Below are 41,969 nucleotides of genomic sequence, written 5' to 3'. Positions count from 1 at the left end.
AGCAGCAGGTCGGAGACGGCATCCGAGGCGAGCACAGCCGCCATGACGCCTCCGAAGGCGGCAGCGGCCAGCAGGATGATCGCGTACTCGACCGTGGAGGCTCCGAGATCCGGGTCCTGAGCGCTCAGCTCGTGGCCGGGCTCGACGATCCCGGAAGGCTCTAGAGCCGTAGCGATCTCCTCCGTCGGTTCGACCGATGCGGGGGCGGTGGTGCGGGTGGTGACGGACATGGCGTCCCTCTCTCTCATTCGGGCCCCGTGAGGGGGGCTCCTGGACCGGGCGGGCGGTCGCCCGCCCGGGGCTTGTGGGGCCGTCGCGGTGCGCGACGGCGATCGCTCATCCGAGCAGGTCGGGCACGAGCCCGATGAGCACCGGGACGATGCCCCAGCAGACGAAGGCGGGCAGGGAGCACAGCCCCAGGGGGACCATGAGGTGCACGGACAGCCGTTCCGCCGCCGCCTCCGCCCGGCGGTGCTCGGCGCGCCGCACCTGGGCCGAGGCCGCCCGCAGGGCCGAGGCCGACGGCGCCCCGGAGACGGCCGCGAAGGTCAGCGCCGAGCGCAGGTCCTGGACCTGGGGCGGGACGTCTCCTGCGGCCGACCAGGCCTGCTGCCAGGGCAGCCCCAGCCCGAGAGCGGTGGCCACGCAGCGAAGCGCCTGCCCGACGGCTCCGGAGTCGGTGCCGGCCAGCACCTCCAGGGCCCTCGAGATGGGGACTCCGGAGGCGAGCATCGAGGCGACGAGCTCGATCAGCACTCCGGCGGAGATGCCTGCGCCAGATTCGCTCCCACCCGACTGCTCCGCCGAGGCGCCCGTCCCGGAAGGACCGGCCGGATCGTCGGCGAGCCGGTCCCGACCGGGCAGCGCAGCGAGCCCGACGGCGGCCATGGCGCCCAGCAGCAGCAGCGCGATCAGCACCGCGGCGCGCCAGGTCTGCGGATCGGTCATGACGGCCGCCTCCCCTGTGCGGCAGGAGGCACTGCCCGGTGCCCGGTGACGGTCTCGGCCTGATGGACCATCCGGCGGGTCCACGCCCGAGCCAGGATCGTCAGCACCGCGCCGAGCACTCCGGCGGCGATGCCCCACGGTGTGGTCAGCAGGGTGCGCACCGGGTCGGCGCCGATCAGCATCCCGAGCCCCAGGGCGAGCACCGGCAGCCAGGACAGGATCCGCACGGTGGCCCGCGCCCCGGCCAGGGCCGTCTCGCGGGCGGCATCGGCGTCGAGATCGGCCTCGGCGGCCTCGGCCACGCCGTCCAGCAGCGCAGCCAGGGGCGCACCGGTGCGTTCGGAGACCTCCCAGCACCGGGCCAGGTCCCGCAGGACGGAGGCACGAGTGCGTTCGAGGCGGCTGCACCGGGAGCCTGCACCGCCGGCCTGCGCCCGCAGCGTCTCGGCGGGACCCCGTCCCAGGGCGGCGGCCGCAGCGACGGCGCGGCTGATCTGCTCCTGGTCGCGGATCGACCGGCTGGGCGCCACAGCCTGAGCCGCCGTCTGCGCGCTGACAGCGAAGATCGCCGTGGACGACTGCCCCGCCCGGACCAGGGCGGCCAGCTGCCGGATCCAGTCCACCCACTCCCCCGCTTCGGCTGCGCCATGGCGTGGTCGCAGCCTCCGCAGCAGGGCCTTCACCCCGGAGGTCTGCGCCGAGGCCGAGTCCACCGGTGCGGCGCCTAGGAGACCGCCGGCGTGCGCCGGCAGCTGTCGCGGCAGCCACAGGACCGTCGCGGCCCCGAGCACCAGGATGCTGATCGCCACGAGCGCGCTCATGAGCCCACACGCCCGTGACGGCGCGCGGCAAGGGCCGCGAACTCGGACCAGCCTGGGCCGAGGGACGGACCCTGCGGCGTCTGCTCGAAAGCCGTGACCATGCGCAGCGCACCATCGCGCTCCTGCAGCAGGGACACGGTGCGCAGCACGCGCCGGCCGCCCTCGCGGTCCAGGTGGATCACCAGATCCAGCGCCGAGCCGGCCTGCAGTGCCACGGCCTCCGGCGACATCCCGCCGAGTGCGCCGAGCGCCGCCAGGCGGGCCGGCACGGCGTCGGCGGAGTTCGCGTGGACGGTCCCGGCACCACTGTGCCCGGTGTTCAGCGCCGTGAGCAGCTCTCGGACCTCGGCTCCGCGGCACTCGCCGATCACGATCCGGTCCGGTCGCATCCGCAGCGACTGGCGCACGAGCTCCACCAGGTCCACAGCGCCGGCGCCCTCGACGTTCGCGTGCCGGGACTGCATCCCGATCACGTGCGGGTGCTCGGGTCGCAGCTCAGCGGCGTCCTCGATCAGCACGATCCGCTCGTGGACCGGGCACGCCGACAGCAGCGCGTTGAGGACCGTGGTCTTGCCGGAGCCGGTCGAGCCGGTGACCAGCAGGTTCGCCCCGCCGGCAACGGCACCCAGCAGCAGGTCCAGGATCTCGGGGCTGAGGGTCCCGGAGGCCACCAGATCCTCGACGCCGAGCACGGCCCGGTGCCGGAAGCGCACCGACAGCAGCGTGCCTCCTGTGGAGATCGGGGGCAGCACCGCGTGGACGCGGATGCCGTCGTCGGTCTGGACATCGGCGCAGGGGTGGGCGTCGTCCAGCCGGCGCCCGGCCGAGGCGATCAGGCGCACGGCCAGGGCGCGCACCTCCTCCTCGCTGCGGAACGGGGAGTCGACCCGCACGGGCCCGGACCCGGCCTCCCACCAGACCTCGCGGTGGCCGTTGATCCAGACGTCGGTCAGCCCCGCACCGGGCAGCAAGGCCTGCAGCGCGCCCAGCCCGGTGAGTTCGGCGCGGATCCTGCGCACGGCATGCAGGGTCCCGGCGGCGCTGAGGGCGTGACCCGACTCGCGCACGGCGCGCGCGATCCGCTCGTCGTCCACGCGGCCGCCGTCGCTGAGCAGGGCCTCTCGGACCTCCTGCAGCAGCTGCGGATCCAGATCTGCCGGCCCCGCGCTCCGGGGACTCGACGACGCCATGGTCTGCGTGCTCATGCTCCCCGCCCCCGATCGGAGCCGGTCGCGGCGACGAGGTCCTCGGCCAGCAGGCCGTAATGCTCATCGAGCTGCTCCCACAGGCCGGCCACGGCCTCGGCATGCCGTCGCCTGCGCCCGCGGGGCAGCAGGTCGCGGGCTTCGCAGGCCTCGGGCACACGGGTGTCGAAGGGCAGGTCCCCGAGCGGGCGCGAGCCCAGGTGCTCGGCGGCCCCGTCGGCAGTGACGTCGCAGATGGCGGGCCCGGCCAGGACGTACTCCGCAGGGACCCCGTCCAGCTGCTGACCGGCGCGGACGGCGCAGATCAGCCCCCTCACGGTTCGCGGGACGACCACCAGCACGGCGTCGCACTGACCGGCCATCCGGAACGTTCGTTCGCTACCGCGGCCGAGATCGAGCACCACCGCGTCGCAGGCCCGACGCAGGGTGCGCACCACCGCGGCGACGGGCGCCTGCACGGGGTCGCGCCGGTCCCAGGACAGCCAGCGCAGAGAAGGCAGTCCCTCGATGTCCGGGAGCACCTCCCACAGCCGCTGCGAGCTCAGCGCCCCGTGCGAACCCACCAGATCCGGCCAGCGCAGCCCGCTGAGCATCTCGGTGCCCAGCAGCAGGTCGATGCCGCAGCTGTCGGGGTCGCCGTCCACCAGCACGACGTCGCGCTCCTGGGCCGCCGAAGCCGCCAGCCAGCAGGACAGGGTCGAGGCCCCCGTGCCTCCGGTCGCGCCGATGACGCCCAGGACCCCCGCACTCGTCCGAGCCGACCCCGCGCGCGCATCGGCCAGACGGTCGGCCAGCCAGGGCTCAGCCGCCGGCAGCACGGCCACGGTGCAGTCGCCCACGCGGGCCGCCAGCTCCCACAGGTCCTCGTCCTCGGCCTTCCCGAGCAGCACCGCCGGGGCGTGGAGGGCCCCCGGGCGCACCTCGACGGCGCGGACGCTGCGAGCATCCAGCAGGATCAGCTCGGCCGCCTCCGCCGCCGATTCCAGCTCTCCGGGCTCCATCCCGCGAGCGCAGCTCAGTCGGGCCTCGGCCGCCGCGCAGACCGCCGTCATCTCCTGGACCAGGCCGGCGTCTGCGCTGACCAGCAGCACCCGGCGACCGGGGCCGTCGAGCAGAAGGCTCTGCGCGGCGAGCTCGTCGGGATCCGTGCGCTGCCCGACCTCGCGGGCAGGACTCGGCGTCATCTCCAGGGCGGCGGCGCGGCGTCCGGAAGGTCGTCGCAGCCGCTGGGTCCCCGTCTCCTCGGGCAGGTGCTGTGCTGTCATGCCCGAACGATGCGCCGCTGAGATCCACCCCGGGGCCACCCGGGCGGATTCGAGGATGCTCGCTCGGGGCGGTGTCGCGGACCCGGGGCCTGTGGAGGCTCTGCCGCACGGGCGGCGGCGTGCGGGAAGGCGCACACGCTGTGCTGTCGGTGCCGACGGCGAGAATGCGGGAGTGCTGATCGTCGTGACTGCCCCGGATCCGCGCACCGCGCCAGCACCGGCCGGTGCGGGTGCCCCGGCCGTGCACTGGGCGCAGGTCCTCGACGACCGCGCCCGGCCCGTCGGCGCCCCGCAGCAGCTGGACTCCGCAGGGCTTGCCACCTTCATCCACGACCAGGACGCTCGGTGCCGTGCGCAGACCGGGCGCAGCCCCCGCTGGGTGCTCGAGCGCGGCCCGCTGATCCTGCCCGGGCTGTTGGCCGCCGATCCCTCCGTCCCGCTGCCGCACCTTCACGACCTCCGCCTGGTCTCGGCGATCCTCTCGAACGCGGGCAGCGCCCCGGCCGCGCAGGTGGACTACTCACCGGTGCTCGAGCCGCTGCCTGCCCACGAGCACCCGGGGATCGCCCCCGAGCCGCCACCGCGCTCGGTGTGGAACGGCCCGGGCGAAGGCCAGATGGGACTGTTCGACGACATCCCCGATGCCCTCGCGGGCCCACGCGGCGCCGCTGATGATGCTGAGCGCCTGTCGGCGGTGCTCGAGGAGCTGCGCGTCCAGCTGACGGCGATCGAGGGCTCCCGCTCCCCCAGCAAGCTGCGTCTGCTGTGCGCACTGGAGTCCGCCGGGGCCCTGCTGGCAGCGGACATGCACCGGATCGGGATCCCCTGGGATGCCGAGGTCCACCGGCGCCTGCTGGTCGAGGCCCTGGGCCCGCAGCCCGCGCTCGGGCACCGGCCGGCCCGCATGGAGGCCGCCGCCCAGCGGGTCCGCGAGGTGCTGGGCGCCGCCGAGCTGAACCCTGATTCTCCCCAGTCCCTGCTGCGCGCGCTGCGCGGGGCGGGCCTGAACGTCGGCTCCACGAGCCAGTGGGAGCTCAGCGGCTGGGTCCAGGCCGCCCCGGCCTCCTCCCCCGGGGAGCGCGAGCGCCGGGAGCAGCTGGTCGCCCCGGTCCTGGAGTACAAGAAGCTCTCCCGGCTGCTCACCGCCAGCGGCTGGCAGTGGCTGGAGTCCTGGGTGCGCGATGACCGCTTCCGCGCCGAGTACGTGGTCGGCGGCGTGGTCACCGGGCGCTGGGCGGCTCGAGGCGGCGGGGCGCTGCAGATCCCCAAGGTGATCCGCTCGGCCGTGCGACCGGGTCCGGATCGTCGCCTGGTGGTGGCCGACGCCGCCCAGCTCGAGCCCCGTGTCCTTGCGGTGCTCGCCCGTGACGACGCCCTGGCCGATGCCTCCAGAGGCCGGGACCTCTATCTCTCGATCGCCGAGCGAGGCCGGGCCTCCGGGACAGGGCTCACGCAGCGCGACCACGCCAAGGTCGCCCTGCTCGGGGCCATGTACGGAGCAACCACCGGCGAGTCCGGGCGGCTCATGCCCCAGCTGGCCCGGCTCTTCCCGCAGGCCGTGGCCTTCGTGGAGCACGCCGCCCGCGTGGGCGAGGACGGCACCCAGGTCTGCACCTGGCTCGGTCGCTGGTCGCCGCAGCCGGATCAGCGCTGGCAGGAGGCCGTGTCCCGCACCGCCAGCGCCGAGGACGAGCGCCGCGCCGGGCAGCTGCGCCGCTCGCAGGGGAGGTTCACGCGCAACTTCGTGGTCCAGGGCTCGGCCGCCGAGTGGGCCATGGCCTGGATGGGCTGCGTTCGGGCGCAGCTGCGCAGACGCGGGCTGGATGCCGCTCTGGTCTTCTTCCTGCACGACGAGATCATGGTGGACACCTCCGCCGAGCACGCCGAGGAGGTCGCAGCACTGGTGCGCCGGTGCGCCGAGCAGGCCACCGAGATCGTCTTCGGCCGGGTGCCGGTGGAGTTCCCGGTGTCCGTGGCGATCGTGGAGAGCTACGACCAGGCCAAGTGAACCGGCGGCAGGCTCAGCCCAGCGGCGCAGGGCGCACGTCGTCGCGGTCCCAGGGCAGGGCCCAGCCGGTCTCCTCGAGCACCCTGTCCAGCAGGATCCCGGTAAAGCCCCACATGACCACTTCCCGGCTGCCGCCCATGGGATCCGTGATCCCCCGCGGGATGCGGAAGGCCGGCGAGCGGTGGCGCAGAGTGGGACGATCCTGGCCGTCGCGCGTGACCTCTGCGGTGTGGCGGCGGTCGGGATCCACGAGATCCAGCACCGGCACGCGGAAGACCAGCGAGGACTCCGCGTGATCCACCACATCCACCGGGGTGGGCCTCGACCACCAGCCGACCACGGGGGTGACGTCGTGCCCGGAGACCGGCACGGGAGCCTTGGGCAGCGCCCCCAGGACCTCGATCCCGGACGGATCCAGACCGGTCTCCTCCTGTGCCTCGCGCAGCGCGGCGCGCACGTGCGCGGCTGCCGCCGTTCCGCCGGGCAGCTCCAGGACGTCGCGGGGGTCCTGGGGGTCGCCGTCCTCCGGATCCAGCCGCCCTCCGGGGAAGGCCACCTGCCCCGGATGCGCGCGCAGGGTCGAGGCCCGCTGGGTGAGCAGCAGGTCCAGGTCGGCGGCGGGACCGCCGGTGCGGGTGGAGTCGGCCTCGATGTCGTCGAGCACGCCCACCAGGATCAGCACGGCCGATTCGCGCGGGGGACGCCGGTGCTTGAGGGCGTCGATGCGCAGCGGCCCCTTCTGCCGCTGGGCGACGACTGCCTGCACGAGCCGGTCGCGAGCCGTTACCGTCTCGGTGCTCATGCGCTCAGTCCGTGTCCGGCGGCGCGCAGCTCGCGCCGGGTGCGGCCCCGGAGGTAGCCCTCGAGCAGCTGCTCGCGCCCGGGCTTGAGCTCATAGGACAGCAGCTGGGCGGCCGCCTCCTGCTCGACCGGTCCCGTCCCGTACGACGGGCACAGATCCGCCACCGGGCACACCCCGCAGGCCGGACGCTTGGCATGGCAGATCCGGCGCCCGTGGTAGACGAGCCGGTGGGACAGATCGGTCCAGTCGGAGGGCTCGAACAGCTCGGCGACCGCGTGCTCGACCCTGACCGGGTCCTCCTCCTCGGTCCAGCCGAATCGGCGGGCCAGGCGTCCGAAGTGCGTGTCCACCGTGATGCCGGGCTGCCCGAACGCGTTGCCGAGCACCACGAAGGCCGTCTTGCGCCCCACGCCGGGAAGCCGCACGAGCTTCTCGAGCTCGTCGGGCACGTGGCCGTCGTGCTCGTCCTCGACGGCCTGCGCCAGCCCCTGGACCGACCGGGCCTTGGAGCGGTAGAAGCCCAGCGGTCGCAGCATCTCCTCGAGATCGACCCGCTCGGCCTCGGCCAGCGCACGCGGATCGGGCCAGCGCTCGAACAGCGCCGGAGTGGTCGCGTTGACACGGACGTCTGTGGTCTGGGCGGAGAGCACCGTGGCGACCAGAAGCTGCCAGGGGCTCTCGAAATCGAGCTCGGGCACCGCGTAGGGATAGGCCCGCCCCAGCTCGGCGTTGATCCTGCGGGCACGGCGCTTGCGCCCCAGCGCAGTCTCCTGACGGCCCGTGCGGGCGCGGCGTGCAGCCCCGGCACGGGCCTTGGCGGGATCCACGATGCGCAGGTGGTCCGGCACCGGGCCGCCCTGGGACCTATGCAGGGGGTGCGGCTCGTCCGCAGCGGCGCCCTCGCGGGTCTCGGGATCGATCATGGCCCCGATGCTACGTCCGCCCGCCGACGTCACCGCTGCCCCGCGCCTCGCATTGGAGCCCGTCGCAGCCGTGAACTATCCTCGAGGGTAGATTCCGTGATCCAGCGCACACGCGCCCCCTGGGCGCGCGGCGCGTCTCGAGAGGAGCCACCGCACATGAGCGATCAGTCCCAGCAGAAGCAGCCCGTTGTCCCGCCGGAGGAGTTCGCCGCCCAGGCGAACGTCGGGGCGGAGATCTACGACCGCGCGGCCGAGCAGGGCCAGGAGTTCTGGGCCGAGCAGGCCCGCGAGCTGCTGAGCTGGTCCCAGGAGTTCACCGAGACCCTGGACTGGTCGAACCCGCCGTTCGCCAAGTGGTTCGCCGACGGCACCCTCAACGCCGCCTATAACGCCGTGGACCGCCATGTGGAGGCCGGCAACGGCGATCGCAAGGCCCTGCTCTTCGAGGGAGAGCCCGGCGACGAGCGCTCCTACACCTACGCCGAGCTCAAGGACGAGGTCTCCAAGGCCGCCAACGCGCTGGTCTCGCTGGGCATCGCCAAGGGCGATCGCGTGGGCATCTACATGCCCATGGTCCCGGAGGCCGTGATCTCCATGCTGGCCTGCGCCCGCGTGGGCGCGATCCACTCGGTGGTCTTCGGCGGCTTCTCCGCCGATGCCGTGCGCTCGCGCATGGAGGACGGAGAGGCCAAGCTCGTGATCACCGTGGACGGCTCCTACCGCCGCGGCAAGCCCTCGCAGATCAAATCGGTCGTCGACCAGGCCCTGGCCGACGGCGCCCCCACGGTCGAGAACGTGCTGGTGGTCAAGCGCAACGGCGAGGACGTCGAGTGGAGCGAGGGCCGTGACCACTGGTGGCACGAACTCGTCGACGACCAGTCCACCGAGCACGAGCCCGAGCCCATGAACGCGGAGGATCCGCTGTTCATCCTCTACACCTCTGGCACCACGGGCAAGCCCAAGGGCGTGCTGCACACGACCGGCGGCTACCTGACCCAGGGTGCGTTCTCCATGAAGGCGACCTTCGACCTCAAGCCGGAGACCGACGTCTTCTGGTGCACCGCCGACATCGGCTGGGTCACCGGGCACTCCTACGTGGCCTACGGCCCGCTGGTCATGGGCGCCACCCAGGTCATCTACGAGGGCACCCCGGACTCCCCGCACCGCGGCCGCTTCTGGGAGATCGTGCAGAAGTACGCAGTCACCACCCTGTACACCTCCCCCACCGCGATCCGCACCATGATGAAGTGGGGCGAGGACATCCCGGCCGAGTACGACCTCTCCTCGCTGCGCCTGCTGGGCACCGTCGGCGAGGCCATCAACCCGGAGGCCTGGGCATGGTTCCACGAGCACATCGGCGGCGGCCGCTGCCCGATCGTGGACACCTGGTGGCAGACCGAGACCGGTGCGCACATGATGACGCCGATGCCCGGTGTCACCGCCGCCAAGCCGGGTTCGGCGCAGAGTCCGCTGCCGGGCATCAGCCTGGACGTGGTCGACGAGTCGGGGAAGACCGTCGGCAACGGCGAGCAGGGCTTCCTGGTCGTGCGCGAGCCGTGGCCGTCCATGATGCGCACTATCTGGGGCGATGATCAGCGCTTCATCGACACCTACTGGTCGCGCTTCGAAGGCATGTACTTCGCCGGCGACGGCGCCCGCTTCGACGAGGACGGCGACTTCTGGGTCCTGGGCCGCGTCGACGACGTCATGAACGTCTCCGGGCACCGGCTGTCCACCGCCGAGATCGAGTCCGCGCTCGTGTCGCACCCGTCGGTGGCCGAGGCCGCCGTGGTGGGTGCTGCGGATGAGACCACCGGGCAGGCAGTGGTCGCCTTCGCGATCCTCACCGACGACGCCGTGGACGAGGACCGCCCCAAGGACGAGCTCTCCGAGGAGCTGCGGGCGCACGTGGGCAAGGAGATCTCCCCGATCGCCAAGCCCAAGCGCGTGCTGATCGTCCCCGAGCTGCCCAAGACGCGCTCCGGCAAGATCATGCGCCGTCTGCTCAAGGACGTGGCCGAGGACCGCCCGGTCGGCGACGTCACGACCCTGGCCGATCAGACGGTCATGGACCAGATCGTGGACTCGCTGGGCAAGTGAGCCCGGCACGGGCCTGAACCCGCCGGCACAGGAGGCCGGGAGGATCTGCCGAGATCCTCCCGGCCTCCTGCCGCGCCTTCCGGACGGACGGACGCGCTCAGCCGGCGTGGGCGGGCTCGCAGTCCTGCGTGGAGACGGCCTGATCGGCGCCATCGGCCGCGGACAGCGCGGAGCGCAGCTGCTCGGTGCTCACCGCGAAGCCGGCCGGCCCGGATGACGAGCGGGCGAACACCACGCCGAGCACCGCACCGTCGCCGTCCACCAGAGGACCGCCCGAATTGCCCTGCTGGACGTCTCCGGCGAACTGCAGGACCTCGACGGGCGCGGCAGAGGCATCGGCGTCGATCGAGGTCATGGAGGTCAGCGCCGTGCCCTGGACCTCGGCCGGGCCGATGCTCAGCGCACCGCCGCCCGGGTAGCCGATGAAGGCGCCCTCCGCACCCAGGGTCGCGGCGTCGGCGATCGGGAGCACCGGGACGCCGAGGCTCGGCACGTCCAGCACCGCCAGATCCGACTGGGGGTCGAAGATGACCACCCGGGCCTCGTGCCGGCGGCCCTGAGCGTCGTGGACGAACACGGATCCGGTGCCGGCGACCACGTGGGCATTGGTGACCACCTGGCCGTCGGCGGCCGCGAAGCCCGAGCCGCTCAGGCGCGCCGAGCACTGCGGGGCGAAGCCGACGATCTGCACCACCGACTCGGCCGCCGCGAGTATCTCCGGGTCCTCAACATCCCCCTCCGGCGGCGCGGCCGGGGCGAAGAGCAGCGTGTCCAGCTCGCGGGCCGCTGCGCTTCCGGCCACCCGCTGCTGCGTCCGCTCGAGCAGACCGGTGAGGCTCGAGGGCACGACGTCGTCGATCGCGCGCATCATGGGCGATCGCTCCGCGTGGGCACCCAGGGCCGGGGCCGGACCGCTGGCCAGGGTCGATACCGCCGCGAGCACCACGAGACCCGAGGCCGCGGTGCTGAGCACCGCCCCGCCGAGGGCGTCGAGTGCAGCGACGGCGCGCGAGGAGCGCTGGGCAGGCATGCCGGCGATCCGCCCGAGCAGGGCCTCGCCCAGTGCGTGGCCGCCGAGCATCCCGAGCACGACCAGCCCGCCCAGCATCAGCAGCCGCACACCGACCCCGCCGCCGTCCACCGGGATCAACGGGATCAGCCACAGGGCCGCAGCACCGCCCAGCAGCAGCCCGAAGATGCCGCCGAGGGTGCGCCCGATGCCGCGCACCAGGCCGTGGAGCATGCCCAGCACGAGCACCAGCACGATGATCAGATCCATCAGGCTCCAGGTCATCGTCTCCTCCTCGATGCTTGCGACGGCCCACCGGCAGGGGCGGCTCTCGCCGGTGGTCCGACGCGCCAGAACGGCCCGGTCCTGACCGGTCCGTTGGGAATCGGAGTATCTCGCATTACAGTGGGGACAGCAGTGTCGAATGCGTCACAGCATGTCGGCACCGAGATCAGCCACCACCTTCCGAGGAGCACCATGGATACCGAGGTCCTGCGCCGGGCCCCCCTCTTCGCGTCACTCGACGACGAGGCCTTCGCCGCGCTCACCGACGAGATCACCGAGGTCGATCTCCCGCGCGGGGCCACCCTGTTCCACGAGGGCGATCAGGGCGATCGCCTGTACTTCATCATCTCCGGCAAGGTGAAGCTGGGCCGCACGGCCAGCGACGGTCGCGAGAACCTGGTCGCGGTCATGGGCCCCGGCGAGGTCTTCGGCGAGATGGCCCTGTTCGACCCCTCCCCCCGCTCCACCGCCGCCACCGCGGTCTCGGAGACCCAGCTGGCCGGGCTGAACCACGAGAACCTCATGAAGGTCCTCGAGCGCAACCCTGCGGTCTCGCAGCAGCTGCTGCAGGCCCTGGCCCGCCGCCTGCGCCGCACCAACGAGAACCTGGCCGACCTGGTCTTCTCGGACGTCCCCGGCCGAGTGGCCAAGGCGCTGCTGGACCTGGCTGATCGCTTCGGGCGCCAGACCCCGGACGGAGTGCTCGTGGCCCACGAGCTCACCCAGGAGGAGCTGGCCCAGCTGGTCGGCGCCTCGCGCGAGACCGTGAACAAGGCCCTGGCCGAGTTCGTGCAGCGCGGCTGGATCCGTCTGGAGGCCCGTGCGGTCGTCATCCTGGACACCCCCCGCCTTCAGCAGCGCTCCCGCTGATCACTGCCGCGGCTCGGCGAGCGTCGAACCGACGAGCCGCTCTGTCGAGCCCGGCAGCTGAGGCCGCGACCCCCTTCGGGTCCCGGCCTCAGCGTCGGCGCCTTCCACCGCTGCGACGATCGACGGCGAAGCACAGCTGTCCGTCATCGTCGCGGTCGAGGCGGGCCATGCGCGGAACCAGGTGGGGCCGGTGGGCGGCGGCTGCGATCGCGGAGCCGGCGCCGGCCAGATCCTCGAGCAGCAGCAGGGTGAACGGCGTCAGCAGCCGATGCAGATCGGGGTGCGGCTCGGCACCTCCAAGCGCCTCCCGGGCCGTGAGCCCGGGATCGCCGGAGCGCGCGGCCGCCGCGAACCCGGTGTCGTCGCGTCGGGCGCGCAGGACCTGCTCCGGGGAGACCCAGGCGCCGGGACGGTCACGGGACCGCAGCGGCGAGGGCTCCTGCCGCTCGGGCAGGATCACCAGGAAGCAGCGCAGGTCAAAGCGGCGATGCACGAACTGCGCGGTCACCCAACGGGCCATGGGCCGCAGCAGCTCCGTGCGCAGCAGCAGCCTGCGCTCGACCATCAGCTCGGCCATGCTGCGCTCCCCGGCGGCGACCTCCTCCCGCACGGACATCCAGTCGTGCCCCCCGCTCGTGGCGATCGTGGAGTCGCTGCGCCGACCGGCCAGCAGCACGCCGGTGGTCACGAACAGGGTCCGCGCCGCGGCCATCACTGCACGGCGGGCATCTCCGACGTCCTCCTGCAGCAGGCTCGCCCACTGCTTGCCGGTGGGACCGGACCAGGGAATGGGATCGTCGTCGGCGCCGATCACCCGTCCGCCGGGGAAGGCCACCGAGCCGAACGGCGAGCGCAGCTCGTGGGTGCAGAGGTAGGTCTCCACGCCCTGCGGGCTGTCGCGCAGCAGCACGGTGCAGGCCGCGTCCTGTGCGGTGACCGGTGCGGTGTCCTGCTCGGGGTCCAGCCACAGCTCGGCCGCCGCCCGGTACTCGGGCAGGAGCGGGAAGCGCCGCACCGCAGCGATCGTCTCCGAGCGCCGCTGCTCGACGGCAGTTGCGGACGACGAAGGCCGTCCGGCCTGCTCCTGTCCAGGAGCGCAGCCGGACGGCCCCGAGGGACCCGCAGCGGGGTCAGGCGAATTCGACAACGAGCTCGAGCTCGACCGGGGAGTCCTTGGGCAGGACCGCCACGCCGACGGCCGAGCGGGCGTGCACGCCGGCTTGGCCGAGCAGCTCGCCCAGCAGGTCCGAGGCGCCGTTGATCACACCGGGCTGCTCGGTGAAGGACGGGTCGGAGGACACGAATCCCACGAGCTTCACCACGCGGGTGATGCGATCGAGGTCGCCGATCTGGCCCTTGATCGCGGCCAGGGCGTTGAGCACGCAGGTCGCGGCCAGCTGCTGGGCCAGCTCCGGGGAGACCAGGCCCTCACCGAGTCCGACCTTGCCGGTGGTCGGCAGAGCGCCGTCGACGAACGGCAGCTGCCCGGAGGTCCAGACGTGGGTGCCGTCGATCAGGGCCGGGACATAGGTGCCGGCCGGGGCGGGGACCTCGGGCAGCGCCAGGGCGAGCTCGGCCATGCGCGTCTCGACGCGTCCTGCAGATGCCGCTGCGGACATGATCAGGCCTCCTTGGGTCGCTTGAAGTAGGCGATCGGGTTGGTCTGCTGCGGGGCGTTCACCGCGGCGTCCGGGGTGGAGGCCTGCTGCTGGCCGGGCAGGATCGCGACCAGCTCCCAGCCCTCCGAGCCGAAGTTGTCGAGGATCTGCTTGGTCGCGTGGATCATGATGGGCGCGGTCATGTATTCCCAAGTGGTCATGGCCCCGATCCTAGTGCCTTCGCACCGTGGCACAGGCCTCATCGCGCGCCGCCGCGTGCTCCCAGCCTCGACTTGTACCATGACCGAATGGCTTCATCTCCGAGCTCCCCCGGTGCCCCGCAGGGGACGTCTGCAGTCGGTCGCGTCATCGCCTTCCTCCTCGCCAGCATCCTGGCCGGAGGCGTTGTGGCGGCCCTCGTGCTCCCCTCGGCCACCGCGGCGGGGCTCGCGGCCAACGGCTCGGTCGCCTGGATGAAGGATCTCCCCGAGGATCTCTCCAACGGCCCCATCTCCCGCTCCTCGACCGCGTACGCGCGTGACGGCGAGACCGAGCTGGCCACGTTCTACGCGGAGAACCGCACACCGGTCGCGTTGGAGGACATCTCCCCGTACATGCGCGATGCGATCGTCTCGGTCGAGGATCGCGACTTCTACACGCACGGCGGCGTCTCGATCACGGGCATCATGCGCGCGGTGGTCAACAACCTGACCAATTCGGAGGGCCGCCAAGGCGCGTCCACGCTGACCCAGCAGTACGTCAACAACCTCATCATCGACCGCGACGTCCGCGCCGGCGACGAAGCCTCCACCCTCGGTGCGAACAAGGGCTACGTGGACAAGCTCCAGGAGATGAAGCTCGCCGTCTCCATGGAGAACGAGGTACCCAAGGAAGAGATCCTCGAGGGCTACCTCAACATGGTGCTGTTCGGTCCGCGCAACTACGGCGTCGAGACCGCGGCCAACTACTACTGGGGCATCCCGGCCTCCGAGCTGAACCTCCAGCAGGCCGCCACCCTGGCAGGGCTCGTGCAGTCGCCGGAGTACTACAACCCTGCGACCAACCCGGAGCAGTCCCTCGACCGCCGCAACACGGTGCTGTGGACCATGCTCGACGAGGGGAAGATCACCCAGGAGCAGTACGACAACGCCACGGCGGCCCCGCTGGATCTTGACCTGCACCCGGAGAACCAGGGCTGCACGGCCGCCGAGATCGCTCCGTACTTCTGCACCTACGTGGAGAACGAGATCCTCACCTCCTCCGAGTTCGGGCAGACCCCGGACGACCGCCTGAACAACCTCCAGCGCGGCGGGCTCAAGATCGTGACCACCCTGGACCCGGAGGCCCAGTCGGTGGCCCAGGAGCAGGTCGAGGCCACCCAGCCTGCCGATGACAACCCTGATTCCGTGGGCTCCTCGATCGTCTCTGTCGAGCCGGACTCCGGGGACATCGTGGCCATGGCCCAGAACTCGAACTACTCCTCCGCTCAGGAGGAGAACAAGCAGAACACGGTCTACAACTTCAACACGGACACCCTGCAGGCAGGCACCGGCGGCTACCAGGTGGGCTCGACCTTCAAGCCCATGGTGCTGCTGGCCTGGATCGATGCCGGCAAGTCGGTGGGCGAGCAGATCGACGCCTCCCGCACCAGCTATCCGGCGGACCACGCCTGGGAGGCCTCCTGCGTGGAGGGCGGGTCGATCTTCGAGCCCGGCAATGACGGAGAGGGCTTCTCGTTCCAGAACGCCACCGAGGGCTACGAGCGGAAGATGTCCGTGGAGTTCGGGCTCTACAACTCGATCAACACGGCGCTCTATGCCATGGCCGATGAGCTGGATCTGTGCCGCATCGGAGAGCTCACCGCCGACGTGGGCCTGCACAACGGCCAGACCGGGCTGCCGATCGACACCACGAAGCTGTCGGCGCTGCTGGGCGGCTCCGCGGACAACATCTCCCCGCTGACCATGGCCACCACCTACGCGACCTTCGCCAACGACGGCGTGCGCTGCGAGCCCCGGGCGCTGAACAGCGTCACCGGTGCCGACGGCACGGAATACGCGGTCCCGGAGAGCACCTGTCAGCGCCAGATCAGCGAGGACGAGGCGCGGACGGTGAACTACGTGCTCAAGCAGGTCCTCGTGCGCGGCTCGGGCTACCAGCTGGGCATCGACCTGCCGGACGCCTCGGCGGCCAAGACCGGCACCACGGACAACTCCACGCAGACGTGGCTGCTGGGCTATACGCAGGGCCTGTCCACGGCCTCGTGGGTCGGCAGCTACGCCGAGGGCAGCCGTTCCCTCAACGACGTCTCGATCGGCGGCGAGACACCCGCCTCCGAGACCTCGGATCCCGACGACTGGGTCGACGGCGCCTCCTACGCCGGTGAGCAGTGGCAGAACTACATGCGGGAGATCGCGCCCAACTACAGCACGGAGGAGTTCCCGTCCGCTCCGTCGGACCTGACCAGAGGCAGCGACTCCGACTCGAGCAGCGACTCCGACTCGAGCAGCGACTCCGACTCGAGCAGCGACTCCGGCTCGAGCAGCGGCGGTACGGCGACCGGCGACAGCGGCGGCACGGCGACGGGCGACAGCGGAGGGACTGCCAGCGGGACCGCAGGCGGCGGCACCGCCACCACCGCCCCGGCTGCGTGATCCCTTGAGCGCTTCCTGGGTGAGGACCTTCGGCCAGACCGGTGCCGCTGTCGCGGCCTCCGGCCTGGCCGTCGGCGCTTGGGCCGTGCTCGGCGAGCGCCGCCGCTTCCGCGTCCGCCACGAGACCCTGCCAGTGCTGGCACCCGGCTCGCGGGATCTGCGCCTGCTGCACATCTCGGACCTGCACACGGTTCCGGGCCAGGAGGCCAAGAAGCGCTTCGTGCACGGTCTGGCCGAGCTCGAGCCGGATCTCGTGATCGACACCGGCGACAACCTCTCGCACATGCAGGCGCTGCCGTACCTGCTCGAGATCCTCGAGCCCCTGCTGCACCTGCCCGGCCTCTTCGTCCCGGGCTCCAACTGCTACTTCGCCCCGGCCTTCAAGAATCCCGCGCGCTACCTCTGGAAGCGCACCTCGCAGGACGACGACCGCACCCAGCTGCAGCTGCTGCCCTGGCAGCAGATGCACCGGGCCTTCGAGGACGCCGGCTGGCTCGGGATGGTCAACCGCTCCCGCACGGTGCGCATCGGCGGGCAGCTGCTCGACGTCTCGGGCGTCGACGACCCCCACCTGGAATTCGACCGCCACCCGGGCTTCAGCCTGCCGGCCGGCGCCGCACATGCCTCCGGATCGGCTCGGACCGCAGACGCGGTTCCGGCCGAGGAGCCCGTGCTGCGCCTGGGCCTGGCCCACGCCCCCTACATCCGCACCCTCGAGCGCTTCGCCGACGACGGCGCGGACCTGATCCTGGCCGGACACACCCACGGCGGGCAGGTCTGCCTGCCCGGCGGCCGGGCACTGGTCTCCAACTGCGATATCGAGCCCGAGCGCTGCAAGGGCATGACGGAACAGAAGGGCGTGCCCGTGGGGATCTCGGTCGGACTCGGCGAATCTCGCTTCGCTCCGGTGCGGCTGTTCTGCCGCCCCGAGGCCGTCCTCATGACCCTGACGGCGCGCGCCTGAGCGAACGTCGTCCCGCAACGCCCGACGGCCCCGGGTCGCGATCCTTCGGGAATCGCGGCCCGGGGCCGTCGTCTCGGGGTGGCCGCCCCGAAAGGTGCCGTGCCTCAGCGCGGGATGCCGCGTGCTGCATCGCGCAGCCGCCGGTACTGGGCGGCCAGACGCACGGGAGCATCTGCCGCTCCGTAGCCCCGGTAGCCGTCGAGGCGCTCAAGCACCTCGAAGAAGACGCCCCCGAGGGTTCCGGTGTAGAAGTGCAGCAGCTCGCCGTGCTCGTCGCGGTCGTAGAGCAGGCCGAGCTCGCGCAGCTCGCCCACGCGCTCGTCGTCCAGCCCGAAGCGCGCCTGGAGGTCGGCGTAGTAGTTCGCCGGCACAGGCAGCATGTCCAGCCCGCGCTGGGCGGCCCGACGGGCGAGCCCCTCGATGTCCCGACAGGCGAAGGCCACATGCTCTGGGTACACCGCCCCCATCGACGCGGACTGCTCGGCATCCTCCGGCGCCACATTCAGCGGCATCCGGATGACCTCGTCGCTCGAGCGCATGACCTGACTGCGCACGAGCCCCGCCGGACCTGGGACATCCTGGGGCTGTTCGGCCTCCAGCCCCAGCAGGGCTGTGAAGAAGAGCACGGACTCGTCACGGTGCTGCCATGGCTGAGCGGTGTTCACGTGGTCGATCCCCATGATCGCCGGCCCCCGCTGGGCCGGTCCCTGCGCGGGCTCCAGCCCGAACTCGAGCGTCCAGCTCGGCACCTGGCTCGGCTCCTGCGGGCAGAAGAAGATCTCCGTGCCGTCGGGGGCGAACACGCCACGCAGATCCTGCTCATCCTGGCGCCGACTGCGCTGCACCCCACGAGCCCCCAGCAGATGGGCGCGATTGTCGGCGGCCTCGATGTCCGGGACCTCGAAGGCCAGCCCCGCCAGGCTCGTGCCCTGCCCGGTGGAGCCGAGGTCCACCACGATCACGCGGGCCTGGCCCTGGACCCACAGCTGCACGCCCTCCTTGCTGCGGTGATGCCCGCCGAGGGCGAAACCGAGCTGGTGCAGCATGCGCGAGGTCTCCCCCAGCCTGCCGGTGCGCAGCTCCACGAAGCCCCAGCCACGGGGTTGAACCGACGGAGGCAGGGCTCGCAGCCGCATGGGCCCCGTACCCGGGCGATCGGAGGCGCCGTCGCGCTCGGCGGCGGTCCCGACGGCGTCGTCCCGGTCCTGTCCCGGAGCCGTGCCGGTCTCGACCTCGCCGAGCTCGACCAGGCGGGCCAGGGTTCGATCCTCGAGCCAGCGCAACGAGCGCAGCCCGTCCACGGCGGTGCGCGCGACGTCGGCCTGGCGGAAGGAGTCGTTGAAGATCTCCAGCGACACCGGTCCGTCGTAGCCGCAGCGGTGCAGGTGCACCATGAAATCGACCAGATCGAAGCCGCCCTGACCGGGGAACACCCGGTGATGCCGCGACCAGGACAGGACGTCCATGCTCAGCAGCGGCGCGTCCGCGAGCTGGACGAACAGCACGGTGCGCGCATCCAGCTGCTCGATCGGCGCCGGATCCCAGCCCCGGGAGAGGATGTGGAAGCTGTCCAGGCAGGTGCCCACATTCGGGTGATCCGCCATCCGCACGATCCGAGCGGCATGCTCGAAGTCGTTGACGAACCTGCCCCAGGCCAGTGCCTCGTAGGCCAGCCGGATGCCGTAGCCGGCAGCCAGCTCTCCCGCCCTCCGGAGCTGCTCGGCGCAGACCTCGTCATCGCCGATCGTGGCCGTGCCCACGTTGGAGCACAGCAGCATCGTGTCGATGCCCAGCTCCCGGGTCACGCCCAGCTTGGCCTCCAGGCGCCGCAGGCCGTCCCGGAAGACGTCCTCCTCGACCCCGTCCAGATCCCGGAAGGGCTGGTAGAGATCCAGGCTCAGCCCCAGATCGGCGGCGCGCTGCCGGATCTGCGCCGGGGTGTGCGGCGAGACGACGAGATCCTGCTCGAAGATCTCGATCCCGTCGAACCCGGCGTCGGCGGCGGCGCGCATCTTCTCGGCGAGCGTGCCGGACAGGCACACGGTGGCGATGGATGTCCTCATCGGCCGGCTGCCTCCTTCTGGGCCGCACGGGCCTGTGCTGTCTCGATGGCCTTGAGATCGATGGCCTCGGTGCGGGTGGTGTGCAGGTCGTCCAGACTGTCCAGGGTGCGGTAACCGGTCTCCGTCGCGCTCAGCGCCGCGCCTGCCGAGAGGAGGCACATGAGGGTCACGAACAGGGCCACGCCCATCCAGTTCTCGCCGGTCTCACCGGCCAGATAGGCCGACAGGGCCGGAGCGATGCCGCCCGAGACCGCGAAGCCGATCTGCGTGCCCAGCGACAGGCCCGACACACGCACAGCAGTGGGGAACATCTCGGCGTAGAACGCCGGCCACACCGAGTTGGCCAGCGAGTAGAAGCAGCCGGACATCAGGATGCCGAGCAGGAAGATCAGCGGCCAGCTGCCGCTGTGGACCGCACCGAGGTAGCCGTACATGCAGGCGGCTGCGCCGATGGCGCCGGCGATGAACACCGGCTTGCGGCCGATCCGGTCCGCGAGCAGCGCCGCCAGGGGGATGGCCAGCAGCGCCACGGCGTTGACCGCCACGGGCACCAGCAGCATGGTCGAGCGGTCCAGGCCCACCACGGAGGTCGCGAAGGAGACCGACCAGACGGTGAAGACCATGTTGACGGTGTTGACCATGGCCGCCAGGGCCACGCGCGCCACCGCCGCCTTGTGATAGCGGAACAGGATGCCCAGCGGGCTCGGCGCCCTGGTCGAGCCGCTGTCGAGCTGCGCGGAGACCTCGTGGAACTTGGGCGGCTCCTCCAGGGTGCGACGGATGACCCAGGCGGTCACGACCACCAGGGCGGAGACGTAGAACGGGATGCGCCAGCCCCAGCTCATCAGCTGATCCTCGGTGAGGATCAGCGTGAAGGGGATGAACACGGCAGTGGCCAGCAGCGTGCCGGCCTGGGTGCCCTGCAGCGTCCAGCTGGCGGTGAAGGCGCGGTGCTCTTCATCGGCGTGCTCCAGCGAGACCGAGATCGCGCTGGCCTGCTCGCCGGCGGCGGACAGGCCCTGGATGACGCGGCACAGGGTCAGCAGGATCGGCGCCAGCAGGCCCGCCTGCTCATAGGTCGGCAGCAGGCCGACGGCGAAGGTGGCCCCTCCCATCAGGAACAGGGTCAGCATCAGCACGAACTGACGGCCCATGCGATCGCCCAGCGGGCCCATGATCAGGGCGCCGAGGGGACGGACCACGTAAGCGACGCCCACGGTGGCCATGGAGAACAGGATCGCAGCGCCCGGGCTGGTGTCCGCAGGGAAGAACAGGTGGTTGAGCACCAGAGCGGCGGCAGTGCCGTAGACAGCGAAGTCGTAGTACTCCAGGGCGGAGCCGACCCAGCTGGACAGCGCGGCCTTGCGCGGAGTCTTGCCAGGAGGCGGGCTCGTGGGCTGGGGCGCGGCCGTGGTCGCGTCGGTCATGGCGGTTCCTCACGTGAGCGGTGGGTGCATTCGGCGCCCTCGATGACAGATCTCGAGTGCAGAATTTTCAAATTTCGGAAATAACTTCCGAATGCTGATACGCTACTGTGATCCAGGCGACACCGCCTGTCAAGCACACCATCCGGAGAGGACGCTCATGACGGCACAGGGCACAGGCACCGTGGGCAAGGCGACGGACATGCTGCGCCTGCTCGGCGAGCACCCTGACGGCGCGACCGCCCGCGAGCTCGCCGACGCCTCGGGGCACCACTTCTCCACCGCGTACCGGCTGCTTCGCACGCTGGTGGACACGGGCTTCGCGGAGTACTCGAACCAGGACAAGCATTATCGGCTCGGCCTGCCGGTCTTCCAGCTCGGACAGAAAGTCGCCCACGCCCGCGGCTTCGACGCCTCCGCCTCCCCGGTGCTTCAGGGCGTCGTGGAGGTCACCGGTGAGAGCTGCCTCCTGGCAGTGCTGCACGGCGATCGCTTCCTCACCACCGCCAAGATCGACGGCCCCGAGTTCCGCGTCACCACGGACCCAGGAGATCAGGGGTTCCTGCACTCGTCGGCGCTGGGACGGGTCCTGCTGGCCTTCGCCCCGGAGCAGGAGCGCGAGCAGCTGCTCCGGACGATCCCCCTCACTGCTCGGACCACGTCCACCGTGGCGCAGCGCGAGCGGCTGCGCGAGCTCGTGACCGAGACCGTCGAGCAGGGATATTCGGCCCAGTCGCAGGAGTATGACGACGGCGTGGCCGCGATCGCCGTGCCCGTACTCGACGGCTCCGGCAGACTGATCGCCGCCCTCGGGCTGGCCGCCCCGATCTTCCGCAGCGACCGGGAAGCGCTGGAGTCCCGCCTCCCCCTGCTGCGACGGGCAGCCGAGCAGCTCTCAGCCGTGCTGCCGCCCAGACCCAGCTGAGGCCGCACCACCCGAACAGAGCACATCAGCACAGCCAGCCCCACGCATCCGCTCATCGCGACCCTGCCACCGAAGCAGTCCCCCGAGAAGGAGACCCACCCATGACCCGCCCCCGCATCCTGGTCCTGAACGGGCCCAACCTGAACATGCTCGGCACCCGCGAGCCGGAGATCTACGGCTCGCAGACGCTGGAGGACATCCGGGCCCTGGTCGTCGAGCGCGCTGAGTCCCTGGGCGTCGAGGTCGAGTTCCTGCAGTCGAATCACGAGGGCGAGCTGATCGATGCCCTTCAGAAGGCCCGCGGCACGCACCTGGGCTGCGTGCTCAACGGCGCGGGGCTGACCCACACCTCGGTCAGCCTCCATGACGCCGTCAAGGCCTCCGAGCTGCCGACCGTCGAGGTGCACCTGTCCAACCCGCACGCCCGCGAGGATTTCCGCCACCTGTCCTACCTCTCCCCGGTGGCCGAGGCCGTGATCGCCGGGGCAGGGGCCCACGGCTACCTCTACGCGCTGGAGCTCCTGATGACCCGCTACGGGCAGGACGCAGTGGCATGAGCGAGCGCACCCTGCTGCTGGGACTGATCGGCGACGACATCTCGCTGTCGCGCACTCCCCCCATGCACGAGGCCGAGGGCATGGCCCAGGGGCTGCCCACGATCTACCGGCGCCTGGACACCCTTTCCCCCGGTCTGCGGGATCGCCCCCTGGCGGAGGTCCTGCACGCTGCTCGGGACCTGGGCTTCGACGGGCTGAACATCACGCACCCGCACAAGCGCGCCGTCGTCGGGCTGCTCGACGAGATCGACGATGACGTCCGCCGCCTGGGTGCGGCCAACACCGTCGTGATCCGGGCGGACGGGGCCCTGATCGGGCACAACACCGACGTCTCCGGCTTCCGCCGCGGCTTCCTCGACGGGCTGTCCGGCGTGACCACGGAGACGGTCCTGCAGATCGGCACCGGCGGGGCCGGCACAGCGGTGGCCTCGGCGCTGGTCTCCATGGGCGTCGGGCAGCTGCTCGTCAGCGACCTGGATCCGCAGCACGCGCAGGAGCTCGTGGACTCGCTGAACCTCGCGGCCGGCCGCGCCGCGGCGCGCGCCCTGCCCCCGCAGCAGGTCGCCGAGATCCTGCCGGGCTGCGACGGCGTGGTCAATGCGACGCCCATGGGGATGTCGGCCCACCCGGGGACCTCCTTCGACACCGCAGTGCTGGAACCTCGGCAGTGGGTTGCCGAGATCGTCTACATGCCGCTGCGCACCCAGCTGCTGGAGGAGGCCGAGGCCCGCGGCTGCCGGGTCCTGGACGGCGGTCGCATGGCGGTGTTCCAGGCCGTGGACGCCTTCCGGCACTTCACCGGCCTGGAACCGGACCCCCAGCGCATGCGCGAGACCTTCCTGTCGATCAGCGCCTGAGGGACTGCCCGCGCGAGGCTGATTTCACTTCCCCCTCGGATGCCCCTACACTGGCAGGGTTGCCGCGACGCGAGTCCGGCGCAATCGGGATGTGGCGCAGCTTGGTAGCGCGCCTCGTTCGGGACGAGGAGGTCGCAGGTTCAAATCCTGTCATCCCGACACTCACCAGGGCGAAGGCCCCGGACCCAGGACATGGGCCGGGGCCTTCGTCGTACCCGCGGAGCCGAGCCTCCGCCGCCCGGTCCCGCACTGACTATCAAGTCCGCACTCACACCGCCCTGCTGCTTGTCGGCATCGTCGTCACCCTCCTCGCCGGCACTGCCCTGAGCGAGCGGCTGCAGCTGCCCGCGCCCATGGTCCTCATCGCGCTGGGCGTGATCGGTTCGCTGCTGCCCTTCGTTCCGGTCGTCGAGCTCGGTCCCGAGCTCGTGCTCGTGGGACTTCTGCCGCCGATGCTGCAGTCCTCGGCGCTGCAGACCTCGATCATCGACATCCGGGCGAACCTGACCTCGGTGATCCTGCTGTCCGTCACGACGGTGGTCGTCACCACCTTCACCGTCGGCTGGGTCCTGCACCTGCTGATGCCAGACATCCCCTGGCCGGTGGCCCTGGCGCTGGGCGCGGTGGTGGCCCCACCGGATGCCGTGTCCGCCAGCGCCGTAGCCCGGCGGATCGGACTGCCCCGCAGGATCGTGACCGTGCTCGAGGGCGAATCCCTGCTCAATGACGCCACCGCGCTCGTCTCACTGCGCACCGCGATCGCGGCGATCACGGGTGCGGTGGGCCTGGGCTCGATCTCCCTGGACTTCCTCATCGCCGCCGGAGGGGGCGCCCTGATCGGGCACAAGGCTCCCGTTGTGCAGGCTTCGGGGTCCCGGATCACGAAGCGGACCACCTGGACCACCGTGGCCTTCCTGCTCGAGCACGCGATCTTCCTGCTGATCGACCTGCAGGTGGTCTCGATCGTCACCGGCCTGGACGTCACGGTCGCCCGGTCGCGCGTGGTGCTCGTCTGCGCCGGCGTGCTCGCCGCGGTCATCGTCACCCGCATGGCCTGGGTCCTGCTGACCCACTGGCTGCGTGGGCTGCGCACCGCACCCGCGGACCGGGAGCCCTGGTCCTACGCGATCCTCACCGGCTGGGCCGGGATGCGCCGCGTCGTCACGATCGCCGCCGTGTTCATCATCCCGGCCGATGTCCCTCACCACGACCTGCTCGTGCTTTCCGCGCTCGTGGTGATGCTGGGCCCCCCCGCATTGCGACTGGCTGCCCGAGGCGGTGTGCCTGGACGAGCGGGGCTTCGTGCTCACCGGCCCGGACATCCCCACCGAGCACTGGCAGGGGGATGTGCCGCCTGCGCAGCTGTCCACCGCGGTGCCGGGCGTGCTGTGCGCCGGCGACGTGCGTGCGGGATCCATGAAGCGCGTCGCCTCGGCCACCGGCGAGGGGGCGGCGGCGGTTTCGCTGATCCACGAGCACCTCTCGGCCCTGCCCGAGCGGCGCTGAGAAGACCCCGGGAAACGTTGAGCGGCCCCTCCATGGGCAGAAGGGGCCGCTCGTCGTTCCACCTCAGGGACCTGCTCCGCGCCGTCCTGCGAGGGGATCCAGTCCTCGCGCGGCTGCCCGGAACCGAGGCGGTGGGGAGAGCACCAGACCTCGAAGGTCCTTCAGGAGCGATACCGATCCGGACTCCGCGCTGCGCCCTGGCTCCGGGAGGTGGAACATCCCGGGGGTGCGGCGAGGAGTTCCTCACCGAGTCGTTCAGCCGCGTCTGGTCGTCACGGCTTTCGCTCACTACGAGTATCCGATGACTCCATGCATTCGCACTATGGACTTTGGTCCAGGTTCTCGAGATCTTCTTCCGAGGACTGAGCTCCGAGGCCGTGCGGCGGTGTCGATCAGTCGACGGCGTCGACCTCCAGGAAGGGCCCGTCGGTGCTGAAGCTGCGCCCCGTGAGCCGCTCGAAGGCCTCGATGTAGCGGGTCCGCGTGGGTTCCACGACGTCGGCCGGCAGAGCGGGCGCCAGACCCTGGCCGTCCCAGCCGGAGGCCTCGCTGCGCAGCCAGTCGCGCACGTACTGCTTGTCGAATGACGGCTGCGAGCGCCCCGGCTGCCAGGTCTCGGCATCCCAGAACCGGGAGGAGTCCGGTGTCAGGACCTCATCGCCCAGGGTGATGGCCCCGCGGTAGGAGTCCAGGCCGAACTCGAGCTTGGTATCGGCCAGGATGATCCCCCGCTCGCGCGCGATCGCCTCGGCGCGGGCGTAGATCTGCAGGCTCAGCTCGCGCAGCCGCTCCGAGACGGCCGTGCCCATGCCCTCGGACATCTCCTCGAAGGTGATGGGGAGGTCGTGCTCGCCGACCTCCGCCTTGCCCGTGGGCGTGAAGATGGGCTCCTCGAGCCGCGAGCCGTCCTCCAGCCCCTCGGGAAGGGCCACGCCGCAGATCTCGCCGTCGCGGCGGTAGTCCTTGAGCCCGGAGCCGGTCAGATAGCCGCGCACGATGCACTCGACCGGGAACATCGAGAGGTTCTTGCAGATCACCGCCCGTCCGCGGACCTCCTCCGGGACATCGGTGCTCCACAGGTGGTTGGGGACCTCGCTGAGCTGCTCGAACCACCACAGCGACAGCTGGGTCAGCACGACGCCCTTGTCCGGGATCTCGGTGGGCAGGACCTGATCGAAGGCCGAGATGCGATCGGTGGCCAGCACCAGCACGCTTCCGGCGCGGTACTCGGCGTCATCGCCCACGGACACGCCCGTGGCCGCCATGTACTCGTCCTCGGGGACGTAGAGCTCGCGGACCTTGCCTGAGTAGATGTGCCTCCACCCCGGCAGCTGCGGCGGTGCGGGATGGCCCGGGAACTCGGGGTGCTCGGTCTGACCGCGCTCCTGGGCTGCGCCCTGCGCGGCGGCAGGGGCCACATCCTGCTGGGCTCGAGCCTCGGCGCGCAGCGCGCCCTCGGCGATGTCAGTGCGGTGCTGCGAGCCCTCCAACCCGATCAGCTCCACGCCGCGGTAGGCCCTCTCGCGGGCCTGGGCCAGGTCGTCGCTCAGCGCCACGACCGACAGCACCCGGCCGCCGGCGCTGAGCACCTGGTCGCCCTGCGCCCCGGTGCCGTGGGCGGTGCCGGCGTGGATGACCTCCACGCCCTCGAGCGCCTCGGCCTGCTCGATCCCGGTGATCGGATCGCCGGTGCGCACGGTGCCCGGGTAGCCGGCCGAGGCCACGACCACGGTGACCGAGCTGCGAGGGCTCCAGCGCAGCGGCAGGGGGCCGTCGTCCGGCGAGGCCTTCTGCTGAGCCAGCTCTCCGCGGGCCGCCGCCTGCAGCAGCTGCCCCAGGGGCGATTCGAGCCGGGCGAGCACCGACTGGGTCTCGGGGTCGCCGAAGCGCACGTTGAACTCGATGACCTTCAGTCCCTCGGCGGTCACGGCCAGGCCGCAGAACAGCACGCCGTTGAACGGGGTGCCCCGGCGGGCCATCTCCTCGAGCACCGGACGGGCCACGGTCGCCACGACCTCGTCGGCGAAGCCGGCCGGAAGCCACGGCAGCGGCGTGTAGGCGCCCATGCCTCCGGTGTTGGGGCCTTCGTCGCCATCGAAGATCCGCTTGAAGTCCTGGGCCGGGGTCAGCGCCACGGCCTCGGTGCCGTCGCAGAGCACGAACAGCGAGACTTCGGGACCGTCCAGGTGCTGCTCGATCACCACGGCCGAGCCCGCCTCCAGGCAGGCCAGCGCGTGCGCCAGGGCCGCCTGGCGATCCTCGGTCACCACGACGCCCTTTCCGGCGGCCAGGCCGTCGTCCTTGACCACGTGCGGGGCGCCGAACTCGTCGAGGGCGTCCTGGACCTGCTGCTCCGTGGTGCAGGTCCGAGCCTGCGCCGTGGGCACCCCGGCCTGCTCCATGACCTCCTTGGCGAAGGCCTTGGAGCCCTCCAGCCGCGCGGCCTGCGCCGAGGGCCCGAAGACGTCGATGCCCTCGGCCCGCAGGGCATCGACCACTCCGGCCACGAGCGGAGCCTCCGGGCCGATGACCACCAGGTCCGCGCCGATCGAGCGCGTCAGGCCCAGGACCGCAGCGGGATCCTGGGCGTCGACCGGATGGACCGGCGCATCCCGGGAGATCCCGGCGTTGCCGGGGGCTGAGTGCACCTCCCTCACGGCCGGATCTCGCAGGAGGGTGCGGACGATGGCGTGCTCTCGACCGCCTGAGCCGATGACCAGAATCTTCACGTGCCCAGCCTAGTGCCGACCAGCGGCCGGGCGCGCGGGCCGTCGGATGACCGATACTGGGGCCATGACGACGCAGAATCCGAGCCCCGACGAGACCTTCGCCGCCTCCTCCGCCGTGGAGATCGCCCTCCTGCGGCGCAGCGGCTTCGTGGAGACCCGCCACCTCGGCTCCGCGGTGGTGACGGGTCCGGACGGACGGCGGCTGATCAGCCTGGGCGATGTCGACACGCCGATCTTCCCGCGCTCGACGCTCAAGCCGTTCCAGACCATCGCCGCCATGAACGCGGGGGCGATCCTCAGCCTGGGCCAGATCGCGATCGCCTCCGGGTCCCACCGGGCCGACGACGACCAGGTCGCCGCTGTGCGCTCGATCCTCGAGGAGGCAGGCGTCGAGGAGGCCACGCTGCAGTGCCCCGCCGTGGGCCGGCACCGCCCCCAGGAGAAGGACTCGCCCCTGTTCTACAACTGCTCGGGCAAGCACGCGGCCTTCCTGGCCGCCTGCGCGGTCAACGACTGGGATCCGCAGACCTACCTGGATCCGCAGCACCCGCTGCAGCAGGAGGTCCTGCGCGTGATCGCCGAGGTCACCGGCGAGCAGCCGGCCCTGGTGGGGGTCGACGGCTGCGGGGCTCCCCTGGCCGCCGTCTCGCTGAGCGGGCTGGGCCGGGCGTACTCGTCGCTGGGGGCCGCCGCGCGCAACATCCGCGCCGAGGCCCGCATGGCCACGGTCGCCACCGCCATGCTCGACTACCCCGAGTTCGTCGAGGGCCCTGGCCGGTCGAACACCGTGATCATGGAGCAGCTCGACGTCATCGCCAAGCTCGGCGCCGAGGGAGTGCTGGGCCTGGGCACCACCGGCGGATACTCCGTGGCCGTCAAGACCCTCGACGGCTCCAGCCGCGTCAACGCGCTCGTGGGCCTGAACCTGCTGGTCGCCGCCGGGGCGATCGACCCCGGGCGGGCCCGGCCCGTGATCGAGGACGTCGCCGAGCGCATCACGGGCGCCGGAGAGCTCGTGGGCGGCTTCGAGCTGGCACCGGCCGTCGTCGAGGAGCTGGCCGAGCACGGCCAGGGCCCGATCGAGCCGGCGGGCGCGCGGAGGCGCAGCTGATGGCCCGGCGCCGGATCGACCCCGCCGACGGCACCTTGGCCGTGGCCGCGTGGCGGCGCGAGGACGAGCCCCCGCGCCGCACGGTGGCCACCGCCGTGCGCTTCACCCTCGAGGAGCTGGCCGAGCGCGCGCCGGGCAACTCGGTGGAGGTCCGGGTGCCTCCGCTGGGCGTGACCCAGTGCATCGAGGGCCCTCGCCACACCCGCGGCACGCCGCCGAACGTGGTCGAGACCGATGCCCGGACGTGGCTCGAGCTGGCCACGGGCCGCCTGAGCTGGGCGGATGCCGTGGCCGAGCGCCGGGTCGCGGCGTCCGGGACGCGCACCGACCTCTCAGGCGTCCTGCCGCTGATCGGCCCCTGAGACGCACACCTCCTCGCAGGGTTCGCCCTGGCGGAAGGTGCATGCCTCCGCGGCCGTTATCCTGAGACCCATGCCCTCCGCTGACTCCCCGACCACGCCTCCTCACGGCTCCGCGGCCTCCGCCGAGGACCAGGACCGGCTCACCACCCTCAGCCTGCGAAGGGCGCCCAGGGTCTCCGTGTTCCTGAGCACCGGCGCGGTGATCGGGCTGATCGCAGGCCTGGTCATCGGAGTGGTCGGATCGGGCAGCGTGGAGTTCACGACCGCCCAGGTCATCGGCTACATGGCCGTGATCTTCGGACTGCTCGGCATGGCCCTGGGCGCTGTGGCCTATGTGCTCGCCGACCGCCTCTCGGTGCGCCGGGCTCGGGACGTGCAGGCCCATGTGGAGTCAGGCAGGCCCGGAGAGCAGGACCGCCGTGAGTCCCCTGCCCACGAGGGCGGCGAGCGCCCCGGCGCCGCGCCGCATGACCGATCCGCCGACGTGGGAGACTGAACCCGTGCTGCGACCCGATGGACGACTGACCCACGAGACCTTCGACGACGACAAGGCCCCCCAGGACGAGTGCGGGGTCTTCGGCGTCTGGGCCCCCGGCGAGGACGTCGCCAAGCTGACCTACTTCGGCCTCTACGCGATCCAGCACCGGGGCCAGGAGTCCGCGGGGATCGCGGCCTCCAACGGCGAGCGGATCAGCGTCTACAAGGACATGGGCCTGGTCTCCCAGGTCTTCGACGAGACCACGCTGAACACCCTGATCGGGCACATGGCCGTGGGGCACTGCCGCTACTCGACCACCGGCGGCTCGACCTGGACCAATGCGCAGCCGACCCTGGGCGCCACTCCCCACGGCACGGTCGCCCTGGCCCACAACGGCAACCTCACCAACTCCGCGGAGCTCTACGACCGCCTCATCGACAAGTCCGGATTCCCGTCGCGCGGTGAGATGGCCCGCGGCAACACCACGGACACGGCGCTGGTGACCTCGCTGCTGGCCGAGCACCCGCACGGCTCCCTCGAGGAGGCGGCGCTGGCACTGCTGCCCCAGCTGGTGGGCTCCTTCTGCCTGAGCTTCATGGACGAGCACACCCTCTACGCCGCCCGCGACCCCCAGGGCATCCGGCCCCTGGTGCTGGGACGCCTCGAGCGCGGCTGGGTCGTGGCCTCCGAGACCTCAGCCCTGGACATCGTGGGCGCCTCGTTCGTGCGCGAGGTCGAGCCCGGCGAGTTCATCGCGATCGACGAGGACGGGCTGCGCTCGCACCGCTTCGCCGAGGTCCGTCGCGCCGCCTGCGTCTTCGAGTACGTCTACCTGGCCCGGCCGGACACCGCGATCCACGGCCGCTCGGTCTACGAATCCCGCGTGGACATGGGCCGCGCGCTGGCCCGTGAGCACCCGGTGGAGGCCGACCTGGTCATGCCGACTCCCGAGTCCGGGACGCCGGCGGCGATCGGCTACGCCGAGGCCTCCGGCATCCCGTTCGGCAACGGGCTGGTCAAGAACTCGTACGTGGGCCGCACGTTCATCCAGCCCTCGGACACGATCCGCCAGCTCGGCATCCGCCTGAAGCTCAACCCGCTGAAGTCCGTGGTCGCCGGCAAGCGGCTGATCGTGGTCGATGACTCCATCGTGCGCGGCAACACCCAGCGCGCGCTGGTGCGGATGCTGCGGGAGGCAGGAGCCGCCGAGGTCCACGTGCGCATCTCCTCGCCGCCCATCAAGTGGCCCTGCTTCTACGGCATCGACTTCGCCAACCGCGCGGAGCTGATCGCCAATGGGCTGGCCGTCGACGACATCCGCGCCTCCCTGGGCGCCGACTCCCTGGGCTACATCTCCGAGGACGGCATGATCGAGGCCACCCGGCAGGAGCCCTCCGAGCTGTGCACCGCCTGCTTCTCCGGGCGCTACCCCACCGAGCTGCCAGCGGCCGACGCCCTCGGCAAGTCAGTCGTGGAGGCCCGGCGCGCGGCCGCGGCACCGCACGGACGCTCGGAGGCCGCCGCCGAGGCGAGCGCGGAGGAGACCGTCGAGGAGGCCTCGGGCGAGCGCATCCAGCTGGCCGAGGACGCGGAGATCTCCTCGGAGGTCGGATCCTGCGATCCGGGGCCCGATGCCGAGCTCGAGGACCTGGTCCTGGAGCGCGACACCCGCACCTCCGACGAGCACAGCCCGTCCCAGGGCTGAGCGCGGCCGCCGGCCCGCACCGCCAGATCCCCACGACCACGTCATCCCACGCCATCCCAGGAGCATCGTGACCGACCACAAGAGCACCGACGCGGCCCAGAGCATCACCTACTCCTCGGCCGGCGTCGACGTCGAGGCCGGCGACCGCGCGGTCGAGCTGATGCGTGCGGCCATCCAGGACACCCACTCGCCCCAGGTCGTCGGCGGTTTCGGCGGCTTCGCCGGGCTGTGGGACGCCTCCGCGCTGACCGGCTACCGCAAGCCGTACCTGGCCTCCTCCACGGACGGAGTGGGCACCAAGGTCGCGATCGCCCAGGCCCTGGACATCCACGACACCATCGGCTGGGACCTGGTCGGCATGGTCGTCGACGACATCGTGGTGGTCGGCGCCGAGCCGCTGTTCATGACCGACTACATCGCCACGGGCAAGGTGGTGCCCGAGCGCATCGCCGATATCGTGCGCGGCATCGCCGCCGCCTGCTCCGCGGCCGGCGCCGCCCTGGTGGGCGGGGAGACCGCCGAGCACCCGGGTCTGCTGCGCCCGGACGAGTACGACGTCGCCGGCGCCACGACCGGCGTGGTTGAAGCCGACGAGCTGCTCGGGCCGCACCGCGTGCGCGCGGGCGACGTCCTGATCGCCATGGGCTCATCGGGCATCCACTCGAACGGCTACTCCCTGGTCCGCCGCGTCCTGGAGGTGGCCGGCTGGTCGCTCGAGCGCGAGGTCGAGGAGTTCGGGCGCACCCTGGGCGAGGAGCTGCTCGAGCCCACCCGCGTCTACGCGGCCGACGTCCTGGACCTGGCCCGCACCTTCCCCGTCAACGGCCCCGACGGCTCGACCGGCTCGGGTGTGCGCGGCTTCACCCACGTGACCGGCGGAGGACTGGCCGCCAACCTGGCCCGCGTGCTGCCGCAGGGCACCGTGGCAGTGGTCGATCGAGGGACCTGGTCGGTTCCGCCGGTCTTCCAGCTGATCGGCACGCTGGGCGGCGTCCCGCAGCCCGATCTGGAGCGCACGCTGAACCTGGGCGTGGGCATGATCGCGGTCGTCGATCCGTCCGCGGCCGACTCCGCCCTGGCCCGACTGCACTCCCGCGGCATGGACGCCTGGATCATGGGCCAGGTCGAGGACCTGCCGGCCGACGGCCTGGGCGAGGGCCCGGACTGGGTCCAGGGCGCCAAGGGCGTCGACGGCGGCGCCGTGCACCTGGTGGGCGACTACGCCGAATGAGCCCGGGGCCCCGGGTGAGAGGTCGCACCTGCAGGCCTTCGATCGCGGCCGCGCTACCCACACCTTCCTGCCCATGACCCTCGTGCCCCGCGGGGAGTCAGCTCCGGGAGCACCAGGCAGTCGAAGAGCCCCCCACCGGACGGTGGGGGGCTCTTCGACTGCCGGTCGCACCGGCGGGGCCGTTCAGACCTCTTCAGGAGAGGGGAGGCTCAGCGGCGACGATCGTCGTACTCGTAGCTGTCCTGATCCTCGGAGTGCGAGTCGACCGCGCTGTCCTGGTCGTCCTCGAACGCCGGGCGCCGACTCTCGGTCGGCCCCGACTGCCGCAGCTCGCGCTGCAGTGCGGTGAGGTCGGTGTCGGGGGTGAAGTACTTCATCTCCCGAGCCTGTCGCGTTGCCTTCGCCTTTTGACGGCCGCGCCCCATGAGCGTGACCCCCTCTGTCTCTCGGTTCCGGTCGGCAGCCAGTCGACACACAGTGCTGCCCCGGTGATGTGCGTATGAATCGTGGCCCCAGGGTACACGTTCGAACGCTCCTGGATCGACCCAGCCCTACCTGGCAGAGACCTGGCAGTCGCCCCTCCACGGGAGGAAGGGGCGACCGCCGGGCGGCTGCGGCGTCTGACGATCAGTCGCGCTCGGCGGTGACGATCAGTCCGTCGCTGTCTATGCTCGGATCGACATCCACGCGGACGGTGTCGCCGTCGACGATGTCGCCGGCGAGCAGACCGCGGGCCAGCCGATCGCCGATCTGCTGCTGCACCAGGCGGCGCAGCGGCCGGGCGCCGAATGCCGGGTCGAACCCGGCTAGCCCCAGCCACTCGCTGGCCGCCGGGGTCACCTCCAGGCGCAAGCGGCGCGGCTCGAGGCGACGCGCCAGCTCGCGCACCTGGATCTCGACGATGTGCGACAGGTCCTCGGTGCTCAGCGGATCGAACAAGATCGTCTCGTCGAGCCGGTTCAGGAACTCCGGCTTGAACGAGGCATTGACCACGTTCATCACGGCCTCCCGCTTGGCGGTCTCGTCGAGCTCGGGATCCACCAGGAACTGGCTGCCCAGGTTCGAGGTCAGGATCAGGATCGTGTTGCGGAAGTCCACGGTCCGGCCCTGTCCGTCGGTCAGGCGGCCGTCGTCGAGCACCTGCAGGAGGATGTCGAAGACCTCGGGGTGGGCCTTCTCGACCTCGTCGAGCAGCACGACCGAATAGGGCCGGCGCCGCACCGACTCGGTGAGCTGACCGCCCTCCTCGTAGCCCACGTATCCCGGAGGGGCCCCGACGAGACGGGCGACGGAGTGCTTCTCCGAGTACTCCGACATGTCGATGCGCACCAGAGCGCGCTCGTCGTCGAACTGGAACTCGGCCAGCGCCTTGGCCAGCTCGGTCTTGCCCACGCCCGTGGGGCCGAGGAACAGGAAGGAGCCGATCGGGCGGTCGGGGTCGGAGACGCCGGCGCGCGAGCGGCGCACGGCGTCGGCGACCGCCTTCACGGCCTTCTTCTGGCCGATCAGGCGCCGACCCAGGATGGACTCCATCTCGAGCAGCTTCTCTGCCTCGCCCTGCAGCATCTTCCCGGCGGGGATGCCCGTCCAGGCGGAGACCACCTCGGCGATGTCATCGGCGGTGACCTCCTCCGAGACCATGAGCTCGCGATCGGCAGCGGCGTCCTCCTGCTCCTGTGCGCGCTCCAGCTCGTTCTGCAGAGCCGGGATCTCGCCGTAGAGCAGGCGCGAGGCCTCCCCCAGATCGCCGCTGCGCTGGGCGCGCTCGGCCTGCGAGCGCAGGTCATCGATCTGCGCCTTGAGATCGCCCACGCGGTTCAGCCCGGCCTTCTCCTGCTCCCACCGGGAGTTCAGGACATCCAGCTCGGCCTGCTTGTCCGCCTTGTCCTTGCGCAGTGCGGCCAGCCGCTCGACCGATGCGGGGTCGGTCTCCCCGTCCAGGGCCAGCTCCTCCATGGTCAGGCGGTCCACCTGGCGGCGCAGCTGGTCGATCTCCTCCGGAGCGGAGTCGATCTCCATGCGCAGCCGGGAGGCAGCCTCATCGACCAGGTCGATGGCCTTGTCCGGAAGCTGGCGCTGCGGGATGTACCGGTTGGACAGGCTCGCAGCCGCCACCAGGGCGCTGTCGGCGATCTGGACCTTGTGATGGGCCTCGTAGCGCTCCTTGAGCCCGCGCAGGATCGCGACGGTGTCCTCCACCGACGGCTCGCCCACGAAGACCTGCTGGAAGCGGCGCTCCAGCGCGGCGTCCTTCTCGATGTTCTCGCGGTACTCGTCCAGCGTGGTGGCCCCGATCAGGCGCAGCTCGCCGCGGGCCAGCATGGGCTTGAGCATGTTGCCCGCATCCATGGCGCCCTCGGAACCGCCGCCGGCGCCCACGATCGTGTGGATCTCGTCGATGAACGTGACGATCTGACCCTCGGAGGCCTTGATCTCATCCAGGACGGCCTTGAAGCGCTCTTCGAATTCGCCGCGGTACTTGGCGCCGGCGATCATGGCACCGATGTCCAGGGCGATCAGGGTCTTGCCGCGCAGCGACTCGGGGACGTCCCCGGCCACCATGCGCTGAGCCAGACCCTCGACGACCGAGGTCTTGCCCACGCCGGGCTCGCCGATCAGCACGGGGTTGTTCTTGGTGCGCCGCGACAGCACCTGGATGACGCGGCGGATCTCGCCGTCGCGCCCGATCACCGGGTCCAGCTCGCCCTCGCGGGCGATCGCGGTCAGGTCGGTGCCGTACTTCTCGAGTGCCTGGAAGGTCTGCTCGGGATCCGGCGAGGTCACGCGACGGTCACCGCGCACCTGGGGGATCGTCTCCTGGATGACCGCGGGCGAGGCGCCGGCCGAGGCCAGCAGCTCGGCCGCAGCGCCCTCGCCCTCGGCGAGGCCGTAGAGCAGGTGCTCGGTCGAGACGTACTCGTCCCCGAGCTCGCGGGCGAAGGCCTCGGCGGCCTTGACCGCCTGCAGGGCGGCGCGGTTGAACTGGGCCTGGTTGGCAGTGGCGCCAGAGACCGACGGCAGCGCGCCGAGCTTGGCGGTGACCGCCGCGGCCAGTGCGGCGACGTCCGTGCCTGCGGCCTCCAGGATGGCGACGGCGACGCCGTCGCGCTGCTGCAGCAGCGCGTCCAGCAGGTGCAGAGGCTCGATCTGCGGGTGGCCTCCGGTCGAGGCCGCGGCGGCCGCCGCCGAGACGGCCTCCTGCGAGCGAGTGGTCAGCTGAGTGTCCACAGGTTCCTCCTTGTTCCGGCGCTGCCGCCCGCTGCACTCCTGCGGACCTCGACGCCTCTTGTGTTGTCTTGACTTGAGTCTACTCCACTCAAGTTTATTGCGCCATACACCATGGGCACGGGCTTGCGCCACCGGAGTGATGTTCGACACCTCTTCCCGCTGTCTTCTCTACCATCGGGGCATGACCTCCACCTATCGCCTGTACCAGCATTTCGCCGCCCGCCCCCTGGGGAAGCGAGCGTTCTCCCTGGCCTACATGCTCAAGGCCCCCTACTTCGCCTCCGTGCGCCCGCAGGTGCTCGAGATGGCCCCGCACCGCGCCGTGGTGCAGATCCGCAAGCGGCGCGCGGTGCAGAACCACATCGGGACCGTGCACGCCCTGGCGGTCGGCAACGGGCTCGAGGCGGCCATGGGGCTGCTGGCCGAGGCCACGCTGCCGCAGGGCACGCGCTGGATCCCCAAGGGCATCCGGCTCGACTACGTGGCGAAGGTCCCCGGCGACGTCCGCTGCCTGGCAGAGACCGACCCGGCGGACTGGGAGCAGCCCCTGCCCTGCGAGGTGCCCGTGCGGGTCACGGCCCACCTGCGCGACGGCACCGAGGTGGTGCGCGGCGTCATCCCCCTGTGGCTCTCGGAGGCCAGGCCCTGAATGCCCTGCGGGGCCGCCGCCGGACTGGATAGTGTGGCCCCATTGCCCCGACGGCGCCGTGGCGGCGCAGTCCCGACCCGAAAGGCTCCGCGATGCCCACCTCCGAGACCGCGATCCGCGTCCGCCCGGCGAGCGCCGAGGACCTCGAGACGATCGCCGGAGTGATGGCGCTGGCCTTCACCGACGATCCGTGGGCCCGCGCCCACGCGGCGCCGGGCGAGGACCTCACCAAGCGGCTCGAGGCCCACTACCGCCTGCTGCTCGAGCAGGTCTGGCTGCCCCATGCTGCGGTGGACGTCGCGGAGCTGCACGGCGATCAGGGTCCCCAGATCCTGGGTGCGGCCGTCTGGGACCGCCCCGAGTCGAAGGCCCACGAGGACCCGGCAGCCCGGGAGGCCGAGCGCCGCGCCGGCGAGATCCTGGGGACGGACCCGCAGAAGCAGGAGCAGGACAGCCGCACCTACGACCGCCTGCACCCCCAGGAGCCGCACTGGCGCCTGTCCTACCTCACGGTGGCTCCGGCCGCGCAGGGCCGTCGCGTGGGCTCGACCCTGCTGGAGCACGGCCTGGCCCGCGCCGAGGGCCTGCCCGTGGGCCTCGAGTCGACCACCCCGGGAAGCCGCCGGCTCTACGAGCGCAGCGGCTTCGAGCTCGTGGAGCTGATCACCGACTCCGCCGGGGTGGAGCAGGCGGTCATGCGCCGCGGCTGATCCGCAGGGCGGTGCGTGCGTAGCCGATCCCGTTGAGCACGTGCAGCACGGCGCCGACCTGCACGCACACCGAGCCCAGGGCGGTGAGCCAGGACCAGTCGAAGGCCGGCCCGGCCAGCACCGCCACCAGGCCCAGCATGGTCAGGGCCGTGCGCAGCTTGCCCGCCCAGGTGACCGCCATGCCCTCGCGCAGGCGCAGCCGGACCAGCATGACCAGAAGCGCCACATCGACCGCGGCGATCACCAGGATCGCCCACAGCGGCAGCACGCCCTCGACCGTCAGCGCGATGATCACCAGCCCCAGGCCGATCCGGTCGGCGATCGGATCCAGCTTGGCGCCGAACTCGCTGAACTGGTCCAGCAGTCGGGCCAGGAAGCCGTCGACCCAGTCGGTCAGCGAGAAGATCGCCACCAGCACCAGCGGCATCCAGGGCCGCTCCTGGATCTGCAGGATCGCGATGACCGCCGGGATGATCAGCAGGAAGCGCAGCGCGGTGAAGGCATTGGGGACCGTGACCACGCCGCTGTCCGCATGCGACGACGACTGCGCAGCACGTCCCTGTCCCGCGGGCTCATCGCCTCGCAGGGACGGCGGCAGGAGTCCGTCGCGCAGAGCGGTCAGGGCCTTGTTCATGGTGCGGATCCGTTGTTCGGCGGGAGGGATGCAGGCGCGGTCACCGGAAGGAGTCGAGCCACTGCTCGCGCAGGCGGTCCTCGTCCTCGGGCTCAGGAGTGAGGGGCACGCCGCGGCTCAGCAGGCGGGTGCGGCGGACGTCGAGGGCCGCGGCCAGCAGGCTCGCAGCGGCCGCCGCGAACATCAGCACGCCCACGGTGTTGGCGAAGCCCGAGCTCAGCCCGGCGGTGGCACCGGGGAAGACCGCCAGGAAGATCGAGGCGGGCTCGCCGTGGACCAGGTCCGGCAGCAGCGCCCCCAGCACCACGGCCAGGGCCCAGGCGACGACCATGAGCCAGCAGGTCAGGGGCCGGGCACGGCGCTGGAGGTAGCGGCGGGCATCGGCGAGCACCATGCTCGCGGCGATCCACAGCAGGAGCGCCAGCGGGGCGCCCAGGGCCCCGAGCCAGATCGGCCAGCGCTGCCCGGGCCCGCCGACGGGCGCGGAGGACAGCGCGAGCCAGGCGGTCAGCAGCAGGGGCATCACCGGAGCCAGCAGGGGCACCGTCCGGGCGACGGCTCCGCGGCGTCGGGGGTCATCCAGCGGGTCGCTCATGGCTCCATCCTAGAAGCGCTCTCCGACGCTCCCGCCCAGCGCTCACGGGGCCGGGCACCGCACCGGCGGCAGTGGAGCTGCCGGCGGCGTGATAATCTCCGGAAGGGTCGGCGTCGACGAGGCCCCGTGCTGCAGGAGGTGTGCCATGGCTGATCGCCCCACGATCCCCCGCCCCCACGACCATGCCTGCGCGCAGACCCGCAGCGCCCATGCCGTCCCCGACGGCGCCGCCGCAGAGGCCTCCGGCCACAGCCACGGCCATGCGCACGGAGGCGGGCACTCCCACGACCATGCAGCGGGTGCGGGCCGTCGCCGCCTGGCCATCGCCTTCGCCATCACGTCGAGCATCCTGATCGCCGAGGTCATCGGGGCGGTGATCACCGGCTCCCTGGCCCTGCTCGTGGATGCCGCCCATATGCTCGTCGACGCCGGCGGTCTGCTGCTGGCCCTGCTCGCCGCCTCGCTGGCGGCCAGGCCGAGCTCCTCGCACCGGACGTGGGGCTGGCTGCGCGCCGAGATCCTGGCCGCGGGCATGCAGGCCGCCGTCCTGCTGGTGGTCGGCCTCTACGCGATCGTCGAGGGCATCCGCCGGCTGCTGGATCCCCCGCCGGCCGCGGACACGAACGTGGTGCTGCTCGCTGTGATCGGCGCCGTGGGCCTGGCGGCCAACATCGCCTCGCTGCTGGTGCTGTCGGGCGGGCGCGGGGATTCGATGAACATGCGCGCCGCCTTCCTGGAGGTGCTCAACGACGCCCTGGGCTCCGTCGCCGTGATCGCGGCGGCCGTTGTCATCCACTTCACCGGCTGGACCGGCGCCGATGCCCTGGCCGGCCTGCTGATCTCGCTGCTGATCCTGCCCAGGGCGCTGGTGCTGCTGCGCGCGTCCGGCTCCGTGCTGCTCGAATCCGCCCCCCGCGGACTGGACGTGGCCGAGGTCCGCGAGCACCTGGAGACCGTCCCGCACGTGGCGGCGATCCACGATCTGCATGCCTCCGTGGTGGCCACCGGGGTTCCCGTGCTCACCGCGCACGTGGTGGTGGACGAGGACTGCTTCCATGACGGCTCCCTGCCCGCCGTCCTGGACGCGCTGCAGCTGTGCGCGGTGGAGCACTTCCCCGTGGCCGTGGAGCACACCACCTTCCAGCTCGAGCCCGCATCGCACCGCCGCCACGAGGCCCTGGGCCCCGCCCACGGCTGAGGCCGCGCCGCCCCTCGGCGTCACCTGTTCCCCTCTGCAAACCGGATGGCTACCCTGGATGGCGTGCCCCCGACGCCGAAGGAGGCAGATCATGGCACGCCGTCTCTTCTCCGAGCTCTCGCCGACGACCTATCAGATCGCCCTCGCCCGCCGCCGGATGCAGCGCAGGATCGCCGACGGCCTCCGGCGCAGAAGCTTCGCGAAGAACACGACGCGGGAGTCGCTGCCGGCCAAGGTCTACACCCACAACTCGCTGATCCGCCGCCGCCTGGGCAATGCGCAGCCTGAGCTGCAGGAGGGCAAGGCCGTCTCCCTCGGTCTGGCCGCACCGCACGTGGACGGGATCCTGATCTGCCCCGGGGAGACCTTCTCCTTCTGGCGGCTGGTGGGCGAGCCCAGCGCCCGACGCGGCTTCCAGCCCGGCGTGGTGATCTTCGACGACCACGCGGAGACCGGGGTGGGAGGCGGGCTGTGCCAGTTCACCAACCTCCTGCACTGGATGGCGCTGCATTCGCCCCTGAGCATCGGGGAGCACCACCATCACTCCGGGCTCGATCTCTTCCCCGACTTCAAGCGGCAGATCCCGTTCGGCACCGGGACCTCCATCGTGTGGAACTTCCTGGACTACCGGCTGCGCAACGACACCGACATGACCTTCCAGTTCCGGGTCCGCACGGATGAGGAGCACCTGCGCGGCGAGCTGCGCGCAGATGCTCCGCTGGCCCAGAAGTTCCACGTCCGCGAGGAGGACGGGTGGTTCTACGAGGCGCTGGACCCGCAGACCGGGAAGCTGCAGGTGCGTCGGCACAACATCGTCAGCCGCAGCACGAGGGACAAGCGCACGGGCAACATCGTGGCGAGCGAGACCCTGCTCGAGAACGACGCCCTGGTGGTCTACGACCGCGACCGGATCAGCGAGCCGATCCGTCCGCTGCCGGAATCCGTCCGCGCCCCGCGCCGATAGGCTGGGGGGCATGTCCCCTCGCACCTTCCCCCAGGCCGTCCTGTTCGACCACGACGGCACCCTGATGGACACCGAGCCCCTCTGGGACCTGGCCAAGCGGCGGCTGGCCGCTGAGCACGGCGGCACGTGGACCGCCCAGGACACCGAGGATGTCATGGGCCGGTCGATCGGGCTGACGCTGCAGCGGCTGCGCGAGCGCGGCGTGGATCTCGAGGACCGGGCCATGGGCGAGCGCCTGGTGCTGCTGTCCCGCGAGCTGCTGCGCGAGCAGGACCCGGAGCTCATCCCGGGTGTCGAGGCGCTGCTCGAGGAGGTGGCCGCTGCCGGCATCCCGGCCGGGATCGTCACGAACGCCACCACCGAGATCGCCGAGCACACGGCCGCCAAGGGCCCCGAGAACATGTTCGACGTCATCATCGGCGACCGCGAGCTCGCCCAGGGCATCGCCGCCAAGCCGTCCCCGGAGGGCTACCTGGAGGCCGCTCGCCGCCTGCGGGTGGACCCGGCGCAGTGCATCGCGATCGAGGACTCCCCCTCCGGCGTGGAGGCCGCCCAGGCCGCGGGCATGACCGTGGTCGTCGTCCCCGGCGCCCTGCCCGTGGACCCGCAGCGGGGAACAGTCCATCTGGCCGATCACCGCCAGCTCTCCCTGGCCCTGCTCGAGTGGCTGGATCCCCAGCACCGCTCGTGGCCCAAGGCCGTCCTGCTCGATCACGACGGCACCCTGGTGGACACGGAGCCCGAGTGGGCCATCGCCAAGCGCACCGTGGCCCGCTCGTTCGGCCAGGAGTGGACCGAGGAGGACGACATGGCCACCCTGGGCCGCACCGTCCAGGAGTCGGCGCAGCTGATGCTCGATCGCGGTGCGCAGGGAGAGCTGCAGGAGGTCACCGACCGCATCGGCGCCGAGGTGGCGGCGGCCACCGCCGAGCACGTCCCCTTCCTGCCCGCACGCCGGCAGCTGCTCGACGAGCTCGCCGAGGCCGCGATCCCCGCCGCGATCGTGACCAATGCGCTGGCCGCGGTCATCGCGGGCACCGCGGCGGCAGCCCCGCACGCGATCCGTGCGGCGGTCTCGCGCGAGGACGTGGAGCACGCCAAGCCGCACCCGGAGCCCTATCTGACGGCTGCCGAGCGGCTCATGACGGCCCCCGAGGACTGCATCGCCGTGGAGGACTCGATCGCCGGCGCCCAGTCGGCCACTGCCGCCGGCATGCCGGTGGTGATCGTCCCCGGTGAGCGCGAGGTCCCCACCGAGCCCGGCTTCGTGCCCGTGGCCCGGCACGAGGACGTGACCCTCGAGCTGCTGCGCTCGATCGGCCCGCTGGTGCCCGAGCTGCCCCGCTGTGACATGACGGCAGATCTGCAGGCGGATCCGTCCGAGGCCTCCGCTCGGGCAGATGGAGCCGATCGCTCCCGCGCCGAGCTCGAGCGGGCCACCCGACGCCCCGCCAGCCAGGTGCTGCGCCTGAACCGCGGCTGATCCCCCGAGCCTGCGGGCACGGCAGAAGCCCGGGACCTCCTCACGAAGATCCCGGGCTTCTGGCATATCCGGGTCCGGTCGTCCTGGGAGGACGGGGCCCGGAGGCGG

At 71.7% G+C, this 41,969-nt stretch carries 37 protein-coding genes and 1 tRNA gene; 20 read left to right on the top strand and 18 right to left on the bottom strand.

The features are described from left to right. The 5 genes from M3E84_RS07205 to ssd form a co-directional block, all read right to left on the bottom strand. On the bottom strand, positions 1-230 hold a 230-nt coding region (locus M3E84_RS07205; RefSeq protein ID WP_259895539.1), incomplete at its 3' end, for a DUF4244 domain-containing protein. 106 nt (positions 231-336) lie between these two features. After that, entirely contained in the window at positions 337-948 is a 612-nt protein-coding gene (locus M3E84_RS07200) for a type II secretion system F family protein (protein WP_259895538.1), read from the bottom strand. Next, positions 945-1,757, bottom strand: coding sequence for a type II secretion system F family protein (locus tag M3E84_RS07195; RefSeq protein ID WP_259895537.1), 813 nt, complete (start codon positions 1,755-1,757; stop codon positions 945-947). Before M3E84_RS07195 ends, M3E84_RS07200 begins: the two co-directional genes overlap by 4 nt. An 8-nt stretch (positions 1,758-1,765) precedes the next feature. Continuing rightward, positions 1,766-2,974 (bottom strand): TadA family conjugal transfer-associated ATPase, encoded by a 1,209-nt coding sequence (locus tag M3E84_RS07190; protein ID WP_259895536.1) that lies wholly within the window; start codon positions 2,972-2,974, stop codon positions 1,766-1,768. Further along, on the bottom strand, positions 2,971-4,239 hold the full coding sequence (gene ssd / locus M3E84_RS07185) for a septum site-determining protein Ssd (RefSeq protein WP_259895535.1): 1,269 nt from the start codon (positions 4,237-4,239) through the stop codon (positions 2,971-2,973). Before ssd ends, M3E84_RS07190 begins: the two co-directional genes overlap by 4 nt. Before the next feature lie 172 nt (positions 4,240-4,411). Between ssd and M3E84_RS07180 the strand changes: the two genes are divergently transcribed. After that, the gene (locus M3E84_RS07180) at positions 4,412-6,247 is read left to right on the top strand and encodes a bifunctional 3'-5' exonuclease/DNA polymerase (RefSeq protein WP_259895534.1); all 1,836 of its coding nucleotides are present in this window, start codon (positions 4,412-4,414) and stop codon (positions 6,245-6,247) included. 13 nt (positions 6,248-6,260) lie between these two features. Here the strand turns inward: M3E84_RS07180 and M3E84_RS07175 are convergent, their stop codons facing one another. Further along, positions 6,261-7,049 (bottom strand): CoA pyrophosphatase, encoded by a 789-nt coding sequence (locus M3E84_RS07175; RefSeq protein WP_259895533.1) that lies wholly within the window; start codon positions 7,047-7,049, stop codon positions 6,261-6,263. Continuing rightward, positions 7,046-7,972: an endonuclease III gene (gene nth / locus M3E84_RS07170; protein WP_259895532.1), complete on the bottom strand. Its 927-nt coding sequence runs from the start codon at positions 7,970-7,972 to the stop codon at positions 7,046-7,048. The genes M3E84_RS07175 and nth overlap by 4 nt, the downstream gene beginning before the upstream one ends. Before the next feature lie 156 nt (positions 7,973-8,128). Between nth and acs the strand changes: the two genes are divergently transcribed. After that, a complete protein-coding gene (gene acs, locus M3E84_RS07165) occupies positions 8,129-10,072 on the top strand; it encodes an acetate--CoA ligase (protein WP_259895531.1) in 1,944 nt (647 codons plus the stop codon). 97 nt (positions 10,073-10,169) lie between these two features. Here the strand turns inward: acs and M3E84_RS07160 are convergent, their stop codons facing one another. After that, a complete protein-coding gene (locus M3E84_RS07160; RefSeq protein WP_259895530.1) occupies positions 10,170-11,366 on the bottom strand; it encodes a MarP family serine protease in 1,197 nt (398 codons plus the stop codon). Positions 11,367-11,558: 192 nt separating this feature from the next. On the opposite strand from M3E84_RS07160, the gene M3E84_RS07155 reads away from it, so the two are divergent. Further along, positions 11,559-12,236 carry a Crp/Fnr family transcriptional regulator gene (locus M3E84_RS07155; protein WP_259895529.1) on the top strand — a complete coding sequence of 226 codons (678 nt, stop codon included), beginning with the start codon at positions 11,559-11,561 and terminating at the stop codon, positions 12,234-12,236. An 88-nt stretch (positions 12,237-12,324) separates the two neighbouring features. Here M3E84_RS07155 and M3E84_RS07150 read toward each other — a convergent pair whose 3' ends face one another. From M3E84_RS07150 to M3E84_RS07140, 3 genes are read right to left on the bottom strand one after another with little or no spacing between them, the layout of a single operon-like run. Further along, positions 12,325-13,383 carry a hypothetical protein gene (locus M3E84_RS07150; protein WP_259895528.1) on the bottom strand — a complete coding sequence of 353 codons (1,059 nt, stop codon included), beginning with the start codon at positions 13,381-13,383 and terminating at the stop codon, positions 12,325-12,327. Next, the gene (locus M3E84_RS07145; RefSeq protein WP_259895527.1) at positions 13,367-13,855 is read right to left on the bottom strand and encodes a RidA family protein; all 489 of its coding nucleotides are present in this window, start codon (positions 13,853-13,855) and stop codon (positions 13,367-13,369) included. Before M3E84_RS07145 ends, M3E84_RS07150 begins: the two co-directional genes overlap by 17 nt. 2 nt (positions 13,856-13,857) lie before the next feature. Next, a complete protein-coding gene (locus M3E84_RS07140) occupies positions 13,858-14,055 on the bottom strand; it encodes a hypothetical protein (RefSeq protein WP_006213800.1) in 198 nt (65 codons plus the stop codon). 87 nt (positions 14,056-14,142) lie between these two features. Here M3E84_RS07140 and M3E84_RS07135 point away from each other — a divergent pair, with 87 nt between their 5' ends. Next, positions 14,143-16,488: a transglycosylase domain-containing protein gene (locus M3E84_RS07135; RefSeq protein ID WP_259895526.1), complete on the top strand. Its 2,346-nt coding sequence runs from the start codon at positions 14,143-14,145 to the stop codon at positions 16,486-16,488. A gap of 4 nt (positions 16,489-16,492) precedes the next feature. Beyond that, positions 16,493-17,452, top strand: coding sequence for a metallophosphoesterase (locus M3E84_RS07130; RefSeq protein WP_259895525.1), 960 nt, complete (start codon positions 16,493-16,495; stop codon positions 17,450-17,452). A 104-nt stretch (positions 17,453-17,556) separates the two neighbouring features. Here the strand turns inward: M3E84_RS07130 and M3E84_RS07125 are convergent, their stop codons facing one another. Together M3E84_RS07125 and M3E84_RS07120 are read right to left on the bottom strand one after the other, a co-directional pair. Next, the gene (locus M3E84_RS07125) at positions 17,557-19,515 is read right to left on the bottom strand and encodes a bifunctional sugar phosphate isomerase/epimerase/4-hydroxyphenylpyruvate dioxygenase family protein (protein ID WP_259895524.1); all 1,959 of its coding nucleotides are present in this window, start codon (positions 19,513-19,515) and stop codon (positions 17,557-17,559) included. Then, positions 19,512-20,942 carry an MFS transporter gene (locus tag M3E84_RS07120; RefSeq protein ID WP_259895523.1) on the bottom strand — a complete coding sequence of 477 codons (1,431 nt, stop codon included), beginning with the start codon at positions 20,940-20,942 and terminating at the stop codon, positions 19,512-19,514. Before M3E84_RS07120 ends, M3E84_RS07125 begins: the two co-directional genes overlap by 4 nt. Positions 20,943-21,099: 157 nt before the next feature. Here M3E84_RS07120 and M3E84_RS07115 point away from each other — a divergent pair, with 157 nt between their 5' ends. The 5 genes from M3E84_RS07115 (at position 21,100) to M3E84_RS07095 (ending at position 25,089) form a co-directional block, all read left to right on the top strand. Further along, complete coding sequence (locus tag M3E84_RS07115) at positions 21,100-21,864, top strand: IclR family transcriptional regulator (protein ID WP_259895522.1); 765 nt, start codon at positions 21,100-21,102, stop codon at positions 21,862-21,864. 101 nt (positions 21,865-21,965) lie between these two features. Continuing rightward, entirely contained in the window at positions 21,966-22,421 is a 456-nt protein-coding gene (aroQ, locus tag M3E84_RS07110) for a type II 3-dehydroquinate dehydratase (RefSeq protein WP_259895521.1), read from the top strand. After that, positions 22,418-23,278: a shikimate dehydrogenase gene (locus tag M3E84_RS07105; protein ID WP_259895520.1), complete on the top strand. Its 861-nt coding sequence runs from the start codon at positions 22,418-22,420 to the stop codon at positions 23,276-23,278. Before aroQ ends, M3E84_RS07105 begins: the two co-directional genes overlap by 4 nt. Positions 23,279-23,363: 85 nt before the next feature. Then, positions 23,364-23,437 (top strand) — tRNA-Pro (locus M3E84_RS07100). Further along, on the top strand, positions 23,431-25,089 hold the full coding sequence (locus tag M3E84_RS07095) for a cation:proton antiporter (RefSeq protein WP_311200449.1): 1,659 nt from the start codon (positions 23,431-23,433) through the stop codon (positions 25,087-25,089). The genes M3E84_RS07100 and M3E84_RS07095 overlap by 7 nt, the downstream gene beginning before the upstream one ends. Before the next feature lie 87 nt (positions 25,090-25,176). Here M3E84_RS07095 and purD read toward each other — a convergent pair whose 3' ends face one another. Then, positions 25,177-27,513 carry a phosphoribosylamine--glycine ligase gene (purD, locus tag M3E84_RS07090; protein WP_259895519.1) on the bottom strand — a complete coding sequence of 779 codons (2,337 nt, stop codon included), beginning with the start codon at positions 27,511-27,513 and terminating at the stop codon, positions 25,177-25,179. A gap of 64 nt (positions 27,514-27,577) precedes the next feature. Between purD and M3E84_RS07085 the strand changes: the two genes are divergently transcribed. The 5 genes from M3E84_RS07085 (at position 27,578) to purM (ending at position 32,400) form a co-directional block, all read left to right on the top strand. Further along, positions 27,578-28,624, top strand: coding sequence for an asparaginase (locus tag M3E84_RS07085; RefSeq protein ID WP_259895518.1), 1,047 nt, complete (start codon positions 27,578-27,580; stop codon positions 28,622-28,624). Continuing rightward, positions 28,624-28,986: a sterol carrier family protein gene (locus M3E84_RS07080; protein ID WP_259895517.1), complete on the top strand. Its 363-nt coding sequence runs from the start codon at positions 28,624-28,626 to the stop codon at positions 28,984-28,986. Before M3E84_RS07085 ends, M3E84_RS07080 begins: the two co-directional genes overlap by 1 nt. Positions 28,987-29,056: 70 nt before the next feature. Further along, positions 29,057-29,482 (top strand): hypothetical protein, encoded by a 426-nt coding sequence (locus tag M3E84_RS07075; protein WP_259895516.1) that lies wholly within the window; start codon positions 29,057-29,059, stop codon positions 29,480-29,482. Positions 29,483-29,486: 4 nt separating this feature from the next. Continuing rightward, on the top strand, positions 29,487-31,169 hold the full coding sequence (gene purF / locus M3E84_RS07070; protein ID WP_259895515.1) for an amidophosphoribosyltransferase: 1,683 nt from the start codon (positions 29,487-29,489) through the stop codon (positions 31,167-31,169). A 67-nt stretch (positions 31,170-31,236) separates the two neighbouring features. Further along, positions 31,237-32,400 (top strand): phosphoribosylformylglycinamidine cyclo-ligase, encoded by a 1,164-nt coding sequence (gene purM / locus M3E84_RS07065; RefSeq protein WP_259895514.1) that lies wholly within the window; start codon positions 31,237-31,239, stop codon positions 32,398-32,400. Positions 32,401-32,609: 209 nt separating this feature from the next. On the opposite strand, the gene M3E84_RS07060 is transcribed toward purM, so the two are convergent. After that, entirely contained in the window at positions 32,610-32,825 is a 216-nt protein-coding gene (locus M3E84_RS07060; RefSeq protein WP_259895513.1) for a DUF3073 domain-containing protein, read from the bottom strand. 202 nt (positions 32,826-33,027) lie between these two features. Continuing rightward, positions 33,028-35,628: an ATP-dependent chaperone ClpB gene (gene clpB / locus M3E84_RS07055; protein WP_259895512.1), complete on the bottom strand. Its 2,601-nt coding sequence runs from the start codon at positions 35,626-35,628 to the stop codon at positions 33,028-33,030. Between the two features lie 181 nt (positions 35,629-35,809). Between clpB and M3E84_RS07050 the strand changes: the two genes are divergently transcribed. Further along, entirely contained in the window at positions 35,810-36,277 is a 468-nt protein-coding gene (locus M3E84_RS07050; RefSeq protein WP_259895511.1) for a hotdog fold domain-containing protein, read from the top strand. A gap of 92 nt (positions 36,278-36,369) precedes the next feature. After that, entirely contained in the window at positions 36,370-36,987 is a 618-nt protein-coding gene (locus M3E84_RS07045; protein ID WP_259895510.1) for a GNAT family N-acetyltransferase, read from the top strand. Here the strand turns inward: M3E84_RS07045 and M3E84_RS07040 are convergent. After that, positions 36,971-37,621, bottom strand: a complete 651-nt coding sequence (locus M3E84_RS07040) for a CDP-alcohol phosphatidyltransferase family protein (protein WP_259895509.1) — start codon at positions 37,619-37,621, stop codon at positions 36,971-36,973. The genes M3E84_RS07045 and M3E84_RS07040 overlap by 17 nt on opposite strands. 40 nt (positions 37,622-37,661) lie before the next feature. Then, on the bottom strand, positions 37,662-38,216 hold the full coding sequence (locus M3E84_RS07035; RefSeq protein ID WP_259895508.1) for a hypothetical protein: 555 nt from the start codon (positions 38,214-38,216) through the stop codon (positions 37,662-37,664). 145 nt (positions 38,217-38,361) lie between these two features. Between M3E84_RS07035 and M3E84_RS07030 the strand changes: the two genes are divergently transcribed. The 3 genes from M3E84_RS07030 to M3E84_RS07020 all read left to right on the top strand — a co-directional run bounded on the left by M3E84_RS07030 (position 38,362) and on the right by M3E84_RS07020 (position 41,861). Continuing rightward, positions 38,362-39,414, top strand: a complete 1,053-nt coding sequence (locus M3E84_RS07030; protein ID WP_259895507.1) for a cation diffusion facilitator family transporter — start codon at positions 38,362-38,364, stop codon at positions 39,412-39,414. A gap of 91 nt (positions 39,415-39,505) precedes the next feature. Beyond that, a complete protein-coding gene (locus M3E84_RS07025; protein WP_259895506.1) occupies positions 39,506-40,378 on the top strand; it encodes a VanW family protein in 873 nt (290 codons plus the stop codon). 10 nt (positions 40,379-40,388) lie between these two features. Next, positions 40,389-41,861 (top strand): HAD family phosphatase, encoded by a 1,473-nt coding sequence (locus M3E84_RS07020; RefSeq protein WP_259895505.1) that lies wholly within the window; start codon positions 40,389-40,391, stop codon positions 41,859-41,861. The last annotated feature ends 108 nt before the right edge of the window (positions 41,862-41,969 follow it).

Source organism: Kocuria sp. p3-SID1428, assembly GCF_025149945.1.
Taxonomy (GTDB): Bacteria; Actinomycetota; Actinomycetes; order Actinomycetales; family Micrococcaceae; genus Kocuria.
Note: the sequence above shows the minus strand (reverse complement) of the source record. Positions and strands in the feature narration are given on the sequence as shown.

What these genes read in the sequence shown, in the direction of transcription:
- nth (WP_259895532.1), bottom strand. Translation starts at nt 7,972, where the DNA reads ATGATCGATCCCGAGACCCGCGAGGGCGCCGCTGCGGACGAGCCGCAC.
- M3E84_RS07175 (WP_259895533.1), bottom strand. Translation starts at nt 7,049, where the DNA reads ATGAGCACCGAGACGGTAACGGCTCGCGACCGGCTCGTGCAGGCAGTC.
- M3E84_RS07125 (WP_259895524.1), bottom strand. Translation starts at nt 19,515, where the DNA reads ATGAGGACATCCATCGCCACCGTGTGCCTGTCCGGCACGCTCGCCGAG.
- M3E84_RS07120 (WP_259895523.1), bottom strand. Translation starts at nt 20,942, where the DNA reads ATGACCGACGCGACCACGGCCGCGCCCCAGCCCACGAGCCCGCCTCCT.
- M3E84_RS07140 (WP_006213800.1), bottom strand. Translation starts at nt 14,055, where the DNA reads ATGACCACTTGGGAATACATGACCGCGCCCATCATGATCCACGCGACC.
- M3E84_RS07160 (WP_259895530.1), bottom strand. Translation starts at nt 11,366, where the DNA reads ATGACCTGGAGCCTGATGGATCTGATCATCGTGCTGGTGCTCGTGCTG.
- ssd (WP_259895535.1), bottom strand. Translation starts at nt 4,239, where the DNA reads ATGACAGCACAGCACCTGCCCGAGGAGACGGGGACCCAGCGGCTGCGA.
- M3E84_RS07085 (WP_259895518.1), top strand. Translation starts at nt 27,578, where the DNA reads ATGACGACGCAGAATCCGAGCCCCGACGAGACCTTCGCCGCCTCCTCC.
- M3E84_RS07135 (WP_259895526.1), top strand. Translation starts at nt 14,143, where the DNA reads ATGGCTTCATCTCCGAGCTCCCCCGGTGCCCCGCAGGGGACGTCTGCA.
- M3E84_RS07145 (WP_259895527.1), bottom strand. Translation starts at nt 13,855, where the DNA reads ATGTCCGCAGCGGCATCTGCAGGACGCGTCGAGACGCGCATGGCCGAG.
- M3E84_RS07035 (WP_259895508.1), bottom strand. Translation starts at nt 38,216, where the DNA reads ATGAGCGACCCGCTGGATGACCCCCGACGCCGCGGAGCCGTCGCCCGG.
- M3E84_RS07050 (WP_259895511.1), top strand. Translation starts at nt 35,810, where the DNA reads ATGACCTCCACCTATCGCCTGTACCAGCATTTCGCCGCCCGCCCCCTG.
- M3E84_RS07060 (WP_259895513.1), bottom strand. Translation starts at nt 32,825, where the DNA reads ATGGGGCGCGGCCGTCAAAAGGCGAAGGCAACGCGACAGGCTCGGGAG.
- M3E84_RS07200 (WP_259895538.1), bottom strand. Translation starts at nt 948, where the DNA reads ATGACCGATCCGCAGACCTGGCGCGCCGCGGTGCTGATCGCGCTGCTG.
- acs (WP_259895531.1), top strand. Translation starts at nt 8,129, where the DNA reads ATGAGCGATCAGTCCCAGCAGAAGCAGCCCGTTGTCCCGCCGGAGGAG.
- M3E84_RS07030 (WP_259895507.1), top strand. Translation starts at nt 38,362, where the DNA reads ATGGCTGATCGCCCCACGATCCCCCGCCCCCACGACCATGCCTGCGCG.
- M3E84_RS07025 (WP_259895506.1), top strand. Translation starts at nt 39,506, where the DNA reads ATGGCACGCCGTCTCTTCTCCGAGCTCTCGCCGACGACCTATCAGATC.
- M3E84_RS07040 (WP_259895509.1), bottom strand. Translation starts at nt 37,621, where the DNA reads ATGAACAAGGCCCTGACCGCTCTGCGCGACGGACTCCTGCCGCCGTCC.
- M3E84_RS07045 (WP_259895510.1), top strand. Translation starts at nt 36,370, where the DNA reads ATGCCCACCTCCGAGACCGCGATCCGCGTCCGCCCGGCGAGCGCCGAG.
- M3E84_RS07020 (WP_259895505.1), top strand. Translation starts at nt 40,389, where the DNA reads ATGTCCCCTCGCACCTTCCCCCAGGCCGTCCTGTTCGACCACGACGGC.
- M3E84_RS07115 (WP_259895522.1), top strand. Translation starts at nt 21,100, where the DNA reads ATGACGGCACAGGGCACAGGCACCGTGGGCAAGGCGACGGACATGCTG.
- M3E84_RS07105 (WP_259895520.1), top strand. Translation starts at nt 22,418, where the DNA reads ATGAGCGAGCGCACCCTGCTGCTGGGACTGATCGGCGACGACATCTCG.
- M3E84_RS07155 (WP_259895529.1), top strand. Translation starts at nt 11,559, where the DNA reads ATGGATACCGAGGTCCTGCGCCGGGCCCCCCTCTTCGCGTCACTCGAC.
- M3E84_RS07075 (WP_259895516.1), top strand. Translation starts at nt 29,057, where the DNA reads ATGCCCTCCGCTGACTCCCCGACCACGCCTCCTCACGGCTCCGCGGCC.
- M3E84_RS07190 (WP_259895536.1), bottom strand. Translation starts at nt 2,974, where the DNA reads ATGAGCACGCAGACCATGGCGTCGTCGAGTCCCCGGAGCGCGGGGCCG.
- aroQ (WP_259895521.1), top strand. Translation starts at nt 21,966, where the DNA reads ATGACCCGCCCCCGCATCCTGGTCCTGAACGGGCCCAACCTGAACATG.
- M3E84_RS07080 (WP_259895517.1), top strand. Translation starts at nt 28,624, where the DNA reads ATGGCCCGGCGCCGGATCGACCCCGCCGACGGCACCTTGGCCGTGGCC.